Annotated in this window: 57 protein-coding genes (2 of these 57 only partly in view); 17 read left to right on the plus strand and 40 right to left on the minus strand. The window is 72.7% G+C overall.

Features of this window, described 5'->3' with window-relative positions:
- Both ACFPFQ_RS40430 and ACFPFQ_RS40435 read left to right on the plus strand, forming a co-directional pair.
- Positions 1–406, plus strand: the 3' portion of a protein-coding gene (locus ACFPFQ_RS40430) for a class II aldolase/adducin family protein (protein ID WP_379628547.1). 242 nt of this gene lie to the left of the window's left edge; 406 of the gene's 648 nt are visible here — the last part of the coding sequence; its start codon lies off the left edge, out of view; it ends in the stop codon at positions 404–406.
- 160 nt (positions 407–566) lie between these two features.
- Complete coding sequence (locus tag ACFPFQ_RS40435; protein ID WP_379628548.1) at positions 567–1,268, plus strand: hypothetical protein; 702 nt, start codon at positions 567–569, stop codon at positions 1,266–1,268.
- Between the two features lie 110 nt (positions 1,269–1,378).
- On the opposite strand, the gene ACFPFQ_RS40440 is transcribed toward ACFPFQ_RS40435, so the two are convergent.
- Positions 1,379–2,374, minus strand: coding sequence for a malate dehydrogenase (locus tag ACFPFQ_RS40440; protein ID WP_379628549.1), 996 nt, complete (start codon positions 2,372–2,374; stop codon positions 1,379–1,381).
- A 141-nt stretch (positions 2,375–2,515) separates the two neighbouring features.
- On the opposite strand from ACFPFQ_RS40440, the gene ACFPFQ_RS40445 reads away from it, so the two are divergent.
- Positions 2,516–2,959, plus strand: coding sequence for a hypothetical protein (locus tag ACFPFQ_RS40445; RefSeq protein WP_379628550.1), 444 nt, complete (start codon positions 2,516–2,518; stop codon positions 2,957–2,959).
- A gap of 5 nt (positions 2,960–2,964) precedes the next feature.
- Here the strand turns inward: ACFPFQ_RS40445 and ACFPFQ_RS40450 are convergent, their stop codons facing one another.
- From ACFPFQ_RS40450 to ACFPFQ_RS40470, 5 genes are all read right to left on the minus strand, one after another.
- Positions 2,965–3,447 (minus strand): CoA-binding protein, encoded by a 483-nt coding sequence (locus ACFPFQ_RS40450; RefSeq protein WP_379628551.1) that lies wholly within the window; start codon positions 3,445–3,447, stop codon positions 2,965–2,967.
- Complete coding sequence (locus ACFPFQ_RS40455) at positions 3,444–4,730, minus strand: O-acetylhomoserine aminocarboxypropyltransferase/cysteine synthase family protein (protein ID WP_379628552.1); 1,287 nt, start codon at positions 4,728–4,730, stop codon at positions 3,444–3,446. The genes ACFPFQ_RS40450 and ACFPFQ_RS40455 overlap by 4 nt, the downstream gene beginning before the upstream one ends.
- A gap of 34 nt (positions 4,731–4,764) precedes the next feature.
- Positions 4,765–5,301: an OsmC family protein gene (locus ACFPFQ_RS40460; RefSeq protein ID WP_379628553.1), complete on the minus strand. Its 537-nt coding sequence runs from the start codon at positions 5,299–5,301 to the stop codon at positions 4,765–4,767.
- A gap of 225 nt (positions 5,302–5,526) precedes the next feature.
- Complete coding sequence (locus ACFPFQ_RS40465; protein WP_379628554.1) at positions 5,527–6,243, minus strand: dienelactone hydrolase family protein; 717 nt, start codon at positions 6,241–6,243, stop codon at positions 5,527–5,529.
- Between the two features lie 53 nt (positions 6,244–6,296).
- The gene (locus tag ACFPFQ_RS40470) at positions 6,297–7,211 is read right to left on the minus strand and encodes an acyl-CoA thioesterase (RefSeq protein ID WP_379628555.1); all 915 of its coding nucleotides are present in this window, start codon (positions 7,209–7,211) and stop codon (positions 6,297–6,299) included.
- 148 nt (positions 7,212–7,359) lie between these two features.
- On the opposite strand from ACFPFQ_RS40470, the gene ACFPFQ_RS40475 reads away from it, so the two are divergent.
- Complete coding sequence (locus tag ACFPFQ_RS40475) at positions 7,360–8,268, plus strand: HNH endonuclease (RefSeq protein ID WP_379628556.1); 909 nt, start codon at positions 7,360–7,362, stop codon at positions 8,266–8,268.
- 13 nt (positions 8,269–8,281) lie between these two features.
- On the opposite strand, the gene pyk is transcribed toward ACFPFQ_RS40475, so the two are convergent.
- From pyk to ACFPFQ_RS40515, 8 genes are all read right to left on the minus strand, one after another.
- Positions 8,282–9,703: a pyruvate kinase gene (gene pyk / locus ACFPFQ_RS40480; protein ID WP_379628557.1), complete on the minus strand. Its 1,422-nt coding sequence runs from the start codon at positions 9,701–9,703 to the stop codon at positions 8,282–8,284.
- 669 nt (positions 9,704–10,372) lie between these two features.
- Positions 10,373–11,011 (minus strand): DUF2461 domain-containing protein, encoded by a 639-nt coding sequence (locus ACFPFQ_RS40485; protein ID WP_379628558.1) that lies wholly within the window; start codon positions 11,009–11,011, stop codon positions 10,373–10,375.
- The gene (lgt, locus tag ACFPFQ_RS40490; protein WP_379628559.1) at positions 11,008–12,021 is read right to left on the minus strand and encodes a prolipoprotein diacylglyceryl transferase; all 1,014 of its coding nucleotides are present in this window, start codon (positions 12,019–12,021) and stop codon (positions 11,008–11,010) included. Before lgt ends, ACFPFQ_RS40485 begins: the two co-directional genes overlap by 4 nt.
- Before the next feature lie 56 nt (positions 12,022–12,077).
- Entirely contained in the window at positions 12,078–12,872 is a 795-nt protein-coding gene (trpA, locus tag ACFPFQ_RS40495; protein WP_379628560.1) for a tryptophan synthase subunit alpha, read from the minus strand.
- Positions 12,869–14,185 carry a tryptophan synthase subunit beta gene (gene trpB / locus ACFPFQ_RS40500; protein ID WP_379628561.1) on the minus strand — a complete coding sequence of 439 codons (1,317 nt, stop codon included), beginning with the start codon at positions 14,183–14,185 and terminating at the stop codon, positions 12,869–12,871. The genes trpA and trpB overlap by 4 nt, the downstream gene beginning before the upstream one ends.
- A complete protein-coding gene (gene trpC / locus ACFPFQ_RS40505) occupies positions 14,185–15,009 on the minus strand; it encodes an indole-3-glycerol phosphate synthase TrpC (protein WP_379628562.1) in 825 nt (274 codons plus the stop codon). The genes trpB and trpC overlap by 1 nt, the downstream gene beginning before the upstream one ends.
- A gap of 43 nt (positions 15,010–15,052) precedes the next feature.
- Positions 15,053–15,730: a Trp biosynthesis-associated membrane protein gene (locus ACFPFQ_RS40510; RefSeq protein ID WP_379628563.1), complete on the minus strand. Its 678-nt coding sequence runs from the start codon at positions 15,728–15,730 to the stop codon at positions 15,053–15,055.
- The gene (locus ACFPFQ_RS40515) at positions 15,727–17,286 is read right to left on the minus strand and encodes an anthranilate synthase component I (protein ID WP_379628564.1); all 1,560 of its coding nucleotides are present in this window, start codon (positions 17,284–17,286) and stop codon (positions 15,727–15,729) included. Before ACFPFQ_RS40515 ends, ACFPFQ_RS40510 begins: the two co-directional genes overlap by 4 nt.
- A gap of 61 nt (positions 17,287–17,347) precedes the next feature.
- Here ACFPFQ_RS40515 and ACFPFQ_RS40520 point away from each other — a divergent pair, with 61 nt between their 5' ends.
- Positions 17,348–17,992: a TetR family transcriptional regulator gene (locus ACFPFQ_RS40520; RefSeq protein ID WP_379628565.1), complete on the plus strand. Its 645-nt coding sequence runs from the start codon at positions 17,348–17,350 to the stop codon at positions 17,990–17,992.
- A gap of 18 nt (positions 17,993–18,010) precedes the next feature.
- Here the strand turns inward: ACFPFQ_RS40520 and ACFPFQ_RS40525 are convergent, their stop codons facing one another.
- The 10 genes from ACFPFQ_RS40525 to hisD form a co-directional block, all read right to left on the minus strand.
- Positions 18,011–18,688: a response regulator transcription factor gene (locus ACFPFQ_RS40525; protein WP_379628566.1), complete on the minus strand. Its 678-nt coding sequence runs from the start codon at positions 18,686–18,688 to the stop codon at positions 18,011–18,013.
- Complete coding sequence (locus ACFPFQ_RS40530; RefSeq protein WP_379628567.1) at positions 18,675–19,925, minus strand: sensor histidine kinase; 1,251 nt, start codon at positions 19,923–19,925, stop codon at positions 18,675–18,677. The genes ACFPFQ_RS40525 and ACFPFQ_RS40530 overlap by 14 nt, the downstream gene beginning before the upstream one ends.
- A 172-nt stretch (positions 19,926–20,097) precedes the next feature.
- Positions 20,098–20,457 carry a phosphoribosyl-AMP cyclohydrolase gene (gene hisI / locus ACFPFQ_RS40535; RefSeq protein ID WP_379628568.1) on the minus strand — a complete coding sequence of 120 codons (360 nt, stop codon included), beginning with the start codon at positions 20,455–20,457 and terminating at the stop codon, positions 20,098–20,100.
- Positions 20,454–21,227, minus strand: coding sequence for an imidazole glycerol phosphate synthase subunit HisF (gene hisF / locus ACFPFQ_RS40540; protein ID WP_379628569.1), 774 nt, complete (start codon positions 21,225–21,227; stop codon positions 20,454–20,456). The genes hisI and hisF overlap by 4 nt, the downstream gene beginning before the upstream one ends.
- Positions 21,228–21,244: 17 nt before the next feature.
- The gene (gene priA / locus ACFPFQ_RS40545; protein WP_379628570.1) at positions 21,245–22,015 is read right to left on the minus strand and encodes a bifunctional 1-(5-phosphoribosyl)-5-((5-phosphoribosylamino)methylideneamino)imidazole-4-carboxamide isomerase/phosphoribosylanthranilate isomerase PriA; all 771 of its coding nucleotides are present in this window, start codon (positions 22,013–22,015) and stop codon (positions 21,245–21,247) included.
- Between the two features lie 17 nt (positions 22,016–22,032).
- Positions 22,033–22,287: a hypothetical protein gene (locus ACFPFQ_RS40550; RefSeq protein WP_379628571.1), complete on the minus strand. Its 255-nt coding sequence runs from the start codon at positions 22,285–22,287 to the stop codon at positions 22,033–22,035.
- 138 nt (positions 22,288–22,425) lie between these two features.
- Positions 22,426–23,061, minus strand: a complete 636-nt coding sequence (gene hisH, locus ACFPFQ_RS40555; RefSeq protein WP_379628572.1) for an imidazole glycerol phosphate synthase subunit HisH — start codon at positions 23,059–23,061, stop codon at positions 22,426–22,428.
- 91 nt (positions 23,062–23,152) lie between these two features.
- Positions 23,153–23,752, minus strand: a complete 600-nt coding sequence (gene hisB / locus ACFPFQ_RS40560) for an imidazoleglycerol-phosphate dehydratase HisB (RefSeq protein ID WP_379628573.1) — start codon at positions 23,750–23,752, stop codon at positions 23,153–23,155.
- Entirely contained in the window at positions 23,749–24,894 is a 1,146-nt protein-coding gene (locus ACFPFQ_RS40565; protein WP_379628574.1) for a histidinol-phosphate transaminase, read from the minus strand. The genes hisB and ACFPFQ_RS40565 overlap by 4 nt, the downstream gene beginning before the upstream one ends.
- Complete coding sequence (hisD, locus tag ACFPFQ_RS40570; protein ID WP_379628575.1) at positions 24,891–26,210, minus strand: histidinol dehydrogenase; 1,320 nt, start codon at positions 26,208–26,210, stop codon at positions 24,891–24,893. The genes ACFPFQ_RS40565 and hisD overlap by 4 nt, the downstream gene beginning before the upstream one ends.
- A 133-nt stretch (positions 26,211–26,343) precedes the next feature.
- Here hisD and ACFPFQ_RS40575 point away from each other — a divergent pair, with 133 nt between their 5' ends.
- Positions 26,344–27,501, plus strand: a complete 1,158-nt coding sequence (locus ACFPFQ_RS40575; protein ID WP_379628576.1) for a macrolide family glycosyltransferase — start codon at positions 26,344–26,346, stop codon at positions 27,499–27,501.
- A 9-nt stretch (positions 27,502–27,510) separates the two neighbouring features.
- On the opposite strand, the gene ACFPFQ_RS40580 is transcribed toward ACFPFQ_RS40575, so the two are convergent.
- Positions 27,511–28,344: an alpha/beta fold hydrolase gene (locus tag ACFPFQ_RS40580; protein ID WP_379628577.1), complete on the minus strand. Its 834-nt coding sequence runs from the start codon at positions 28,342–28,344 to the stop codon at positions 27,511–27,513.
- 136 nt (positions 28,345–28,480) lie between these two features.
- On the opposite strand from ACFPFQ_RS40580, the gene ACFPFQ_RS40585 reads away from it, so the two are divergent.
- A complete protein-coding gene (locus ACFPFQ_RS40585; RefSeq protein WP_379628578.1) occupies positions 28,481–29,038 on the plus strand; it encodes a TetR/AcrR family transcriptional regulator in 558 nt (185 codons plus the stop codon).
- An 88-nt stretch (positions 29,039–29,126) separates the two neighbouring features.
- Here ACFPFQ_RS40585 and nadC read toward each other — a convergent pair whose 3' ends face one another.
- Genes nadC through nadA form a run of 3 tightly spaced genes read right to left on the minus strand, consistent with a single transcriptional unit; the run spans position 29,127 to position 32,577 of the window.
- Positions 29,127–29,990, minus strand: coding sequence for a carboxylating nicotinate-nucleotide diphosphorylase (gene nadC, locus ACFPFQ_RS40590; RefSeq protein WP_379628579.1), 864 nt, complete (start codon positions 29,988–29,990; stop codon positions 29,127–29,129).
- On the minus strand, positions 29,987–31,576 hold the full coding sequence (locus ACFPFQ_RS40595) for an L-aspartate oxidase (protein WP_379628580.1): 1,590 nt from the start codon (positions 31,574–31,576) through the stop codon (positions 29,987–29,989). The genes nadC and ACFPFQ_RS40595 overlap by 4 nt, the downstream gene beginning before the upstream one ends.
- Positions 31,573–32,577, minus strand: a complete 1,005-nt coding sequence (gene nadA / locus ACFPFQ_RS40600; protein WP_379628581.1) for a quinolinate synthase NadA — start codon at positions 32,575–32,577, stop codon at positions 31,573–31,575. Before nadA ends, ACFPFQ_RS40595 begins: the two co-directional genes overlap by 4 nt.
- Before the next feature lie 156 nt (positions 32,578–32,733).
- On the opposite strand from nadA, the gene ACFPFQ_RS40605 reads away from it, so the two are divergent.
- The 3 genes from ACFPFQ_RS40605 (at position 32,734) to ACFPFQ_RS40615 (ending at position 34,858) form a co-directional block, all read left to right on the plus strand.
- Complete coding sequence (locus ACFPFQ_RS40605) at positions 32,734–33,432, plus strand: NUDIX hydrolase (protein ID WP_379628582.1); 699 nt, start codon at positions 32,734–32,736, stop codon at positions 33,430–33,432.
- A 46-nt stretch (positions 33,433–33,478) separates the two neighbouring features.
- Positions 33,479–34,126 carry an LON peptidase substrate-binding domain-containing protein gene (locus ACFPFQ_RS40610; protein WP_379628634.1) on the plus strand — a complete coding sequence of 216 codons (648 nt, stop codon included), beginning with the start codon at positions 33,479–33,481 and terminating at the stop codon, positions 34,124–34,126.
- 99 nt (positions 34,127–34,225) lie between these two features.
- On the plus strand, positions 34,226–34,858 hold the full coding sequence (locus ACFPFQ_RS40615) for a DedA family protein (RefSeq protein ID WP_379628583.1): 633 nt from the start codon (positions 34,226–34,228) through the stop codon (positions 34,856–34,858).
- Positions 34,859–34,891: 33 nt separating this feature from the next.
- On the opposite strand, the gene ACFPFQ_RS40620 is transcribed toward ACFPFQ_RS40615, so the two are convergent.
- On the minus strand, positions 34,892–35,371 hold the full coding sequence (locus ACFPFQ_RS40620) for a type II toxin-antitoxin system PemK/MazF family toxin (RefSeq protein WP_379628584.1): 480 nt from the start codon (positions 35,369–35,371) through the stop codon (positions 34,892–34,894).
- 53 nt (positions 35,372–35,424) lie between these two features.
- On the opposite strand from ACFPFQ_RS40620, the gene ACFPFQ_RS40625 reads away from it, so the two are divergent.
- Positions 35,425–35,916 (plus strand): type II toxin-antitoxin system VapC family toxin, encoded by a 492-nt coding sequence (locus tag ACFPFQ_RS40625; protein ID WP_379628585.1) that lies wholly within the window; start codon positions 35,425–35,427, stop codon positions 35,914–35,916.
- On the opposite strand, the gene asd is transcribed toward ACFPFQ_RS40625, so the two are convergent.
- Genes asd through ACFPFQ_RS40640 form a run of 3 tightly spaced genes read right to left on the minus strand, consistent with a single transcriptional unit; the run spans position 35,870 to position 38,974 of the window.
- Positions 35,870–36,946, minus strand: a complete 1,077-nt coding sequence (gene asd / locus ACFPFQ_RS40630; protein ID WP_417715049.1) for an aspartate-semialdehyde dehydrogenase — start codon at positions 36,944–36,946, stop codon at positions 35,870–35,872. The two genes, ACFPFQ_RS40625 and asd, sit on opposite strands and share 47 nt — an antisense overlap.
- A gap of 27 nt (positions 36,947–36,973) precedes the next feature.
- Positions 36,974–37,960: a GNAT family N-acetyltransferase gene (locus ACFPFQ_RS40635; RefSeq protein ID WP_379628587.1), complete on the minus strand. Its 987-nt coding sequence runs from the start codon at positions 37,958–37,960 to the stop codon at positions 36,974–36,976.
- A gap of 51 nt (positions 37,961–38,011) precedes the next feature.
- Positions 38,012–38,974, minus strand: coding sequence for a GNAT family N-acetyltransferase (locus tag ACFPFQ_RS40640; RefSeq protein ID WP_379628588.1), 963 nt, complete (start codon positions 38,972–38,974; stop codon positions 38,012–38,014).
- A gap of 84 nt (positions 38,975–39,058) precedes the next feature.
- Here ACFPFQ_RS40640 and ACFPFQ_RS40645 point away from each other — a divergent pair, with 84 nt between their 5' ends.
- The gene (locus ACFPFQ_RS40645; RefSeq protein WP_379628589.1) at positions 39,059–39,949 is read left to right on the plus strand and encodes a PaaX family transcriptional regulator C-terminal domain-containing protein; all 891 of its coding nucleotides are present in this window, start codon (positions 39,059–39,061) and stop codon (positions 39,947–39,949) included.
- A 15-nt stretch (positions 39,950–39,964) separates the two neighbouring features.
- On the opposite strand, the gene dnaE is transcribed toward ACFPFQ_RS40645, so the two are convergent.
- Positions 39,965–43,630: a DNA polymerase III subunit alpha gene (gene dnaE, locus ACFPFQ_RS40650; protein ID WP_379628590.1), complete on the minus strand. Its 3,666-nt coding sequence runs from the start codon at positions 43,628–43,630 to the stop codon at positions 39,965–39,967.
- A 234-nt stretch (positions 43,631–43,864) separates the two neighbouring features.
- Here dnaE and ACFPFQ_RS40655 point away from each other — a divergent pair, with 234 nt between their 5' ends.
- Both ACFPFQ_RS40655 and ACFPFQ_RS40660 read left to right on the plus strand, forming a co-directional pair.
- Positions 43,865–44,734 carry an alpha/beta fold hydrolase gene (locus tag ACFPFQ_RS40655; RefSeq protein WP_379628591.1) on the plus strand — a complete coding sequence of 290 codons (870 nt, stop codon included), beginning with the start codon at positions 43,865–43,867 and terminating at the stop codon, positions 44,732–44,734.
- The gene (locus ACFPFQ_RS40660; protein WP_379628592.1) at positions 44,731–45,825 is read left to right on the plus strand and encodes a glycosyltransferase family 4 protein; all 1,095 of its coding nucleotides are present in this window, start codon (positions 44,731–44,733) and stop codon (positions 45,823–45,825) included. Before ACFPFQ_RS40655 ends, ACFPFQ_RS40660 begins: the two co-directional genes overlap by 4 nt.
- 69 nt (positions 45,826–45,894) lie before the next feature.
- On the opposite strand, the gene ACFPFQ_RS40665 is transcribed toward ACFPFQ_RS40660, so the two are convergent.
- The 7 genes from ACFPFQ_RS40665 to ACFPFQ_RS40695 form a co-directional block, all read right to left on the minus strand.
- A complete protein-coding gene (locus ACFPFQ_RS40665; protein ID WP_379628593.1) occupies positions 45,895–47,070 on the minus strand; it encodes a glycosyltransferase in 1,176 nt (391 codons plus the stop codon).
- A 50-nt stretch (positions 47,071–47,120) separates the two neighbouring features.
- Entirely contained in the window at positions 47,121–48,188 is a 1,068-nt protein-coding gene (locus ACFPFQ_RS40670; RefSeq protein WP_379628594.1) for a hypothetical protein, read from the minus strand.
- Positions 48,185–48,928: a DUF998 domain-containing protein gene (locus ACFPFQ_RS40675; protein ID WP_379628595.1), complete on the minus strand. Its 744-nt coding sequence runs from the start codon at positions 48,926–48,928 to the stop codon at positions 48,185–48,187. The genes ACFPFQ_RS40670 and ACFPFQ_RS40675 overlap by 4 nt, the downstream gene beginning before the upstream one ends.
- Before the next feature lie 117 nt (positions 48,929–49,045).
- Complete coding sequence (locus ACFPFQ_RS40680; protein ID WP_379628596.1) at positions 49,046–49,723, minus strand: hypothetical protein; 678 nt, start codon at positions 49,721–49,723, stop codon at positions 49,046–49,048.
- 36 nt (positions 49,724–49,759) lie between these two features.
- The gene (locus ACFPFQ_RS40685; RefSeq protein WP_379628635.1) at positions 49,760–50,644 is read right to left on the minus strand and encodes an RluA family pseudouridine synthase; all 885 of its coding nucleotides are present in this window, start codon (positions 50,642–50,644) and stop codon (positions 49,760–49,762) included.
- A gap of 37 nt (positions 50,645–50,681) precedes the next feature.
- The gene (gene lspA / locus ACFPFQ_RS40690) at positions 50,682–51,290 is read right to left on the minus strand and encodes a signal peptidase II (protein WP_379628597.1); all 609 of its coding nucleotides are present in this window, start codon (positions 51,288–51,290) and stop codon (positions 50,682–50,684) included.
- 8 nt (positions 51,291–51,298) lie between these two features.
- Complete coding sequence (locus tag ACFPFQ_RS40695; protein WP_379628598.1) at positions 51,299–52,807, minus strand: potassium/proton antiporter; 1,509 nt, start codon at positions 52,805–52,807, stop codon at positions 51,299–51,301.
- Between the two features lie 145 nt (positions 52,808–52,952).
- Here ACFPFQ_RS40695 and ACFPFQ_RS40700 point away from each other — a divergent pair, with 145 nt between their 5' ends.
- The 3 genes in view from ACFPFQ_RS40700 to ACFPFQ_RS40710 are tightly spaced (at most 3 nt apart) and all read left to right on the plus strand, a layout consistent with a single transcriptional unit that may run on beyond the window.
- A complete protein-coding gene (locus ACFPFQ_RS40700; protein ID WP_379628599.1) occupies positions 52,953–54,272 on the plus strand; it encodes a sensor histidine kinase in 1,320 nt (439 codons plus the stop codon).
- Positions 54,269–54,949 carry a response regulator gene (locus ACFPFQ_RS40705; protein WP_379628600.1) on the plus strand — a complete coding sequence of 227 codons (681 nt, stop codon included), beginning with the start codon at positions 54,269–54,271 and terminating at the stop codon, positions 54,947–54,949. The genes ACFPFQ_RS40700 and ACFPFQ_RS40705 overlap by 4 nt, the downstream gene beginning before the upstream one ends.
- Positions 54,950–54,952: 3 nt before the next feature.
- Positions 54,953–55,572, plus strand: the 5' portion of a protein-coding gene (locus ACFPFQ_RS40710) for a hypothetical protein (protein WP_379628601.1). 274 nt of this gene lie beyond the right edge of the window; the window shows 620 of its 894 coding nt (coding positions 1–620); its start codon is at positions 54,953–54,955; its stop codon lies off the right edge, out of view.

Raw genomic sequence — 55,572 nt, forward strand, 5'->3', positions numbered from 1 at the left:
GTACCAGCACACCGGCGCGCGCGCGGTGGTGCACACCCACCCGCTCTACGCGACGGCGCTGTCGGTGCTGCTCGACGAGGTGCCCCCGGTCCACTACATGATCGCGGCCCTCGGCGGCCCGGTGCGGGTGGCGCCGTACGCCACGTTCGGCAGTGCGGAGCTGGCCGCCAACAGCATCACCGCGATGGAGGGCCGATTCGGGGTGCTGCTGCAGAACCACGGCGCCACCACGTACGGCGACAGCCTGCCGACGGCCTACACGCGCAGCATCTACCTGGAGTGGGTGTGCCGGCTCTACCACCAGGCCCGGCTGCTCGGCGAGCCGAACCTGCTTCCCGCCGCGGAGATCGAGCACGTCGCCAAGCGGCTGGGGAGCTACCTGCCGGGGGTGCCCGGGACGGCGTGACGCGCTCAGCCCCCGTTGCGACCTGGCGCCCACCGGTTGCCGACCGGCCTGAGGCTCGCCTGCGGGCTGGCCCAGCGCGGCATCGCGGTGCGGGTGATCGACGCCGCGCCGGGCCCGGCCACGATCTCGCGCGCTGGGCCGGCAGCCCCGCGGCGCCGAGGTGCAGGCCCGCGCGGGCGCGCTGGGCGATCTTCCGGCGCAGGCGCTGCCGCTGCGGGACGTCACGGTGCACGCCGATCACGCGGCGCCGGTCCGCGTGCCGGTCGGTCCGGTGGCACGCGCCGGTCGCCGGTCCACGATGCTCATCTCGCAGGTGGCGATCGTGCCCGACGGCGACGCGACGGCGGCTGCGCAGTCCCTGCTGCGCGACATGTTCTGCCCCGCGATCGGCGTGCCGGTGGCGACGGCGCAGTCGGTCGAGTGGGCATCGCTGTTCCGGGTGCAGCAGGGCACCACCGCCACCCGCATCCTCTTCGCCGGCAGCGCGCGGATGCGCCTGGGCCGCGCAGCGCCGGCTGTCCTGTTCGCACTGCCGGCCGTGCAGTCGCTCGGGTGGCGGCAGGCGTCCGGCCTCTCGATCAGCTACCGCGGTGGCCCGCTCGCGGTGCCGGGCCGGTTCCGCAGCGGACCACGCGCCGGTGACCGCGCCCCGGACGTCGCGTGCGTCCGCGCCGGCGGCAGCAGCACGACGCTGCTCGAGACGGTCGCCGGTGGCCGTTGGGTGCTGCTCGTGGGCGACCGGGCCGTCGCCGCTCGGCTGCTGCCGGTCACGGTCAACCCGACGCCGCTGACACCCGACGCGCTGGCCGGGTACGTCCGTGCGGTGCTGGCCCAGCCGGGGTACGGGCCCAGGTCGACCTGACCCGTCCCGGCCACCTCGGTATGGCAGGAAGGCCACCTTGCCGCAAGAATCTTGCGGCAAGGTGGCCTTTCCTGCAACGGGGTTACCGCGGCTCTCGAAGAGCCGGCGGGTCAGAGCAGGCCGAGACCCTTCACGGCCTCGCGCTCCTCGACCAGCTCGGCGACGCTGGCGTCGATCCGCTGGCGGGAGAACTCGTTGATCTCCAGGCCCTGGACGATCTTCCAGGCGCCGTTCTCCGAGGTGACCGGGAAGCTCGAGATGATGCCCTCGGCGACGCCGTAGGAGCCGTCGGACGGGATGGCCGCGGAGACCCAGTCGCCCTCAGCGGTGCCGTTGACCCAGTCGAAGACGTGGTCGATGGCCGCGTTGGCCGCCGAGGCGACCGACGAGCCGCCGCGCACCTCGATGATCTCGGCACCGCGCTTGGCGACGCGCGGGATGAACTCGTCGCGCAGCCAGGACTCGTCGACCTGCTCGGCAGCGATCTTGCCGTTGACCTCGGCGTGGTAGAGGTCGGGGTACTGGGTGGCCGAGTGGTTGCCCCAGATCGTGAGCTTGTGGATCTCGGTGACCGGCACGTCGAGCTTGGCGGCGAGCTGGCCGACCGCGCGGTTGTGGTCCAGGCGGGTCATGGCGGTGAAGCGCTCGGCCGGCACGTCGGGTGCGGCGGAGGAGGCGATGAGCGCGTTGGTGTTGGCGGGGTTGCCCACCACGAGCACGCGGATGTCGTCGGCGGCACCGGCGTTGATGGCACGACCCTGCGGGGCGAAGATGCCGCCGTTGGCCTCGAGCAGATCGCCGCGCTCCATGCCCTTGGTGCGGGGGCGGGCACCGACCAGCAGGCCGACGTTGGCACCGTCGAAGGCCTTGGTGGCGTCGTCGGTGATGTCGACGCCCTGCAGCAGCGGGAACGCGCTGTCCTGGAGCTCCAGTGCGACTCCCTCGGCGGCCTTCACCGCCTGCGGGATCTCCAAGAGGCGCAATCGGACCTGGGTATCCGGCCCGAGCAGCTGCCCGGAAGCGATCCGGAACAGCAGCGCATAGCCGATCTGGCCGGCTGCTCCGGTGACGGTAACGGTGACGGGTGACGACGACGCTGCAGACACGTGGCGAAGGCTAGTACTCGCAGCTCCGGGGCGCCGCGACGGGGAGCACACTCGAGCCGAAGGTGCTCAGGGACACATTCCGCAGGAGCAGTTCGGCCAAACGGCACCGGCCGCCGGGTCCGCCGCGCTAGCGTCGGTCGGGTGAGCCGTCCAGAGCCCGAGGACACCGAAGGGCCCGACCAGCTGCCGTCCTGGGCGGGTGCGCCCGGCTACGCTCCCGCGGCCGACGACCTGCCGCCGCACGCCCCGATGCCCGGCGCCCCGCCCTATCCGGCGCAGCCCGAGCTGCCGCCCCCCTCGATCATCCGACCGGCCACGGGCTCCACCTACCGCGCGGCCGTGAGCGCCACGGCCATCTGGGCACTGGTCAACCTGGTGCTGCAGCTGGTGATCGCCGGGCCGGCCCCGTCGCTGCGGGCGTTCGGGATCCTGCTCGGCAGCCTGGTGGTGCACACCCTGCTGGGCGCGCTGCTGGTCTGGATCGTCGCGCGGCGCAAGGTCTGGCCGTTCTGGTACCTGGTGGTGCTCGCGCTCCCGGTCTTCTGGATCATCCGCATCGCGCTGGTGGCGCTCGTCGGCAGCTGAGCGGCTCAGCCGGCGCGGCGCCGGGAGCTGATCACCCCGGTGTCGAAGCCGGCCAGGTGCAGGCCACCGTGGAACCGAGCGTGCTCCACCTTGAGGCAGCGGTCCATGACGACGTCGAGACCGGCGGCCTCGGCACGCCGCGCGACGTCCTCGTCGAGGAGGCCGAACTGCGTCCAGAACGTCTGAACGCCCGGCGGCAGGGCGAGCACCTCGTCCAGCACCGCGGGCAGGTCGGACTTCCGCCGGAACACGTCGACGAGATCGGGCACCACCGGCAGGTCGGCCAGCGACTTGTAGACCGGCCTGCCGAGGATCTCGGTGACGTTGGGGTTCACGAGGAAGAGCTCGTAGTCGCTGGTGGAGAGCAGGTAGGTGGCCACGAAGTTGCTCGCCCGCGACGGGTTCGGGGACGCGCCCAGCATCGCGACGGTGCGGGTGCGGCGCAGGATCTCCAGCCGCTTCGTCGCCGTGGGGTTCTGCCACGTCATGAGCTTGCCTTCCCCAGTGCCTGATCGAGATCCCAGAGTATGTCGTCGGGGTCCTCGATGCCGACGCTGATGCGCACCAGGTCCGGCGGCACGCCCGCGTCGCGCAGCTGCTCGTCGGTGAGCTGCTGGTGGGTGGTGGAGCCGGGGTGGATCACCAGCGTGCGGGCGTCGCCGATGTTGGCGAGGTGGCTCGCCAGCTCCACGGACTCGATGAACGTCTGCCCGGCGGCCCGACCGCCCTTGACCCCGAACGCGAAGACGGCACCCGGGCCCTTCGGGAGGTACCGCGCCGCGAGGTCGTGGTGCGGGTGCCCGGGCAGGCCGGCCCACTTGACGTAGGACACCCGCGGGTCGGCCGCCAGCCATTCGGCGACGATCCGCGCGTTGGCCACGTGGGCCTCCATCCGCTGCGGCAGCGTCTCGATGCCCTGCAGCAGCAGGAACGCCGAGTGCGCCGACAGCGTGGCGCCGACGTCGCGCAGCTGCTCGGCACGCAGCTTGGTGAGGAACCCGAACTCGCCGAAGTTGCCCCACCACGTCAACCCGCCGTAGGAGGGCACCGGCTCGGTCATCACGGGGAAGTTGCCGTTGCCCCAGTCGAAACGGCCGGACTCGATCACCACCCCGCCCAGCGTGGTGCCGTGCCCGCCGAGGAACTTGGTGGCGGAGTGGATCACGATGTCGGCGCCGTGCTCGATCGGCCGGCACAGGTACGGGGTGGCCATCGTCGCGTCGATCACCAGCGGCAGCCCGGCCGCGTGCGCGACCTCGGCGAGCGCGGCGATGTCGGCGACGTCACCGGAGGGGTTGGAGACGACCTCGGCGAACAGCAGCTTCGTGTGCGGGGTGATCGCGGCGGCGAACGACTCCGCCTTGTCGCCCGCCACGAACGTCGTGTCCACACCGAACCGGCGCAGCGTCACGTCGAGCTGGGTGATGGTGCCGCCGTAGAGGCCTGCGGCCGCCACGATGTGATCGCCCGCACCCGCGAGGCTCGCGAAGGTGAGGAACTCCGCGGCCTGCCCGCTGGCGGTGGCGACCGCACCGAGCCCGCCCTCCAGGCTCGCGAGCCGCTCCTCCAGCACCGCCACCGTCGGGTTCGCGATGCGGCTGTAGATCAGCCCGTACTTCTGCAGCGCGAACAGGCTGGCCGCATCGGCGGTGTCGGTGAACACGAAGCTCGTGGACTGGTAGATCGGGGTGGCGCGCGCGCCCGTCGCAACGTCGGGCACCGCGCCCGCGTGCACCGCCCTGGTGCGGAAGCCCCAACTGCGATCGGTCATGGGACCCATCCTGCTCGCGCACCAGAGCGGATGGTCACGCGGTGACCAGCGTGGTGGTGACCGGGGTGGTGTTGCGGAACAGGTCCAGCACCGGGCAGTGCTCGTCGACGGCGGCCGAGAGCCGTTCGTAGTCCGTGGCCGGGGCCGGGCCGGAGAGCGTGACCTTGACGCGCACCTCGCCGAAACCGGGACGCACGGCGCTGTCGAAGCCGAAGAAGCCGCGGACGTCGAGATCGCCCTCGACGTCGACGCTGATGTCCTCGAGCGGGATGCCGAGCTGCGCGGCCCAGAACCGGTAGGTCACGACCTGGCAGGACAGCAGCCCGGCAAGTGCCGCCTCCACCGGGTTGGGCGCCTCGTTCGCCCCGCCGAGCGCAGGCGGCTCGTCGACGAGGACGGTGTGGCCGCCGATGCGGATGTGGCTGCGCACTCCGTCGCCACCGGTACCGGTGGCCTTGAACAGGGCGTGGCCCTTGTCGGGGTTGTCCTCGAGTGCGGCGCCGGTGGCGTCGATGATGGTGCGCAGGTTCTGGTCCCGCTCGGTGGCGGGCGCGGTCGTCTCCACGGACATGGGTGTGCTCCTGTGTGGAAGGGGTGTCGGCGGGCTGCGGCGGATGGTCAGCAGGAACCCGGACACGCGCAGGTGCACACGTGGGCGAAGTCGACGTGTCGGCGGCGCACGAGAGGCACAGGGACCGGCACGCGTCTCTTTCTACCCGGCCGGCGCGGATCCGTCGAGCCCGGAGGCACGTCGTCCTCAAGTCAGGCTCACCTATCGCCCAGGTCGTGCTGCGAGCTACGCCCTCGCCCCGTCCAGGTGCTCCTTGAAGAACGCGATGATGCGCCGGTGGGCATCCGCCGCGCTGGCCTCGTGGTACTCGGCGTGGATCGGCAGGTGCTTGGAGACCGCGCCCATGACGCCGGGGATCCGGCTCATGAACGAGTGGCCCGCGTCCGGGTAGACGTGCACGTCGTGCGGCACGCCCAGCGCCTCGAGGTCGGTGGTGAGCTGCTCGGGCACGCCCCGCGAAGCCAGGTCCCGGCCACCGTAGCTCGCCACGACCGGGCACGAGCGCGGCATGTCGACCTTGCCGCTGTAGAACGGTGCACTGACCTTGTACATCCCGGTCCTCGCGAGCAGCAGCGCGAAGCTGCCGCCCATGCAGAAGCCGATGGTGCCGATCCGGTCGGCGTCGACCTCGGGACGGTCGACGAACCAGCGCCGCGCGTCCTCGAGGTCGTCGAGCTCGCGACCCTTACCCGTCAGCGTCGCCCGGACCGCGCTGGCCACGCACAGCGGCCGCAGCGACCCCCGCGCGAACAGGTCCGGGATGATCACCGCGTAGCCCTCGGCGGCGAGCTCGCGCGCGATGCGGCGCATCTCGTCGTTCATCCCGAAGACCTCGTAGATCATCACGAGGCCGGGCACCGGGCCGTCGACGTGGTCGGGAACGGTCAGCACGCCGGGCAGGGACACGCCGCCGCCCGCGGGGAACGTGATCTCGGTCTGCACACCGCCGACCGTACTGCTCGGTAGCCTGCAGCGCTGTCAGGAACGCGGCGCTCTCAGGAACGGGGCAGCCGGACGAGCCCCTCCTGCACGGTGGTGGCGACGAGCGTGCCGTCCTGGGTGTGGAAGTGCCCGGTGGCGAGACCCCGCGACCCCGACGCCGTGGGCGAGTAGCAGGAGTAGAGCAGCCACTCGTCGGCCCGGAACGGGCGGTGGAACCACATGGCGTGATCCAGGCTCGCCATCTGCATGTTCGTGGAGCGCACGTCGTGGCGGGCGGTGACCGAGCCGAGCAACGTCATGTCGCTGGCGTAGGTGAGCAGGCAGACGTGCAGCAGGCGGTTGTCGGGCAGGGTGCCGTCGGCGCGCATCCACACGCGCACCGGCTCGTCGGACGGCGCGCGGGTGGGTGAGAAGGCGGGCTCGCCGACGAACCGCATGTCGATCGGGCGTGGGATGCGCGCCACCCAGCCGCCGTCGCGCCCGGCCGCCACCCGCCCGCCGATGTCGAGCAACGTCTCGGGGGCCGGGACGCCCAGCGGTCCGGGCTCGGTGTGCTCGAGCCCGTCCTGCGGGAGCTGGAACGACGCCGACAGCGAGAAGATCGCTTCACCGTGCTGGATCCCGAGGACCCGGCGGGTGGTGAACGAGCGGCCGTCGCGCACGCGCTCGGTCTCGTAGACGATCGGCACGGTGGGGTCACCGGGCCGGATGAAGTAGGCGTGCAGCGAGTGCACCTCACGGTCGTCGGGCACGGTGCGACCGGCCGCGACCAGCGCCTGCCCGGCCACCTGCCCGCCGAACACCCGGGTGGGGCTGGTGGGCGGGCTGACCCCGCGGAACAGGTTGACCTCGAGCTGCTCGAGGTCGAGCAGCTCGACCAGCCCGTCGAGGACGGCCTGGCCGCGAGGGGCGCCGTCGGCGGCCGTGCCGTCATCGGCATCTGGGCGAGTGTGCGAGGAGGTGCTCACGGCCGCATCCTCTCAGGTCGCGCCGGGACCGCTCGCCGTGATGCCAGCACGATCGGGGCGGCTCACATCGCAGCATGGTGGCCATCCTGCGATCCAACGTTGGGATGGCCACCTTCCTGCGATCCCGGCGGGCTGCCAAGCTGCACCCGTGACCGACCTGGACGAGCTCGCGGTGCGCACCGCCGCCATGCGCTGGCTCGACGAACGCACCGCCTTCGGGGAGCGGACGGTCACCCAGCCCGAGGTCGCCGCATTCCCGTTCCTCGGGGAGAGCATCTCCCTGCTGATGCGCCAGCAGGGCATCTGCAAGCCGCGCCAGCTGGGAGCGGCGCTGGCGCTGCGCACCACCTGGACGCCGCCGGGCGGCAAGGCGCCCTACGCGGACTTCGAGGGCCCGGACGGCATGTTCCGCTACGCCTACCGCGGCACCGATCCGGACAGCTTCGACAACGTCGCGCTGCGCCGGGCGGGCGAGCTCGGCCTGCCGCTGATCTGGTTCGTGGCGATCGCGACCGGCGTCTACCACGTCCAGTACCCGGTCTACGTCGTCGCCGACGAACCCGACCACCTCCGCGTGGCTCTCGCCGTGGACGAGGCCCAGCGCTGGATCAGCCCGGCAGCGGGCGCCGCGGACGAGGATCGGCGCCGCTACGTGCAGCGGCTCAACAAGCTGCGGCTGCACCAGCCCGTCTTCCGCGCGCAGGTGCTGGGCGCCTACGAGCGGGCCTGCGCGATCTGCAAGCTGCGCCACACCGAACTGCTCGACGCCGCCCACATCCTCAGCGACGTCCACCCGCGGGGCACGCCGGTGGTGCCCAACGGGATGGCGCTGTGCAGCATCCACCACCGCGCGTTCGACGCGAACGTGATCGGCATCCGGCCCGACCTCGTCGTGGAGGTCCGGCGCGACATCCTCGCCGAGATCGACGGCCCGATGCTGCGCCACGGCCTGCAGGAGATGGCCGGGGTGACCGTGACCAGGCCGAAGAAGATGATCTGGTGGCCGGACCCGTCGCGGCTCGACGAGCGCTACGAGCAGTTCCGGGCGACCGGCTGAGCCGGCGCCCGGCTCAGCCCAGGTCCTCCTCACCCAGGCGGTGCACCCGGATGAGGTTGGTGGAGCCCGCGGTGCCGGGCGGCGAGCCCGCGACGATGACCACGAGGTCGCCCGCCTGGAAGCGCTCGATGGAGAGCATGGCGTGGTCGACCTGGCGCACCATCGCGTCGGTGGAATCGACGAAGTCGACGAGGAACGTCTCGACGCCCCACGTCATGGCCAGCTGGCTGCGCACCTCGGGGGTGGGGGTGAAGGCCAGCAGCGGCAGCCGCGTGTGCAGCCGCGCGAGGCGGCGCACGGTGTCGCCGGACTGCGTGAACGCGACGATCGCGCGGGCGGAGAGCCGCTCGCCGATGTCGCGGGCCGCATACGACAGGACGCCCCGCTTGGTGCGCGGCACGTGGTTGAGCGGCGGGACCCCGACCGGGCCCTCCTCGATGGCCTCGATGATCTGGCACATCGTGCGGACCGTCTTGATCGGGTAGCGACCGACGCCGGTCTCGCCCGACAGCATCACCGCATCGGCACCGTCGAGCACCGCGTTGGCGACGTCGGACGCCTCCGCGCGCGTCGGCCGCGAGTTGGTGATCATCGACTCGAGCATCTGCGTGGCGACGATGACCGGCTTCGCGTTCTCCCGCGCGATCTGGATGGCGCGCTTCTGCACCAGCGGGACGTGCTCCAGCGGCAGCTCGACACCCAGGTCGCCGCGGGCGACCATGATGGCGTCGAACGCCAGCACGATGGCCTCGAGGTTGTCGACCGCCTCGGGCTTCTCCAGCTTCGCGATCACGGGCAGCCGGCCGCCGCGCGCGTCCATGATCTTGTGGACGGCGTCGATGTCGGCGGGGCTGCGCACGAACGACAGCGCGATGGTGTCGACGCGCAGGTCGAGCGCGAACTCCAGGTCGGCGATGTCCTTCTCGCTCATCGCCGGCACCGACACGTTCATGCCGGGCAGCGAGAGGCCCTTGTTGTCGCTGACGGGGCCGCCCTCGGTGACGCGACAGACCACGTCCATGCCCTCGACCGCGACGACGCGCAGGCCGACCTTGCCGTCGTCGACCAGCAGCCGGTCGTCGACCCTGGCGTCGTCGGCGAGGCCCTTGTACGTGGTGGAGACCCGGTCGTGCGTGCCGACGACGTCCTCGACGGTGACCCGCACCTCCTCGCCGGTGCGCCACTCGACGGGGCCGCTGGCGAAGCGGCCGAGCCGGATCTTGGGACCCTGCAGGTCGGCGAGGATGCCCACAGCGCGACCCGCCGCGTCGGCGGCCTCGCGGACCATCTCGTAGACGCGCTTGTGGTCATCACGGTTGCCGTGGCTGAAGTTCAGCCGCGCGACGTCCATGCCGGCCTCGACCAGTTCCCGGATGCGATCCGGGGTGGCGGTGGCGGGTCCGATGGTGCAGACAACCTTTGTGCGACGGCTCACACGATGGAGTCTAGCGCGCTGTCTGGAACGATACGGAAGGAGGTTCTGAACACTTAAGAAGCTGTTCACCCCGACCATGCCGGGACGGCCCGGGTCGTCTCCCTCGAACGAGTCGGGCAGGCGAGGTGGAGCACGTGGAGCAGCGGCGAACGTCGGATCCGGACCGGATCGGGCCTACGAGGTGCGGGGCCGACTCGGCACCGGCAGGCGCGTCCTGCTCGCCGCGGGCCACGGCCGCCTTCTCGCGATCACGCTCGTGGACCCGGTGCGCGGCCGCAGAGGCGCTGGCCCACCTGCACGCCGCGGGCCGGGCACCGGCCTCGGTTCGGTCGCCCGTCCGGGCAGCGCTGATCGGCCGCGAGCGGCGTCGACGCGCTCGACGTGCTGCTCGCCGACGGCGATGCGGTCCTCGTGGGCGGCGAGGGCACGGCCGTCGCACTGGATGCCGCGAGTGGGGCACCGCGCTGGCGCTACAGCGCGCCACCGGTACCCGGAAGGGCACGTTGCAGGCCGTCGACGGCGCCACCGGCGCAGCGCTGTGGACCCGCCCGTCGGGGTCGGGAGCGAGCCTGTCGCGCATCGCGGCCGCGCCCGTGACGGTGCTGCTCGGGATCAGCGGTCTCGGCGGGAGCCGCGTGCTGGCGCTGCAGGCCCGACCCGGCGCACGCGTCAGCGCCGCGGGAGCTCGCTCGGCCCCACGTGGTCGGTCAACCAGTCGACGAGCGGCTGCAGGGAGCGCCAGGTGCTGCGCACCCGGTCGGTGGTGCCGGCCTCGTGCAGCACGTCGTCGGGCTCCCAGCCGAGGGAGCCGTAGAGCCCCTTGCGGCGCAGCAGGTCGACCCGCGGGTGATCGGGATCGACGCCGCGTGGGCGGGTCTTGAGCTGCTCGCCGTTGATCTCCAGCCCCGCCACGTCCAGCTTGTGGACGCGCTTGCGCAGATCCTCGCCCGTGCGGTCCTCCGCCACGGCGGCCCGGAACCGGGTGAGCTGGTCGGCCGCCATCCGGTAGTAGCCACCGGCGACGCGCAGCCCGTCGCTGCCCAGCTGCACGTAGAACGGCCCGACTATCGCACCGCAGTGCGTCTTGTAGGGCGTCTTGTCGCCGGAGAACCGCACGTCACGGTAGGGGCGGAAGATCTTGCCAGCCCCGAACTCGGGCTCCAGCTCCGCCATCAGCGCCAGCATCGGGATGCGGACGTCGTTCTCGTAGACCTCACGGTGGTCGGTCCAGTAGGCCTTGGAGTTGTCGACCTCCAGGCCGTCGTAGAACTCGACGGCCGCCTCGCCGAACCCGGCGAACCCGGTCACGGTTGCGGGTCGTCCTTCGGCTCGGACAGCTCACCACGGGCAGGCGTCTCACCATCGCCAGGTGACTTCCGCACCGAGACGGCGGGCACCGCGTCGCCGTCCACGGCGGCGGCCCCGTCCCCGGCCCCGGCCTCCGCGGCAGGCTCCCCGACCACCTCACGCGGCTTGCGCACGGCCACCAGGTACACGACGGCGGCCACGAACACGACCGCCGCGACCACGACGTTGATCCGCAGGTCGCCGAACACCCGCGTGGCGTAGTCGGTGCGCATCTGCTCGATCACGAACCGGCCGGCCGTGTAGCCCGCCACGTACACCGCGAACGCGCGGCCGTGTCCCAGCTTGAACCGCCGGTCGGCCCACACGACGATGCCCGCGACGATCAGGTTCCAGATCAGCTCGTAGAGGAACGTGGGCTGCACGATCTCCACCGGCGTGTGGTCGAGCGCCACGCCGCCCAGCGCGTCGGGCAGGCCCGACGACGGGTCGACCCTGCGGTAGATCTCCAGGCCCCACGGCAGCGTGGTGGGCGCGCCGTAGAGCTCCTGGTTGAACCAGTTGCCGAGCCGGCCGATGGCCTGCGCCACGACGATCCCCGGGGCCACGGCATCGGCGAAGAACGCCAGCGTGACGCCGCGACGGCGGCAGCCGATCAGCGCCCCGACGGCGCCGAGCGCCACCGCACCCCAGATGCCCAGCCCGCCCTGCCAGATCTTCAGCGCGTCGATGGGGTTGCCACCCGGGCCGAAGTAGGTCTGCCAGTCGGTGGCGACGTGGTAGAGCCGCCCGCCGACGAGGCCGAACGGCACCGCGAACACCGCCACATCGGTGACCGTGCCCGCCGCACCACCGCGGGCGACGAAGCGGCGCTCGCCCCACACGACGGCGACGATGATGCCGATGATGATGCAGATCGCGTAGGCCCGGATCGGGATGGGCCCGAGGTACCAGACCCCGCGATCGGGGCTCGGAATGGAGGCCAGCACCAGGCCGGCGACGCCAGAACTCACCCGGCCACGTTAGCGCGCGCCACCGGCACGCATCGGTGGTGGGCGGCGCCTGCTGCTCAGACGGGCTGTGGCTCGGCGTTGCGGACGCCCCCGGCGAGCTCGGCCGACAGCGCACGGACCGCGTCCGGGCCCCCGTCGGTGGCCGCTGTGACGAGTGCCGACCCGACGATCACGCCGTCGGCGAAGCCCGCGATCTCGGCCGCCTGCGCGCGCGAGCGCACGCCCAGCCCGACACCGATCGGCATCGACGTGTGCCGCCGGGCGCGGGCCACGATGTCGGCGGCCGCGCCTGCCACGGAATCCCGGGCGCCGGTGACACCCATGACGGAGCTGGCGTACAGGAACCCGCTCGACGCCGCGGCCGTGGACGCGATCCGCTCCTCCGTGGAGGACGGCGCCACCAGGAAGATCCGGTCCAGGCCGTGCGTGCGCGAGGCCGCCAGCCACTCGTCTGCCTCGTCCGGGATCAGGTCCGGGGTGATGATTCCCAGCCCACCCGCGGCCGCCAGATCGCGCGCGAACGCGTCGACGCCGTAGGCCAGGATCGGGTTGAAGTAGGACATGACGACGGCCGAGCCACCCGCCGCCGACACCCGCTCGACCACCGTCATCACATCGCGCAGCTTCGTGCCGGCGCGCAGCGCCGCCTCGGCCGCGGCCTGGATGGTGGGACCGTCCATGACGGGGTCGGAGTACGGGACGCCGATCTCGACCAGGTCGCAGCCGCCCTCGACCATCGCGTTGATCAGATCCACCGAGCCGTCGACCGAGGGGTACCCGGCGGGCAGGTAGCCGATGAGCGCCGCCCGGCCCTCCGCGCGCGTGCGCGCGAACACGTCGCTGACGCTCATACCGGCGTTCCTTCCGTGAGCGACGCCTCGGCTATGGCGGTGCCGCTCGCGTCCTCCGCACTCTCGTTCTCGGCCACCATGCCGAACCACTTGGCCGCCGTGTCGACGTCCTTGTCGCCGCGGCCCGACAGGTTGACCAGCACGATGCCCTCGGGTCCCAGCTCGCGGCCCAGCCGCAGCGCGCCCGCGATGGCGTGCGCCGACTCGATGGCCGGGATGATGCCCTCCGTGCGGCACAGCAGCGCGAACGCCTCCATGGCCTCGCGGTCGGTGACGGGCGAGTACTCGGCGCGACCGATGTCCTTGAGCAGCGCGTGCTCGGGGCCGACGCCCGGGTAGTCGAGGCCCGCGGAGATCGAGTACGACTCCTTGGTCTGGCCGTCCTCGTCCTGCAGCAGGTACGACAGCGCGCCGTGCAGCGCCCCGGGCGAACCCTCCGACAGGGTGGCCCCGTGCCGCCCGGTCTCGACGCCGTCGCCACCGGGCTCGAAGCCCACCAGCCGCACCGACGGGTCGTCGATGAAGGCGTGGAAGATGCCGATGGCGTTGGACCCGCCGCCGACGCACGCGGCCACCGCGTCGGGCAGCCGGCCGGTGCGCTCGAGCACCTGCTCGCGCGCCTCCATGCCGATGACGCGGTGGAAGTCGCGCACCATCACCGGGAACGGGTGCGGGCCCGCGACGGTGCCGAGCAGGTAGTGCGTGTCGTCGACGTTGGCGACCCAGTCGCGCAGCGCCTCGTTGATGGCGTCCTTGAGCGTGCGGGAGCCGGTCTTCACCGGCACCACCGTGGCACCCAGCAGCCGCATGCGGGCGACGTTGAGCGCCTGGCGCTCGGTGTCGACCTCGCCCATGTAGACCACGCATTCGAGGCCCATCAGCGCGCACGCGGTGGCCGTGGCGACGCCGTGCTGGCCCGCGCCCGTCTCGGCGATGACCCGCGACTTGCCCATCCGCTTGGTCAGCAGCGCCTGCCCGAGCACATTGTTGATCTTGTGGGAGCCGGTGTGGTTGAGGTCCTCACGCTTGAGCAGGATCCGGGCACCACCCGCGTGCTCGCCCAGCTTCGGCGCGTCGGTCAACGGCGACGGGCGGCCCGTGTAATCGCGGTGCAGCCGGTCGAGCTCGTCGAGGAACGTGCGATCGCCACGGGCCTTGTCGTAGGCGGCGGCGAGCTCGTCGAGTGCCGCGATGAGCGCCTCTGGCACGAACCTGCCGCCGAACTTGCCGAAGTGCCCACGCGCGTCGGGCTCGTGCCCGGACGGGGTGGACAGGCCGTCGCTGGCCTTGCTGAGGACCTGGGGGGGCGCCATCACCGCACCATCCGCGAGCAGGAGGGGTGGAAGCCCGCGGCGACCATGCTGCGCACGGCCGACAGCGGATCCCCGCTGGTGACCAGGCCCTCGCCGACCAACACCGCGTCGGCGCCGTAACCGGCGTAGGTGAGCAGATCGCCGGGGCCGCGCACCCCGGACTCCGCCACGCGCATGACCTCGCTGGGCAGGCCCGGTGCGAGCTGCCCGAAGATCGACCGGTCGACCTCGAGCGTGTGCAGGTTGCGGGCGTTGACACCGATGACCTTGGCGCCCGCTTCGAGCGCGCGGTCGGCCTCCTCCTCGGTGTGGACCTCGACGAGCGCTGTCATGCCGAGAGACTCCACCCTGTCCAGCAGAGCGTCGAGCGCATTCTGCTCGAGCGCGGCCACGATCAGCAGCACGAGGTCGGCGCCGTACGCCCGGGCCTCGTGCACCTGGTACGGGCTCACCACGAAGTCCTTGCGCAGCACCGGCGTGTCGACCGCGGCGCGCACTGCGGCCAGGTCGGCGAGCGACCCGCCGAACCGGCGCTGCTCGGTGAGCACGCTGATGATCCGGGCCCCGCCGTCGGCGTAGGCCATGGCGAGCTGGGCCGGATCGGCGATCTGCGCCAGATCGCCTCGCGACGGGCTGCGCCGCTTGACCTCGGCGATGACGCCGATGCCCGGTGCGCGCATCGCGGCCATCACGTCCCGCGGTGGCCGGGCCGCCGCGGCGCGCCGCTTGATCTCGGCGAAATCGACCTCGGCCTCGCGCACCGCAAGATCTGCCCTGACACCATCCACGATGGACTCGAGGACACTGCCTCCGCTGTGCTCCATGCGGTGGTCCCCCTCTACACGTATCGCTGGGCCGCTGGTCATGCTAATCGGGCCCGAACCTCGTCCCGCTGGCAGGATCGTCCCCCCTGTCCACCGCGGTGTCGGCGGTGGGGTCGGCGGTGGCGTCTGCGGTGGGGTCGCGCCCCGCGTCGAGGTCCTGCCAGGCCGCCCGGTCCGGATCGGTCTCCGGCCGGCTCTTGCCCGCTGCCGCGTACCGCGCCCCGAAGCGCGGCAGCCGCGGTTCGCGCAGCACCACGAACAGGCCAACCACCAGCAGGAGCACACCGCCGGCCACCGCCAGCAGCGGGGCCCCCGTGAGCTCCGTCGGCTGGTGGCGCAGCGCCTCGGCGGCGACGCCCGTGGGGGTGACCGGGAGCGGCCCGTCCCGGTCGAACGGCGTCCCGAGCAGGCCGCGCACCCCGTCGAGTCCCTCCAGCACGCCCACGACGGCGACGAGCACGCCGAGGAGCCTGCGGGCGATCCCGCTCATGGCCACCAGCGCGGCGACGGTGGCCAGCGCGAGCAGCGCCACCCCCGCCATCGACGGTGCCGCGTGCGAGCCGTCGAACTCCACCGGAGCCCGGCCAGGCACCGTGACGCGGTACCACGTGAGCGTGGTGGCGACCCACAGCAGCAACGCCGCCAGCGCCAGCCCCGCGCACGCCGCGGCGAGAGCCCGCCCGCGCCGTGGTGGGGCCGTCACGGCCGGTGCGGTCGTCATGGGCGCGGTGCGGGAGGCGCCGTCAGCGTGGCCGCCGTCGCCACCGCCGACAGGACCGCGCGTGCCTTGTTGAGGCATTCGTCGTCCTCCGCGACCGGGTCGGAGTCGGCCACGATCCCGCCACCAGCCTGCACGTAGGCGACGCCGTCACGGACGAGCGCGGTGCGGATCGCGATCGCGGTGTCGGCGTTGCCCGCGAAGTCGAGGTAGCCGACGATGCCGCCGTAGAGCCCGCGCCGGGTCGGCTCGAGCTCCTCGATGATCGCCATCGCCCGTGGCTTCGGGGCCCCCGACAGGGTGCCGGCCGGGAAGCAGGCGGTGACCGCGTCGAAGGCGTTGCAGTCGCTGCGCAGCGTGCCGGTGACCGTGGAGACCAGGTGCATGACGTGGCTGTAGCGCTCCACCGCGAAGAAGCTGCGCACCTTGACCGTGCCCGGCTCGCAGACCCGGCCGAGGTCGTTGCGGCCCAGGTCGACGAGCATGACGTGCTCGGCACGCTCCTTCTCGTCGGTGCGGAGGTCCTTCTCCAGCAGCAGGTCCTCCTCCTCGGTGGCACCGCGCCAGCGGGTGCCCGCGATCGGGTGCGTGGTGGCCACCCCGTCGACGACGGTGACCAGCGCCTCCGGGCTGGAGCCCACGATCTCGAACCGCTCGCCGTCGGCGGCCTCGAGCCGCAGCAGGTACATGTACGGGCTCGGGTTCGTGGCCCGCAGCACGCGGTAGACGTCGAGCGGGTCGGCGGTGCACTCGGCCTCGAACCGCTGCGACACCACCACCTGGAACGCCTCGCCCGCGCGGATCTGCTCCTTCGCGATCTCGACCGCGGCGTGGTGCTCGGCCGGGCTGCGGCGGCGGACGAACTGCGGCTCCACCGCGCCGTACACGGCCACCGTGGAGGCGGCGGGCGTCGACAGCTCGTGGGTCATGCGGTCCAGCCGGGCGACGGCGTCGTCGTAGGCCTCGTCGACGCGCTCGTCGGTGGCGTCCCAGTTGATCGCGTTGGCGATGAGCGTGATCGTGCCCTCGTGGTGGTCCAGCGCCGCCAGGTCGGTGGCCAGCATCATCACGAGCTCGGGCAGCCTCAGGTCGTCGACGGTGCTGTCGGGCAGCCGCTCCAGCCTGCGCACCACGTCGTAGCCGAGGTAGCCGACCATGCCGCCGGTGAGCGGCGGCAGGCCCGGCAGCGGCTCGCTGTGCAGCTCGGTGAGCACCGTGCGCAACGCCGCGAGCGGGTCGCCGCTGGTGGGCAGCCCGGCGGGCACCTCACCGGTCCACGTCAGCTCGCCGTCGACGGCGGTGAGCACCGCGCTCGACCGCGCGCCGACGAACGACCATCGCGACCAGGAGCGCCCGTTCTCCGCGGACTCGAGCAGGAACGTGCCAGCACGGTCACCGGCCAGCTTGCGATAGACCCCGACGGGGGTCTCGTCGTCGGCGAGCAGCCGCCGCGTCACCGGGATGACCCGATGCTCGGCGGCGAGCGCGCGGAACTCCTCGCGGCTGGGTGTGACCGCGCCGAGCACGCCGGAGGACGACGTGGTGGCGTGGACGGTCATGGCACCATCCTCTCAGGCCCCGCCCAGGCCCTTTCCGCGCCCGCCGCCGGCCCGGGAGAGGATGCCGGGAGAAGATGGTGGTGTGGTGGTACCGACATCCGAGGACGAGCAGCAGACCGGGCCCCGGCGGCGCGGGCGACGACCCGGGGGAACCGACACCCGGGCGCAGCTGCTGGCCGCCGCCCGCGTCGAGTTCATCGAGCGCGGCTACGACGGCGCCACGGTCCGGGTCATCGCCGAACGCGCCGGTGTCGATCCGGCCATGGTCAACCACTGGTTCGGGGGCAAGGAGGCGCTGTTCACCGCATCGCTCGAACTGCCGGTGAACCCCGCCGAGATCATCTCTGCCGTGGTGCCCGGCCCGCCGGAGGAGATCGGCGGCCGCATCGTGCGCAAGTTCGTCGAGATCTGGGACGCCGCGGGGGGCGGCACGCTCGCCGCGCTCATGCAGAGCGTCGCGAGCCACGACGCCGCCGCGCGGCTGCTGCGCGAGTTCATCTCCACGATCCTGGTCTCGCGAATCGCGGAGACGGTGGCACCGGACCAGCCCCAGATGCGCGCGGCGCTGTGCGGTTCGCAGCTGTTCGGCATGGGGCTGCTGCGCTACGTCCTCAAGCTGGAGCCGCTCGCGTCGGCGAGCCACGACGAGCTGGTGGCCGCCGTCGCGCCGACGCTGCAGCGCTACCTCACGGGATCGATCACCTGAGCCGGTGGTTCCGGCAGGTCACTCGGGTGGGCGCCGCGGGTCGATGAACCCCGACTCGTAGGCCGCCACCACCGCCTGCGTCCGGTCGCGGGCTCCGAGCTTCGCCAGCACGTTGCCCACGTGGGTCTTCACCGTCTCCAGCCCGACCACCAGCTCGCGGGCGATCTCCGCGTTGGACAGGCCGCGGGCCACCCAGCGCAGCACCTCACCCTCGCGGTCGGTGAGCCCGGCTCCGCGCAGCGCGTCCCCGCCTGCGCGGCCCTGCGTGGCGATCAGATCGCGCACCGCCGCGGGGAACAGCAGCGACTCCCCCCGCGCGACCGTCCGCACCGCCTGCACGATCTCGGCGGGCCGGGCGCGCTTGAGCAGGAAGCCGGTGGCGCCTGCCTGCAGCGCGTCGTAGACGTACCCGTCATTGCCGAAGGTGGTGAGCACCAACACGCGCGGCGGCTCCGGCAGCGACGTGACGAGGTGCCGGGTGGCGGCGATGCCGTCGACGGCCGGCATCCGCACGTCCATCAGCACGACGTCGGGCTGCAGCCGCCGCACCAGGCCCGGCACCTCGGCGCCGTCGGAGGCCTCACCGAGCACGTCCAGATCCGGCTCGGCGGCGAGGATCGCCCGCAGCCCGGCACGCACCAGCTCATCGTCGTCGACGAGCAGAATCCCGATCACGGCGCCATCATCCCCGGCCATCGAGCGGGAGCCGGACCGCCACCCGCCACAGCGGTCCGTCGAGCCCTGCCGTCAGCTCGCCGCGCAGCACCCCGACCCGTTCCCGCATCCCCGCGAGTCCCCGCCCACCACCGGTCCGGGTGCCGGGGGCCGGGTCGACCGGATTGGTCAGCAGCAGCTCGACGGCGTCGGCGGTCGTCGCGACCCGCACCGTCACCGGCACCGGACCGGCGTGGCGCAGCGCGTTGGTGAGACCCTCCTGCACGATCCGGTACGCCTCGCGCGAGACGGCGGGCGGGACCGCGACCGGGCCGCTCACCACCTGCGCCGCCACGTCGACGCCGGTGGCGCGGGTGCTGGCCAGCAGCGCGTCGAGGTCGCCGAGATCGGGTTGTGCGACCCGCCGGGCGATTGCGCCCTCCCCGTCGCGCAGCAGGCCCAGCACGTGGTCGAGCTCGTCCAGCGCGGTGCGTCCGGCCTCGGCGATGGCGTCGAGGGCGCGCGTCACGAACGCCGGGTCGGAGTCGAGGACGCGGGCCGCCGCCCCGGCCTGCAGGGTGGTGACGGTCAGCGCGTGGCCGACCGAGTCGTGCAGCTCCCGCGCCAGCCGGTTGCGCTCGGCGAGGGTGCGCTCGGCGCTGCGCGCCCGTTCCAGCTCCACCGCGAGCAGCTCGGCGGGTGACGGGCCGATCAGCCGCGGAGCCAGCCGGGCCAGCCCCGCACCCGCGCTCGCGACGGCCCGCAACAGGACGACCGGCAGCGCCAGCCCCACCACGGGCATCCAGGCCGCCGCCCACCCCGTCGGGAACCCCGCCATCCGGACCCACGGGGCCAGGAGCAGCCCGATCGTCAGCGGCACGACGGTGAGCGTCAGCAGGGCCGTCACCCCGCCCGCGACGACGACCACCAGCAGCCACAGCAGGCCGCGCAGGCGGACCGGCCACGTGTCGGCGCGATCCGGATCGACGTCGGCGACGGTGGCGCCCAGCAGCGCGCGGGCCGCCGCGACCTCCAGCGTCCGCACGCCCGGGGCGACGGCGACCCCGAACCCGATCCCGGCACCGAGCACCAGCAGCAGGACGAACGCGACGGGGTCCAGCCCGCCGTCGAGCACGGACGTGGCGAACAGGAACCCCAGCGCCAGGTACGGCAGCAGCACCACCGCGCCGAGCAGCAGGTGCACGAAGCGGCGGTAGGTCAGCTCCGCCGTGGCCGGGGCGAGCAGCCACCGGGCGGCAGCGGGCACCCGGATCGGCATGGGCTGATGGTCGCAGAACGGCAGGTCGCACGTCCTCCCCCGGCGGAGGGAGCGGGGCCCGGGGCGGGGCTACTGGGAGGCCACCCGTCGCGCGGAGATGGCAGGAAAGCCACTTTCCTGCAACGTCGTTGCGGGAAAGTGGCTTTCCTGCAGCGGGGACAGGGCGCCGAGCTCACCCCTGCAGCAGCACGTCCGTGTCGAAGCAGGTGCGGGTGCCGGTGTGGCAGGCGGCTCCGGTCTGGTCGACGACCACCAGCACGGCGTCACCGTCGCAGTCCAGGCGCACCTCGTGCACCTGCTGCGCGTGGCCGGAGCTCGCGCCCTTCACCCAGTACTCCTCGCGCGAGCGCGACCAGTACGTGGCGCGGCCGGTGGTGAGCGTGCGGTGCAGCGCCTCGTCGTCCATCCACGCGACCATCAGCACCTCGCCGGTGCCGCGCTGCTGCGCGATGGCGCAGACGAGCCCGTCGGCGTTGCGCTTGAGCCGAGCCGCGATGGCGGGGTCGAGCGCGGAGGTCTCGACGCGGTTCACCGGACCTCGATCCCGGACGCGCGCATCGTCGACTTCACGTCGCCGATGCGGAAGTGTCCGAAGTGGAAGACCGTGGCGGCGAGCACGGCGTCGGCGCCGGCCCGCACGGCCGGCACGAAGTCCTCGACCTTGCCGGCGCCACCGCTCGCGATCACCGGCACGTCGACGGCGGCGCGCACGGCTCCGATCATCTTCAGGTCGAAGCCCGCGCGGGTTCCGTCGGCGTCCATGGAGTTGAGCAGGATCTCCCCGACACCCAGCTCCTGGCCGCGGGCCGCCCACTCGACGGCGTCGATGCCGGTGCCCTTGCGCCCGCCGTGGGTGGTGACCTCCCAGCCCGACGGCGTCGGCTTGCCGCCCTCCGGCACGGTGCGCGCGTCGACCGACAGCACGATGCACTGGGCACCGAAGCGCCTGCTGGCCTCGTGCAGCAGTTCGGGACGCATGATCGCGGCGGTGTTGATGCCGACCTTGTCGGCGCCGGCGCGCAGCAGGACGTCGATGTCGTCGGGCGTGCGGATGCCGCCGCCGACGGTGAGCGGGATGAACACCTGCTCGGCGGTGCGACGCACGACGTCGAGCATCGTGGCGCGCTCCCCCGACGATGCCGTGACGTCGAGGAACGTCAGCTCGTCGGCACCCTCGGCGTCGTACACCGCGGCCATCTCGACGGGGTCGCCCGCGTCGCGGAGATCCTCGAAGTTGATGCCCTTGACCACCCGACCGTCATCGACGTCGAGGCAAGGGATGACACGGACAGCAACAGCCACGCAACGAGCCTACGGCGTCAGCCTGCGGCGCGACCCGAGGCCGTGCCCACGGCGCGCACCGCGGCCAGCGCCTCGGGCAGCGTGAACCGCCCGGCGTAGAGCGCCTTGCCCACGATCGAGCCCTCGATGCCGACGCCCGTGGCCGCCAGCTCCGCGAGCGCGACGAGGTCGGCGGTCTCGGAGATCCCGCCCGAGGCGATCACCGGCGCCTTCGTGGCGTTGGCGACGTCGCGCAGCAGCTCCACGTTGGGCCCACGCAGCGTGCCGTCCTTGCTCACGTCGGTGACGACGTAGCGGGCGCAGCCGTCGCGGTCGAGCCGCTCCAGCGTCTCCCAGAGGTCGCCGCCGTCGGTGGTCCAGCCGCGCGCGGCCAGCCGGTGCCCGGCGTCGGTGACGCGCACGTCGAGCCCGACCGCCACCCGCTCGCCGTAGGCGGCGATGGCGCGGGCGCACCACGCGGGGTCCTCGAGCGCTGCCGTGCCCAGGTTGACCCGGGCGCACCCGGTGGCCAGCGCGCGCTCCAGCGACGCGTCGTCGCGGATGCCACCGGAGAGCTCGACGGCCACGTCGAGCCTGCCGACGACGCCGGCGAGCAGTTCCGCGTTGGAGCCGCGACCGAAGGCGGCGTCGAGGTCGACGAGATGGATCCACTCGGCACCGTCGCGCTGCCAGGCCAGCGCGGCGTCGAGGGGGTCGCCGTAGCCCGTCTCGGTGCCCGCCTCCCCCTGGACGAGGCGCACGGCCTGGCCATCGGCGACGTCAACGGCAGGAAGCAGCGTGAAGCTCACGTTGCGCAGCGTACCGATCAGGTGACGGGAGGGGCGGCGGCCCTGCCCTTGCGCGCCGCCCACACCAGCCCGACCACCAGTCCGACCAGGATGATCAACACCCAGCCCCACCACGCCAGCCCGTGGAACACGGTGGCGAGCACCGCGGCGAGCGCTATCCCGACGGCGGTGCCGAACGTGCTCGCGGTGGAGGTGCGGCGCCGCCGCGAGACCGGTGCGCGCCGAGCACCCGAGCGCGGGTACGGCTGGTTGCGACGGCGCTTGGTGGTCATCGGTCAGCCACTCGGGGAGCGGCCGGCGAGCCGGCGGATGATCTGCGACACGTTGGCGAGAATACCCACGTCAGCGGCCTGCGCGAGAGGGTCTGCCCGGCGCGCCGGGGTCGATGTGCGCCGGCGTGAGGCGAACGGTCAGCCGACGACGTCGCGCAGCCAGTTCTGCAGCACGGCAGCGCCGGCGTCCCCGGACTTCTCGGGGTGGAACTGGGTGGCTGCCAGCGCACCGTTCTCGACGGCGGCGACGAAGTCCTCGCCGTGGTTGGCCCAGGTGACCATCGGCGGGCGCAGGACCGTGGACTCCTCGAGCTCCCAGCGCCGCACACCGAAGGAGTGGACGAAGTAGAAGCGCGTCTCGGGGTCGAGGCCGTTGAACAACGTGGATCCCGGCGGCGTGCGCACCGTGTTCCAGCCCATGTGCGGCAGCACGTCGGCCTTGATCCGCTCGACCGTGCCCGGCCACTGCCCGCAGCCCTGGGTGCGCTCGCCCCACTCGACACCGAGGTCGAACAGCACCTGCATGCCGACGCAGATGCCGAGCACCGCGCGGCCGCCCGCGAGCCGGCGCTCGATGATGCGCGGCCCGTCGACGCCGGCGAGCCCTGCCATGCACGCGGCGAAGGCGCCCACGCCGGGGACCACGAGCCCGTCGGCGTTCAGCGCGAGGTCGGGATCGGCCGTGACGGTGACGTCGGCACCGACACGGCGCAACGCGCGCTCCGCGGAACGCAGGTTGCCCGATCCGTAATCCAGTACGACGATGCGCGACACCTGAGACAGGATAGGCGAGCGGCCACGCATACCGTCAGGTGCCGACGCACACCGTCGACGGTGTGCGCGAACCCCTCACGATGTGCGGGAGCTAGAGCGTGCCCTTCGTGGACGCGATGCCGGTGATCCGGCCGTCCGGCTCCACCGCTGCGCGCAGCGCCCGGCCCACCGCCTTGAACTCCGCCTCGGTGACGTGGTGGGGATCGCGGCCGGCCTCGACGCGCACGTGCAGCGCGAGGTGGCCGTGGAAGGCCAGCGAGTCGAACACGTGGCGGTTGAGCACCGTCGGGTAGTGGCCGCCGACGACGAAGCCGTGCATGACGTCCGGCTCGCCGGAGTGCACGGAGAACGGGCGTCCCGACACGTCGACGACGGCGTGGGCGAGCGACTCGTCCATCGGGATCCAGGCGTCGCCGAAGCGCCGGATGCCGCGCTTGTCGCCGAGCGCCTGCAGGATCGCCTGGCCCAGCACGATGGCGACGTCCTCGACGGTGTGGTGCACGTCGATGTGGACATCGCCCGACGCCCGCACGGTGAGGTCGAACGCGCCGTGCTTGCCGAACGCGTCGAGCATGTGGTCGTAGAACGGCACGCCGGTGGTGATCTCCGTGGTGCCGGTGCCGTCGAGATCGATCTCGACGAGCACCTTGGACTCCTTGGTGACCCGCTCGACGCGGCCGATCCGGCTCATCGTGCTCCCTCTACGTCTTCGGTTGTGTGTGCCTGTGTCATCGCCGCGACACGCAAGAACGTGTCATTCTCCTCGGGCGTGCCGACGGTGACCCGGAGCCATCCGGGTATTCCGACGTCACGGATGAGCACCCCGCCGTCGAGGAACATCCGCCAAGCGTGGGGCGCATCGGCGAAGCGGCCGAACAGGATGAAGTTGGCGTCGCTGGGCACCACGCGGTATCCCGCGGCCTGCAGTGCGGGCACGATCCGGTCGCGCTCGGCCGCCAGCCGCGCCACCGAGCCGAGGGTGGCGTCGGCGTGGCGCAGCGCGGCGCGGGCGGCCGCCTGTGTGAGCGACGCGAGGTGGTACGGCAGGCGTACCAGCTGCAACGCGTCGACGACGGCGGGCGCCGCGGCCAGGTAGCCCAGCCGGCCACCCGCGAACGCGAAGGCCTTGCTCATGGTGCGGCTGACGATCAGCTTGTGGCCGTGCTCGGCGAGCAGCGTGATGGCGCTCGGCGCGGCCGAGAACTCGCCGTAGGCCTCGTCGACCACCACGATGCCGGGCGCCGCCGCCACCAGCCGGGCGAGATCGGCAGGCGCGATGGACTGCCCGGTGGGGTTGTTCGGGCTGGTCAGGAACGTGACGTCGGGGGCGCGCTCGCGCAGCAGCGCGGCGGCCGCGTCGACGTCGACGGAGAAGTCGGCGCGCCGGGGCGCGGGCAGCCACTCGGTGCGAGTGCCCGACGCGATGATCGGGTGCATCGAGTAGGACGGCTCGAACCCGACCGCGAGCCGGTTCGGGCCACCGAAGGCCTGCAGGATCTGCTGCAGGATCTCGTTGGAGCCGTTGGCGGCCCACACGTTCGCGCTGGTCAACGCGACGCCGGTGGCGCGGCTCAGGTAGGCGGCGAGGTCGGTGCGCAGCGCGACGGCGTCGCGGTCGGGGTAGCGGTGCAGCTCGGCCGCCACCTCCCGCGCGGCGGCGGTGATGTCGTCGACGAGCTCCGGTGGCGGCGGGAACGGGTTCTCGTTGGTGTTGAGCCGCACCGCCACGTCCAGCTGCGGGGCGCCGTAGGGGCTCTTGCCGCGCAGGTCGTCGCGCAGGGGGAGCTGGTCGAGCGTGACGTCGCTGCCGACTGTGGCTGGAACCCCGCTCATCGGGGGAACCGGGCCGTGACGGCCTGGCCGTGCGCCGGCAGGTCCTCTGCGGTGGCGAGCGTGACCACGGTGTCGGCGGCGGCACGCAGGGCGTCCTCGCTGTAGTGCACGACGTGGATGCCGCGCAGGAACGTCTGCACCGACAGGCCGCCGGAGTGGCGGGCGCAGCCGCCGGTGGGCAGCACGTGGTTGGAGCCCGCGCAGTAGTCGCCGAGCGAGACCGGCGACCAGGCCCCGACGAAGATCGCGCCGGCGTTGCGCACGCGCGCCGCGACGGCGGGGGCATCGGCGGTCTGGATCTCCAGGTGCTCGGCGGCGTAGGCGTCGACGACAGCGACGCCGTCGTCGAGGTTCGCCACCAGCACCGCACCCGACTGCGGGCCGGCGAGCGCCGTGCGGATGCGCTCGGTGTGCTTGGTCTCCCCCACCTGCCGCTCCAGCTCGGCCTCGACGGCCTCCACCAGCGCGTCGGACGTGGTGACCAGCACCGATGCGGCGTTCGGGTCGTGCTCGGCCTGGCTGATCAGGTCGGCGGCGACGTGGCGGGGGTCGGCGGTGTCGTCGGCGAGCACCGCGATCTCGGTGGTGCCGGCCTCCGCGTCGATGCCGATGAGACCGCGCAGGTGCCGCTTGGCGGCGGTCACGTAGATGTTGCCGGGGCCGGTGACCATGTCGACCGGCTCCAGGTCGGCACCGTCGGTGTCGGTGCCGCCGTAGGCCAGCAGCGCGATGCCCTGCGCGCCCCCGGCCGCCCAGACCTCGTCGACGTCGAGCAGCGCGGCCGCGGCGAGGACGGTGGGGTGCGGCAGCCCGCCGAACTCGGCCTGCGGCGGCGACATCACCACCAGCGTGTCGACGCCCGCGGCCTGCGCCGGCACCACGTTCATCACGACGCTGGACGGGTAGACGGCCAGGCCGCCGGGCGCGTAGAGCCCGACGCGGCGGACCGGCACGAACCGCTCGGCCACGGTGCCGCCGGGCACGACCTGCGTGACGACGTCGGTGCGGCGCTGATCGGCGTGCACGGCGCGGGCGCGGTCGATCGCGACCTCGAGCGCGGCGCGGACCGCGGGGTCCAGCTCGGCCAGCGCGGTGGCCAGCGCGGCGGCCGGGACGCGGACCGTGGCGGGGCTGACCTTGTCGAAGCGCTGGGAGAACTCCTGCACCGCCGCGACGCCGCGCTCGCGCACGGCCTCGACGAGCGGGCGGACCTGATGCAGGACCGCGTCGACGTCCATCTCGGCCCGCGGCAACAGTCCGCGCAGTGCGGCGGTGCGGGGCAGCGGTTCGGCGCGCAGGTCGAGTCGGCGGAGCATGGGGACAAGGGTACGGCGGCGGTTCCGGCCGGGTCGCGGAGATAGCGCTCCGCGGCGTGATCACCGTGATCCCGACGAGCGATCGTCCGCACGGGTAGCGTCCAACACGGACTTTCAACGTCGGGGGAATTACGTGAGCAATGTCCTGTTCCTGCCCATGCCCGGTCACGGGCACGTCAATCCGACGCTCGCGGTGGCCGCCGAGCTCGTCGAGCGCGGGCACCGCGTCGGCTACCTGCTACCCGAGCCGTTCCGCGCCGCCGTCGAGGCGACGGGTGCCGAGTTCGTGGCGCTCGATGTCGAGCTCGACGACACACCACCGCCGTCCGCCGGTGCGGTTCCGCCCTTCGCGCTGCTGATGGGTCGGCTGTTCGCAGTGGCCGAGGCCGCCGCCGAGCCGCTGCTGGCCCTGCACGACGAGCTGCGGCCGGGCCTCGTCGTCGGCGAGGGCATGTCGCTGTGGGGCGGGCTGCTGGCGAAGGCGCGGGCGGCGAACCTGGCCCACCTCTCGCCGTCGTACGTGATCACCGCGATGCGCGAGCGCATGCAGGCCGCGATGCCGGCCGGTACGCCGCCCATCGACACGGCCCGGCTCGGCGCCATCGCGCAGCGCTACGGCGTCGCGCCGCGGGACGCGGCCGGGATCATGTTCCGGCCGGCCCCGCTGACCGTGGCGTTCATGCCTGCCGAGTTCCACCCCGACCGCGAGTCGCTGCCCGGTAGCGTCCACTTCGTCGGGCCGGCGCTGGGCCGGGCGGACTCGGCGGGCGACGTGCCGCTCCCCGACGGGCCGCTGCTCTACATCTCGCTCGGCACCGTGTTCAACGACCGCAAGGCCTTCTTCGACGACTGCATCGCCGCATTCGGCGGCGTCGAGCACCCGGTCGTCATCAACCACGGCGCCCGGCTCTCGGCCGCGGACTTCCCGCAGGCACCACCGAACATCACGCTCGCACCGCACGTACCGCAGCTGGCCGTGCTGGCCCGCAGCGCCGCCTTCATCACCCACGGCGGCATGGGCAGCACGATGGAGGCGATCGCCTCGGGCGTCCCGCTGGTCGTCGTGCCGCAGATGATCGAGCAGGAGATCACCGCGAGCCGGGCGGCCGAGCTCGGACTGGGCGTCCGGCTCGACCCTGCGGACGTCACGCCGGAGCGGCTGGCCGAAGCGGTGCGGACGGTCACGACCGACCCGTCCTACCGCACCGCCGTCGAGCAGCTGGGCAAGGCGGCCCGGGCCGCGGGTGGCGCGGCCGCAGCCGCCGACCTGCTGGTCGCTGCGGCCCGCTGACCCCTCTGATCACTTGCCGAGGAACTCCACCAGCAGGTCGCTGATCTCGTCGGCGTGGGTCCAGAGCATCCCGTGCGGGGCGCCCTCGATCTCCACGTAGGTGGCGGTGGGGAGTCGCTTGGCGAACTCGCGGCCGCTGGCGTCGATCGGCAGGATGCGGTCGTGCGTGCCGTGCACGATGAGGGTCGGCACGTCGATCTTCTCGATGTCGGCGCGGAAGTCGGTGCCCCAGCTGGGCACCACGGCCCAGGACGCGCGGGCGCCCGCATTGGTGGCGGTGTTCCAGCTGGCGCGCACGACGTCCTCGCCGATGCGGGTGCCGAGGTTCTCGTCGAGGTTGTAGAAGTCGTTGTAGAACTGGGTGAACCAGGCGTAGCGGTCGGACTTGGCCGCGGCGAGGATGCCGTCGAACACGGTCTGCGGCACGCCGGTCGGGTTGTCGTCGGTCTGGATCAGGAACGGCTCGAGCGAGGCGAGGAAGACGGCCTTCGCCACCCGGGCCGACCCGTGGCAGGCCAGGTAGTGGCCGACCTCGCCGGTGCCCATGGAGAAGCCGACGAGCACCACGTCGTTCAGGTCGAGCGCGGTGAGGACCTTGTCCAGGTCGTCGGCGAAGGTGTCGTAGTCGTAGCCGACGCTGGGCTGGCTGGACTTGCCGAAGCCGCGGCGGTCGTAGGTGATGACGCGGTAGCCCTCGTCGAGCAGGCGCTCCTCCTGCTTCTCCCAGGACGCGCCGTCGAGGGGGTAGCCGTGGATCAGGACGACGGGCTGGCCGGCACCCCGGTCGGTGTAGTTCAGGTTGATCTCGACGCTGTTCTCGTGGCCGACGGTGATGTGCGACATGACCGGTTCCTCTCGAGCACTTCCGGGGGTTGCTGACGTCGAGAAAGCTATTACCGAACGACCGGTATGGCAACGTGAGTCAGGCCACGCCCGAGCGCGTTGCAGGTTTTACCGTTCGTTCGGTAACGTCGCGCGCATGCCCCGCCCGCAGACCGTCCACGACGACGAGTTGTTCGACCGCCTCGCCCAGGTCTTCCGCATCGCCGGGTTCGAGGGCGCGTCGCTGGGTGCGCTGGCGCAGGGCGCGCAGCTGCAGCGCGCGAGCCTCTACCACCGCTTCCCCGACGGCAAGACGCAGATGGCAGAGGCCGTCATGCGGCGCGTGCGGGTGCTGTTCGAGCACGCGGTCGAGCCGATGGCGAGCGACCCGGACGTCACCGCCGGGGTCATCGAGACCGGCCGCCGGCTGTCGACGATCTACGGCGACGGCGAGCTGGCCTGCGTACTGGACACCCTCACGCTGTCCGGCGCGCCCGAGAGCGTGCGCGCCATCGCCGCGGACGTCACGAACGTCTGGATCGGCGGGATGGCCGGTGCGGCGATGCGGGGCGGGGCCACGCCCGAGGCGGCCCGGATCGCGGCCGAGGACGCCTTCGCGCAGCTGGAGGGCGGCCTGGTACTGGGCAGGCTGCTGGGCGATCCCGCCACCTTCCGGCGGGCGATCGACGCGCTGCCCCGGCTGCTGCTGGGCTGAGGCGGGTACCTACCTCCACCGTCCCGCGGCGTTGCAGGAAAGCCACTTTCCCGCAACCTCGTTGCAGGAAAGTGGCTTTCCTGCAACCTCAGGCCCGCAGGTCCAACCCCAGATCCAGGGCCATCACGGAGTGGGTCAGCGCCCCGATCGAGATATAGTCGACGCCCGTCTCGGCGTAGTTCCGGGCCTGCCCCAGCACGATCCCGCCCGAGCTCTCCAGCAGCGTGGACGACGTGCCCCGCCGCCGCACCGCCTCGCGGGTCTGCTCGACGGTGAAGTTGTCCAGGAGCACGAGCTCGGCGTCCAGTGCGAGCACCTCGTCGAGCTGTTCCAACGTGTCGACCTCGACCTCGCGCGGCAGGTCCGGGGCCAGCGCCCGCGCCGCGGCCAGCGCGGCACCGACCGACCCGGCGGCCACCACGTGGTTGTCCTTGATCAGCACCGCGTCGCCGAGCCCCAGCCGGTGGTTGACGCCACCCCCACAGCGCACCGCGTACTTCTCCAGCAGCCGCAGCCCGGGCAGTGTCTTGCGGGTGTCGCGGATCCGGGCGTTCGTGCCCGCCACCGCCGCCACCCACTCCGCCGTCGCCGTGGCGACGCCCGACAGGTGGCACAGCAGGTTCAACGCAGTGCGCTCGGCCGTCAGCAGCCCGCGGACCGGCGCCCGGACGGTCAGCGCCGCGGAGCCCGGCTCGAGGCGCGAGCCGTCCGGCAGCGCGTCGAGCACCTCGTAGGAGCCACCACCCAGCACCCCGTCGAGCACGGCGAGCGCCGCCGGCACCCCGGCCAGCACGCCGGGCCGCCGCGACGCGAACACCCCGACGGCAACGGCGTCGGGCGCCACGGTGGCGGCGGTCGTCGCGTCCACGCCGTAGCGCAGGTCCTCCGCCAGCGCCGTGGCGACGACGCGGCGCAGGTCGTCGAGATCGGGCCCGGCGAACGTGGCGGTCATGCCGCACCCACCGCGACGGCTTGCTCCTGCACGACCGGCCGTCCGGACGGGTCGAGCCCCACCACGAGGCTCGCCTCCTGCCAGACGTCGTCTCGCTCGGGAAAGTCGCTGCGCACGTGGCACCCCCTGCTCTCGGTCCTCGTTCCGGCCGCGGCCAGCACGGCCTGCGCCAGCAGGCTCAGCGCCGCGTCCTCCACACCCGCCCGGTCGGCGGGCGCCCGCATCTCCAGCGCCGACTCCACGGAGTCCGACGCCGCTGCCAGCCCGGCGGCGTCGCGGCCGATCCCGGCCGCCGCCGTCATGGCGCGCTGCACGAGCGCGCGCGGCGCGATCGGGACGGTCCACTCCGGAACCCGGCCGACGAGGCGCGGGCGCAGCACCGCGTCGGCGGCCACCGCGCGCGCGATCCTGGACCCGATGACCAGCCCCTCCAGCAGGCTGTTGGACGCCAGCCGGTTGGCGCCGTGCAGCCCGGTGCGCGCCACCTCCCCCGCCGCGTAGAGACCGGGGACGGCGGTGCGCCCGTGCAGGTCGGTGACGACCCCACCGCACGAGTAGTGCGCGGCGGGCGTCACCGGGATCGGCTCGCGCACCGGGTCGATCCCCACGGCCCGGCAGGCCGCGAACACGGTCGGGAACCGCTGGGCGAACCCCTCGAGCGCGCGTGCGTCGAGGTAGACGCAGTCGGTGCCGGTCTCGAGGAGGCGCCGGGTGATCGCCCCGGCGACGACGTCGCGCGGCGCGAGATCGGCGAGCGGGTGCACGCCGGTCATGAAACGGCGACCGGCCCGGTCGAGCAGGAACGCGCCCTCACCCCGCACGGCCTCGGTGACCAGCGGTCGCCGTCCCGTCGCGGGTCCGTCGTAGAGCACCGTCGGGTGGAACTGCACGAACTCCAGGTCAGCGGCGTTCGCACCGGCGCGCAGCGCGAGCGCGATGCCGTCACCGGTGGAGGTCTCCGGGTTCGTCGTGGAGGCGTAGAGCTGCCCGTAACCACCGGTGGCCAGCAGCACCGCGGGCGCGCGCAGCACGCCGGGCCGCCCTTCGTCGTCGAGCAGCGCGACGCCGGTGACCCGCCCGGTCTCGTCCCGCAGCGCGTCGACGGCCACGTGGCCGGTCAGCATCGCCAGCCCGTGCTCGCGGGCCGCCGTGACGAGCGCGCGCTCCACCTCGGCCCCGGTCGCGTCGCCGCCGGCGTGCACCACGCGGAAGGCGGAATGGCCGCCCTCCCGCGCTCGGGCGGGCCGGCCGGTACGGGGGTCGGGGTCGAACTGCGCCCCGCGGGCCCGCAGCGCGGCCACCGCGGCCGGCCCGTCCGCGAGGATCGACGCCACCGCGCCCGCGTCGCAGAGCCCGGCGCCCGCGGTCAGCGTGTCCGCGACGTGCGCTTCCACGCTGTCACCCGGCACGTCCCCGATGACGACCGCGACGCCGCCCTGCGCCCAGCGCGTCGAGCCGGCGTCGATCGCGTCCTTCGTGACGACCACGACCCGCAGACCGAGTTCGGCCGCGTCGAGGGCCGCCGTCAGCCCCGCGACACCGGAGCCGATCACGACGAGGTCGGCCGCGGCGTCCCAGGCGCTCACTCGCCACCGCCGGGCTTGCCGATCTCGATCATCCGCTGCACGGCCTTGCGGCCGCGGGCGGCGAGCTCGGGATCCACGTGCACCTCGTCGGTGCCGTCGCGCAGCGAGCGCAGCAGCTTCTCCGGGGTGATCATCTTCATGTACCTGCAGGAGGCGCGCTCGTTGACCGCCTGGAAGTCGATCTGCGGCGCCGCCTTGCGCAGCTGGTGCAGCATCCCGATCTCCGTGGCCACCAGCACCGACGTCGCGGTGCTCGTGCGGGCGGCGTCGAGCATGCCGCCGGTCGAGAGGATCTTGACGCGGTCGGCGGGCACCGCGCCCGCACCCGCCAGGTACAGCGCCGACGTCGCGCAGCCGCACTCCGGGTGGATGTAGAGGTCAGCGCCGGGGTGAGATTCCACCGTGGCCGTCAGCGACGGGCCACTGATGCCGGCGTGCACGTGGCACTCCCCCGCCCAGACGTGCATGTTCTCGCGCCCGGTGATGCGCCGGACGTGCGCGCCGAGGAACTGGTCGGGCAGGAACAGCACCTCCCGGTCGACCGGGATCGACTCCACCACCTCGACGGCGTTGGACGACGTGCAGCAGATGTCGGTCTCGGCCTTCACCGCGGCGGTCGTGTTGACGTACGAGACGACGACGGCGCCCGGGTGCTCGGCCTTCCAGGCCCGCAACTGGTCGGCGTCGATCGAGTCGGCGAGCGAGCAACCGGCGTTCGCGTCGGGGATCAGCACCGTCTTGTCCGGGGCGAGGATCTTCGCCGTCTCGGCCATGAAGTGGACTCCGCAGAACACGATCGTCGACGCCTCGGACTGCGCGGCGATGCGCGAGAGCGCCAGCGAGTCGCCGGTGAAGTCGGCGACGTCCTGGATCGCCGGAAGCTGGTAGTTGTGCGCCAGCACCACCGCATTGCGGCGGCGGGCCAGCGCCCGGACCTCGTCCGCCCAGCCCGGCCCGGGATCGATCCCGGTGGTGGCGGGTGCGATCTCCGACAGCGTCATTTCGGTCTCCCGTCGTTTTCGACTATCAGTCGTAAACAGGGGAGATCGTAACAGCGGACCCCGCTTCTCCACACCCTCCACGTGACCGGGAACTCATCCCGCCGCAATACGCCGTTCACCTCCGGAACGCCCGCAGGCGCCGATAGGATCGCGATCATGAGCCGCCCGACCGAACACGAGGTGCTGGCGGCCGTCCTGCAGGTCCGCGACGGCACGCTGCAGGTACTGCTCTGGCAGCGGGCGCTGGCGCCCGATCCCGGACGCTGGGCGCTGCCCGGGGGCCAGCTGGGCGACGACGAGGAGGTCGAGGCCTCGGTGCTGCGTCAGCTCGCCGAGAAGGTCGACGTCCGCGACGTCACCCACGTCGAGCAGATCGCCGTCTACTCCAAACCCGACCGCGTCCCGGGGGTCCGGCGCGTGGCCACGGCGTTCCTCGGGCTGGTGCCCAGCGACGCCGACCCGGCCGTACCCGCCGACACGGCGTGGCACCGGATCAACGCGCTGCCCGACACCGCGTTCGACCACGCCGAGCTCGTCGCCGATGCCCACGACCGGCTGCGCGCCAAGCTGTCCTACACCAACATCGGCTTCGCGCTCGCGCCCCGCGAGTTCACGATCTCCGCGCTGCGCGAGATCTACACCGCGGCACTGGGCCACGCGGTCTCGGCCACCAACCTGCAGCGCGTGCTCACCCGGCGCGCCCAGCTGGAGCCGACCGGCGCCGTCGCACCTCCCGGACCCGCAGGTGGCAGGCCCGCGGCGCTGTTCCGGTTCGCCGATCGCGCGCTGCACGTCACGGATGCGTTCGCCGTTCTGCGGCCACCGGGCGAGCACGGCCGCAGCGCCGTACCGTAGTCGCGTGGCCGAGACCCTCCCGCTGTTCCCACTGGGCACAGTCCTGATGCCTGGAGCGTCGCTGCCGCTGCACATCTTCGAACCCCGCTACCGGCAGCTCACGGTCGACCTGGTCACCGGCGCCATCCCCGACAAGGAGTTCGGCGTCGTCGCCGTCCGCGAGGGCTGGACGCCCGACGACGACGGCATCGCCGGGCTGCACGGTGTCGGCTGCACCGCGCTGCTGCGCGACGTCCGGCGCCTGCCCGACGGCCGCTACGACATCGTCACGCGCGGGGCCCGCCGGTTCCGGCTGCTCGAGCTCGACTCCGAGTCCAAGCCCTACCTGCTCGGGTCGGTGGAGTTCCTGCCCGACGGCGACGACCCCGGTGCCGGCGCCGACGGTCCCGGGCTCGCGCGCATGCTCAGCGTCGCGGCGCGGGCCGCACACCGGCTCTACTGCACCACGGCGTGGAAGAGCGGCGACTGGTCCGAGCCCGATGACGACATCGACGCCAACACCCTGCCGCACGTGCTGGCTGCCGACTGCCTGCTGCCGATGACCGACCGGCAGCGGCTGCTCGAGCAGACGTCCCCGCTGGAGCGGCTGCGGATGATCCGGGTGCTCATGGTGCGCGAGACCGGCCTGCTCACGCAGCTGCGGGCGGTGCCGGCGCCGATCACCACCTACGCGGTGGAGCACAGCTCCAACTGAGGTCGGGCCGCCCCACGGCCACGGATGCGGCTACCCCTGGATCCAACTCGGGGGTGAGCCCCGATGTGTGGTGGACCTGGGCCCCGCAGCATCAACGGGGTGACGCACGCGATCCTCGACTTCCTCAACTCGGTCATGACCTCACCCTGGCTGTACCTGCTGATCGCCGCGCTGGCGGCGCTCGACGCGTTCTTCCCGGTGGTACCCGCCGAGACCGCCGTGATCACCGCGGGGGTGTTCGCCGCGTCCACCGGGCAGCCCCACCTCGGCCTCGTGATCGCCGCCGCGGCGCTCGGCGCGTTCGCGGGCGACCACGTCTCGTACGCGATCGGCCGTACCGGTAGCAACAAGTTGCGCACCGGCAAGCGCAGCGGCAAGGCGTTCGCCTGGACGCAGCGGATGCTGGCCGAGCGCGGCGGCCTCGCGCTCGTCGTCGCGCGGTACATCCCGGGCGGGCGCACCGCGTGCACGTTGACGATGGGGGCGGTGGCCTACCCGCGCCGCTCGTTCGCGCTGTTCGACGCGCTCGCGGCGACGTCGTGGGCGGCGTACTCGGCGCTGATCGGCGTGCTCGGCGGCGCGGCGTTCGAGGGCAACCCGCTCATCGGCATGCTCGTCGGCCTCGGCATCGCGCTGTCGATCACCGGGATCGTGGAGCTGGTGCGCCACCGGCTCCGCAAGCGCCGCCCCGCCCCCAACCCCGTCGAGAACGACGTCGTCATGATCAAATAGCCCTTTTGATCATGACAGCGTCGTTCTCGACGGTCAGGTCCAGCCGTACCGGGAGCGCAGCTGGGCGGCCACACGCTCGAAGCGCTCGCGGTCGAGCACCGAGCCCTCGCGGCGGATGCCGTGCTCCCCCACCTCGAGCACCCGGTCGAGGCGGACGAAGGACTCGCGGCCCTCCTTGTCCCACCCGCCGGAGCCGATCGAGAGCCAGTCACGATCACCGGCGCGCGAGTGCTGGCTCGACAGCATCAGCCCCAGCACGTCCGGGCCGGCGCGCCCGACGACGAGCAGCGGCCGGTCCTTGCCCCGCCCGTCCTCCTCCTCGTAGGCCACCCAGGCCCAGACGATCTCGCCGGGATCGGCCGATCCGTCCAGGTCCGGGGCGTAGACGACCGTGCGCGCCCGTTCCGCGGCAGGCGCGGTGCGCGCCTTCTTCTGCGGCGATCGCCCCGACCGTGTCAGCAACCCCAACCCGACGCTGCGCACCCGCTCCAGAACGCTGCTCCAGTTCGCCATGGGGACAGTCTGGCGAGGGTTCGGCCGGAGCGCCGGGCAGGGTGACACCGGTCGTGTTCAGCGAGGTGTCACTGGCCTTCTCGCCGATCGAGGCCATGGGCGGCGGCGTTCCTCGCAGCCCGCAGCTATCGGGCCTATCGATCCAGAGGGGAACCCGCACGTCGACCCTGCCGGACTTCTTCATCGGGGCGCACGCCGCCGTGATGGGGCTGCGGCTGCTCACCCACGACGCAGCGCGCTACCGCGCCTACTACCCCACCGTCGACCTGATCCCCCGTGAGCACGAGCAGGTGGCACGACCCGTCAGGTCGGGCGCCAGCGAAGTCGGTCGGGTTGCGCGTCAGCAGTGGCACCCGGGCCGCCCACGCCGTGCCGAACGCCAGCTCGCCCACGCTGATCGCGCTGACCACAGCGATCGCGCCACGGTGGGGCCCAGGTCGAGATCGATCGGCGTCGATCGACGGCAGCGCAAATTGTGCTACAGCACGGCCGGTCAGATCAGCGGGCCTGCAGGTACCCGTCGCTGGTCAGCAGTTCGGCGGTGAGCACCGCGCCACCGGCCGCCCCGCGCACGGTGTTGTGCGAGAGCGCCACGAACCGCCAGTCGAAGATCGGGTCGGCGCGCAGCCTGCCGATGGTGACGGCCTGGCCGTTGCCCGCGTCGCGGTCGAGTGCGGGCTGGGGGCGCGTCTCGTCCTCGGTGTAGTGCAGGAACGGCTCCGGCGCGCTGGGCAGGCCCAGCTGCTGCGGGCGGCCGCTGAACTCCTTCCAGGCCCCGCGGAGCTCGTCCTCGGCGGGCGGGCGCTCGAACGCCACCGACACCGCGGCGAGATGGCCGTCGGAGACCGGCACCCGGACGCACTGCGCGCCGATGATCGGTCCGGCGGCCTTGATGATCTCGCCGTCGACGACCGAGCCCCAGATCTTGAGCGGCTCGTTCTCCGACTTCTCCTCCTCGCCGCCGATGTACGGGACGACGTTGTCGAGGATCTCGGGGTAGGTCGTGAACGTCTTGCCCGCGCCGGAGATGGCCTGATAGGTGCAGACGAGGATCTTGGTGGGCCCGAACGAGAGCAGCGGGTGGATCGCGGGCACGTAGGACTGGATCGAGCAGTTGGGCTTGACCGTGATGAAGCCGCGCTCGGTGCCCAGCCGCTTGCGCTGCGCCTCGATGACGCCCGCGTGCTCGGCGTTGATCTCCGGGATCATCATCGGGACGTCGGGCGTCCAGCGGTGCGCCGAGTTGTTGGAGACCACCGGCACCTCGGCGCGGGCGTAGGCCTCCTCCAGCGCGGCCGTGGCGGCCTTGGGCATGTCGACGGCACAGAACACGAAGTCGACCTGATCGGCCATCGCCGCCACGTCGGAGGCATCCCCGACCACGAGCCCCGCGGTGGCCGCCGGGATCGGACCCGTCATCGCCCAGCGGCCCGCCACCGCGTCGGCGTAGCTCTTGCCGGCCGAAGACGGGCTCGCCGCCACCGCGGCGACCCGGAACCACGGATGGTTCTCCAGCAACGCCACGAACCGCTGGCCGACCATTCCGGTCGCCCCGAGCACACCCACCTTCAGCATGTCCACCACTGTACAAACCCGCCAGCACTACGCATCGGACCTGCTGGTGAAGGCGATGGAACGGGCGTGCAGGGCGTATCCGGCCCGCTCGTAGACGCCGAGCGCCCCGGTCGGGTTGGCCGCGTCCACGTCCAGCGACGACGTGTCGAAGCCCTGCGCACGCCCGCGTTCCAGCACGGCGGCGAGCATCGCCGACGCGAGACCCCGCCCGCGCCACGCGCGCACGGTGGCGACCGTGCCCACGTAGAGATCACGCCGTCCGGTGCTCGCGGTGTCGGCGACGAACTCGTAGTTCATGACGAACCCGACCATGACGCCGTCCTCGGCACAGGCCACCACCGAGGTACCGGGGTGGAAGCTGCGGGTGCCCGTGTTGTTGTGGGCCCAGGTTCCGGCGCTCACCGGTACCGAGCCCCAGTGGTCGGCGAACGCGGCGTTGCGCACCGCGCGCAACGGCTCGTTCCAGCGGTCGGCGTCGAACGGCTGCCCGAGCACCTGCAGGCGCGACCCGGCGGGCGGCGGGACGGCCACGATCGGGCCCGCGAGATCGCGGGTCAGTGTGGAGAAGTACCGCGCAGGTGACAGCCCGGTGTCCCGGGCGAGCTCGACGGCTCCGGTGATCGATTCGTGGGCCTGTACGCGCAGGCCGTGGCCCCGGTCCTCGGCACTGGCCCGCGCCAGGCGCAGCAGCGCGGTGCCGATCCCGCGACCGCGGTAGGCGGGATGCACCCGCCCGTCGGCGTCGAGCTCGCTGCGCCCGTTGCCGAGCCGCACCCGCAGCAGCAGGTAGGCCACGGCGACGGCACCGTCGAGGACGAGCACGCTGTCGTTCCCGAGATCGAGATCGGGCTCCGCCAGCTCTTCGGCACAGTCGTCGACGTCGTAGTTCTCGTCGATCCGGTCGACGGCCTCGACCGCAGCCAGCAGCTCGGCCCAGCGCTCGGCGTCGCCGGGCACCATCGGACGGCCAAGCAGCCCCGGAGGAAGGTCGAGTGCGGTCACGAGGGTGCTCACCATGTCGAGGGTACGTCCGGTTCGCCCGCTTCCGCCGCCGAGTTCCCGTGGTCAGGCCGCGTAGGTGATCGTGCGCCGGTGCATCGTGTAACCCGCCAGCTCGTACCCGCCCAGTGCACCGGTGACGTTCGCGATGTCCACAGTGAGCGACGAGGACAGGTAACCCTGTGCCTGCGCTCGTCCGAGCACCCGGGCCAGCATGGCTGACGCGAGCCCGCGGCCCCGCCAGGCGGGCAGCGTGCCGACGGTGCCGACGGAGAGGTCGCGCCGACCCGTCGCCACCGTGCCGGCCTCGTGCTCGTGCGACAGCACCAACCCCGCCACCACACCCTCGGACGTGGTGGCCGCCACCGAGCAGGCCGGCCGGAACGAGCGGTGGCCGGTGTGGCGGTACGCCCAGCGTTCCGGGGAGATCGGCGTGGAACCCCAGTGGTCGCGATACGCCGTCTCGCACGCCACCCGCAGCGTCTCGTCCCACCGCGTCACGTCGTAACCGGGCCCGAGGTCGTGCAGTTGCAGCCCGTCGGGCACCGCGACCGCCGGGATCGGCAGCGTCAGATCGCGCACCAGCTCCGACCGGTACCGCGCCACCACCAGCCCGCTGCTCTCGGCCAGCGCCACCGCAGCGGGCACGCACTCGGGCACCGGCACGTAGAGGTCGCGGCCCAGCTCGGCGGCGCGGCTACGGGCGAAGGCCACGAACGCGGCACCGAGCCCCCGACCGCGATGCGCCGGATGCACCACGCCGTCGGCGTACACCGCGTGCACGTCCGTGCCGGTCCGCAACCGCAGCAGCAGCGTGGCGACGAGCCGGCCGCCCTCGAGCACGGCAAGGCTGTCGGCCGCGAAGTCGACGCTCGGATCGGCGAGCACCTCGGCGCAGTCGGTCGTGTCCTGGATCGCGCCGGTCCGGTCGGACTCCTCGACGACCGCGAGCAGCGCGGCCCACGCGTCGGCGTCGGCAGGCAGCAGCGGACGGCTCTGCAGGCCGGCAGGCGGCGCGAAGGTGGTCACGATCGATCACCGTAGGAGACCGGAGCGCGGCGCGCGCTCCCCGTTCCGGCACCCGGCACCGGCCCACGACTACCCTGACACCCCATGTCCGCCGCCGAGTCGACCAAAGCCGAGTCGACCAGTGCCGAGTCGACCACCGCGCACCCGGTGCTCTCACGTCGCCGCGAGCTCGGGGCAACGAGTGCGCGGTCGCTGCTGCTCACCGTGCTCGGCGAGTTCGTGATGCCGCGTGCGGAACCGGTGTGGACGCAGGTGCTCCTCGACGTGCTGGCCGCGCTCGAGGTGGAGCCGAAGTCGGCCCGCCAGGCCCTCGCCCGCACGGCCGCGGAGGGCTTCCTCGTCTCCGACCGCGCCGGCAGGCGGGTGCGCTGGTCGCTCACCGAGCAGGGCACGCGCCTGCTGTCGGACGGCGCGGCCCGCATCTACGGCTTCGGCACCACCGCGCAGGCCTGGGACGGGCAGTGGCTGGTGGTGCTGGTGAGCGTGCCGGAGTCGCGCCGCCAGCTGCGGCACCGCCTGCGCACCAGGCTGGCGTGGGCCGGGCTCGGCTCCCCCGCCCCCGGCGTCTGGGTCACGCCCGACCCCGGGAAGCAGGACGAGGTGGCGGGCGTGGTGGCCGACCTCGGGCTCACCGGTGTCACCAGCTCCTTCGTCGGCCCGTTCGGGGTGATCGGCGAGCAGCGTGCGGTCGTCGAGCAGGCATGGGACCTCGCCGAGGTCGAGGAGGCCTACGAGGAGTTCCTGGTGACCTTCTCCGACGCGGCACCTGCCGCCCCCGCCGAGGTGCTCGCGCACCAGATCCATCTCGTGCACTCGTGGCGCCGGTTCCCGTTCCTGGACCCGACACTGCCGAACGAGCTGCTGCCCGAGGGCTGGGCCGGCACCCGCGCCGCGGCGCTGTTCGAGATGCTGCACTCGCGGTGGGACCGGCCCGCCCAGCAGCAGTGGCAGCGGCTGACCGACACCGCGAGCTGACCCCTTCGGTCGGGGCTACTCGATGCAGCCCGGGCCCAGCAGGGCCTGCAGATCGCCGCGCAGCTCGGGCGACTCGCCGACCTTCAGCGCATCGTCGAGCCGCAGCAGCGTGGTGCGGGTGCCGTTGACCAGCGCGAGGTGCACCTCCGCGCTGCCGGGGTGGCTCGTGAGCACGCGCTTGAGCTGCGCCACCCGCTGCGGCGTGCACAAGGCGGTGGAGAGCGTGACCCGGACCGGATCGGGCGGTGCCGTGACCGTGCTGCGAGCGACCGTGGCCGTGACGCTCGCCGCGGCCGTCGCGCCGGAGACAGGGGTAGGGGCGGGAGCGGGGCGGTCGGGTACCGGGGTCGGCGCTGGGATCCGGGCGGGGGCAGGTGCGGGCGTGACGACGCTGAGGTCGGGAACCGCCAGATCGTTGACGATCAGCGAGAGGCGATCGTCGCGCCGGTTGACCCGTGCCTTGAGCAGCACGATGGCGTCCTCGGCGATGTCGGGGCCCACCACCTGGTAGCAGCGAGGGAAGAACAGCACCTCGATGCCACCCGCCAGATCCTCCAGCTGCGCCGACGCCCACGGCTCGCCGTTCTTGTTCACCTTCCGGTTGATGCCGGCGAGGATCCCGCCGACCGTGACCTGGCGGCCGTCGTCGACCTCTCCCCCGACGATGGCCGAGATCGGGGTGTCGGTCTTCGCTGCCAGCAGTTGCTCCACACCCTGCAGCGGGTGGCCCGAGACGTAGAGCCCGAGCATCTCGCGCTCGACGGCGAGTTGGTGCTTGGCGTCCCACTCGTCCGCGGGGACCTTCACGTCGAACACCGAGTCGAGCTCCGACGTGCCGGTGCCGTCCATCGACCCGAACAGGTCGAACTGGCCGATCGACGCCGCCTTCTTGGTGCTCATGACCGCGTCGATCGCATCGGCGTGCACCAGGAGCAGGCCCTTGCGCGGATGACCGAGCGAGTCGAACGCGCCCGCCTTGATCAGCGACTCGATGACCTTCTTGTTGCAGACCACCGCGTCGACCTTGCGCAGGAAGTCGGAGAAGTCGGTGAAGGCGCCCTTCTCCGTGCGCGCGGCCACGATGGCGTCGACGACACCGGCGCCGACGTTGCGGATGCCGCCGAGCCCGAACCGGATGTCGGTGTCGACCGACGAGAAGTTGCGCACCGAGTCGTTGACGTCGGGGGCGAGCACCGTGATGCCCATGTGGCGGCACTCGGCCAGGTAGACCGCGGCCTTGTCCTTGTCGTCGCGCACGGAGGTGAGCACGGCGGCCATGTACTCGGCCGGGTAGTTGGCCTTGAGGTAGGCCGTCCAGTACGACACCACGCCGTAGGCGGCGGAGTGGGCGCGGTTGAACGCGTAGTCGGAGAACGGCAGCAGAATGTCCCAGAGCGTCTTGACGGCTGCGGCGGAGTAGCCGTTGTCGGCCATGCCCTGGGCGAAGCCCTCGTACTCCTTGTCGAGGATCTCCTTCTTCTTCTTGCCCATGGCGCGGCGCAGCAGATCGGCCTTGCCGAGCGAGTACCCGGCCAGCTTCTGCGCGATGGCCATGACCTGCTCCTGGTAGACGATCAGGCCGTAGGTCTCGCCGAGGATGTCCTTGAGCGGCTCGGCCAGCTCCGGGTGGATCGGAGTGACCTCCTGCCGCTTGTTCTTGCGGTCGGCGTAGTCGTTGTGAGCGTTGGCGCCCATCGGGCCCGGTCGGTACAGCGCGCCGACGGCCGAGATGTCGTCGAACCCGGTGGGCGCCATCCGCCGCAGCAGATCGCGCATCGGGCCGCCGTCGAGCTGGAACACCCCGAGCGTGTCGCCGCGGGCGAGCAGGTCGAACGTGTTCTGGTCGTCGAGCCCGACGTCCTCGATGACGAGCTTCGGCTTGCCGCCCCGCTCGATGTTCTCCAGCGCGTCGTCGATGATCGTGAGGTTGCGCAGGCCCAGGAAGTCCATCTTCAGCAGGCCGAGCGTCTCGCAGGCACCCATGTCGAACTGCGTGATGATGGCGCCGTCGGAATCGCGGCGCTGGATCGGGATGACGTCGATCAGCGGCTTGCTCGACATGATGACGCCTGCCGCGTGCACGCCCCACTGCCGTTTGAGGCCCTCGAGGCCCCGCGCGGTGTCGATGATCTCCTTGACCTGCGGATCAGCCTCGTAGAGCGCACGGACCTCGGTGGCCTCGGAGTAGCGCTTGTGGGCGGGGTCGAACACCCCCGACAGCGGGATGTCCTTGCCCATGATCGGCGGCGGCATCGCCTTCGTGATGCGATCGGCCACCGCGTAGCCGGGCTGTCCGAACAGCACCCGCGCCGAGTCCTTGATCGCGGCCTTCGCCTTGATCGTGGAGTAGGTGATGATCTGGGCGATGCGGTCCTCGCCGTACTTCTCGGTGGTGTAGCGGATCATCTCGCCACGCCTGCGCTCGTCGAAGTCCATGTCGATGTCGGGCATCGAGATGCGCTCGGGGTTGAGGAAGCGCTCGAACAGCAGCTTGTGCTGGATCGGGTCGAGGTCGGTGATGCCCAGCACGTAGGCGACCAGCGAGCCCGCCGCCGAACCGCGGCCCGGCCCGCACCGGATGCCGACCTTCTTGGCGTGCTGGATCAGGTCGGCGGTGACGAGGAAGTAGCCGGGGAAGCCCATCGAGATGATGACGCCCAGCTCGTAGGTGGCCTGCGTGCGGTACTGCTCGGTGACGCCGTGGGGGAAGCGCAGGTGCAGACCGCGCTCGACCTCCTTGACGAGCCAGCTCTCCTCCGTCTCGCCCTCGGGGACGGGAGCGCGGGGCATGAGGTCCTGGCCCTCGGTGAACGTGACGTCGACGCGTTCGGCGATGGCGAGGGTGTTGTTGCAGGCCTCGGGGAACTCGGCGTCCCACTGGGCGCGCATCTCGGCGGGGGACTTGAGGTAGAAGTCCTGGGCGTCGAACTTGAACCGGTTGGGGTCGGCGAGCGTCTTGCCCGTCTGCACGCAGAGCAGCACCTCGTGGGACTTGGCGTCCTCGGCGTAGGTGTAGTGCAGGTCGTTGGTGGCCAGCCCCGGCAGGTCGAGCTTCTTCTTCAGCTCGCGCAAGCCCACCCGGACCTGGCGTTCGATGGCGATGTCGTGATCCATCAGCTCGCAGAAGAAGTTGTCCCTGCCGAAGATGTCGCGGTAGTCGCTCGCGGCCTGCACGGCGGCGTCGAACTTGTCCTGCTGCAGCAGCCGCTGCACCTCACCCGACGGGCAGCCGGTGGTGGCGATGATGCCCTTGCCGTAGGTCTCGAGCAGCTCGCGGTCCATGCGGGGCTTGTAGTAGTAGCCCTCCAGCGACGCGAGCGACGAGAGCCGGAAGAGGTTGTGCATCCCCTCGGTGTTCTCGGCCAGCAGCGTCATGTGCGTGTACATCTCGCCGGGGTTGTCCTCCCCCGACCGGCCCCCCGCCAGCACCGCGCGCTTGCGCTCGTGGCGCGAGCCCGGCGCGAGGTAGCCCTCCATGCCGATGATCGGCTTGACGCCGTGTGCCTTGGCCTTGCGCCAGAACTCGTAGGCGCCGAACACGTTGCCGTGATCGGTCATGGCCAGCGCCGGCATCCCCATCCGCGCCGTTTCCGTGAACAGGTCGTCCAGCCGGGCCGCCCCGTCGAGCATCGAGAACTCGGTGTGGGTGTGGAGGTGGACGAAGCTGTCGGAACGAGCCATCGGAGTGGGGAGCTCCCTTCGTGATGCAGGACCCTCAGGCTAACTCCGGCCACCGACAGGTTTCACGGGTGCGAGGCGGGTGGGCGCCCCGCAGCGCCGGGCGACGGGTGGGGACCTCGCCCCGCCCGCATCGCAGCATGGCCACCATCATGCGACTGAACGCTTGGATGGCCACCTTGCTGCGGTCCCGGGACCGCGTCGGTGGCGCGCCGGCCCCGCCGTAGACTCCCCGCGGTGATCGGCCCGTCCCCCTTCGCCGCCGTCCTGGCGAGCGTCCCGGTGCACCACGACGTGCGTGGGGACGGCACGCACACCTGGCGCTACGGCCGCGCCGACGCTCCCCGCCGCCTGCTGTTCCTGCACGGCTTCCGGGGCGATCACCACGGGCTGGAGCCGATCTGCGCGCACCTCGTCGGCCTGCGCGACGACGTGCAGGTGCTGGTGCCGGACCTGCCGGGGTTCGGGGTCTCCCCGCCGCTTCCCACCGGCGCCCACGACATCGACGGCTACGCCGCCTGGGCGGGTGCCCTTCTCGACGACGACACGGTGCTCGCTGGTCACTCGTTCGGTTCGATCGTCGCGGCGGCCACCGCGCGCGGGCGTGAGCTGCCCGGCCTCGTGCTGGTCAACCCCATCGCCACGGCTGCGCTGGAGGGCCCCCGCGCGTTCCTGTCCCGGCTCGCGGCCGGCTACCACCGGCTGGCCGGCACGGTGCCCGAGCGCGCCGGCACGCTGATGCTGCGCAACCCGATCATGTCCCGGCTGGCCGGATCCACCATGGCCACCACCCGCGACGCCGCGCTGCTGCGGTGGATCCACGCCGAGCACGCGCGCTACTTCGGCAGCTTCGCCGACCGCCGGGTGCTGCTCGAGGCGTTCCGGGCCTCGGTGGAGCACCACGTCGCCGAGTACGCCGCCGACATCGCGGCGCCGACGCTGCTCGTGGCCGCCGAGCGCGACGATCTGGCCCCGATCCCGGCCCAGCGGGCGCTGCTGGGCCGGTTCCCCGACGCCCGGCTCGTGGAGCTGCCCGCCACCGGGCACCTGGCGCACTACGAGGCACCTGCCGTGGTCGCCGTCGCCGTCGCGGAGTTCCTCGCGTGAGGATCCTGATCGACTGCCGCTACGTCCGCTTCGAGCGCCACGACGGCATCAGCCGCTACACCGCGGGGCTCGCGCACGCACTGGCCGCGGTCAGCGAGCACCCCGTCGCGATGCTGATCAACGACGAGCGCCAGCTCGCCCAGCTCCCGGACCTGCCGTGGCACCGGATCAGCGGACCGACCAGCCCCCGCGAGCTGACGGTGGCGCGCCAGGTGCGGCGCCTCGGCGCCGACGTCGTGTTCTCCCCGATGCAGACGATGGGCAGCTGGAGCCGCACCTACCGGCTGGTCCTGACCCTGCACGACCTCATCTACTACACCAACCCGACACCCCCGCCGGAGTTCGCGGCGCCGATCCGGCTGCTGTGGCGGCTGTTCCACAAGGCGTGGTGGCCGCAGCGGGTGCTGCTCAACCGCGCCGACGCCGTCGTCACGGTCTCGGAGGCCACGAAGGCGCTCATGGCCGAGCACGCGCTGACGCACCGTTCGGTCACCGTGGTGCCCAACGCGCCCGAGCCCGCCATCGACGCCACGCGGCTGCCGCGCACCCCGACGCTGGTGTACATGGGCTCGTTCATGCCCTACAAGAACGTGGAGGCGCTGGTCCGCGCCGCGGCGCAGCTACCAGACCACGAGCTGCACCTGATGAGCCGCATCACCCCGGCGCAGCGCGAGCGGCTCACGGCACTGGCCCCCCGGGCCCGGCTCGTCTTCCACGACGGCGTCAGCGACGCCGACTACAACGCGGCGCTGCGGAGCGCGACGGCGCTGGTCACGGCCTCGCGCGATGAGGGCTTCGGCATCCCGCTGGTCGAGGCGATGAGCGTGGGAACGCCGGTGATCGTGAGCGACATCCCGGTGTTCCGCGAGGTCGGCGGGCCGGACGGGCAGGCCGCGGCCTACGTCGACCCCGACGACGTCGCCGGCTTCGTCGCCGCCGTCCGGGAGCTCGACGGCCCGGGCTGGGAGGCGCGCTCCGATGCGGCGCGCGCCCGGGCGGCGCTCTTCACCTGGGAGCAGTCCGCCAGAGTGTTGCTGGCGCTGCTGGAACGCGTCGACGTCGCAGCGCCATCCCGACCTCGCACACGGTGAACCGTCCTCGCACACCACGGAGCGTGTGCGAGGACCCGCGAGGGTGTGTGGCGTCGGCCGGCGCTGTCGCTACGCGGCGCGGTAGAGGATCCGCTCGCGCTGCAGCAGCTTGCGGTAGATGCCCTCGAACGTGTCGAGGGTGGCGCCGATGGCGTGCTCGGCCACGACCTCGAGGCTGGCCGCACCCATGCGACGGCGCAGGTCGGCGTCCGAGAGCAGCGCGGCGAGGCGGGTGGTGAGCTCGGCGACGTCGCCGGGCTTGTAGAGCCAGCCGTTGCGGCCCTGGCGCACCAGGTGCGGCAGTGCCATCGCGTCGGCCGCGATCAGCGGGGTGCCGGCGGCCATCGCCTCGAGCGAGGCCAGGCTCTGCAGCTCCGCGATGCTCGGCATGCAGAACACCGACGCCCTGGCGTACGCCTCGAGCAGCTCCTCCTCGGACACGAACCCGCGGAAGCGGACGCGCGCGGCGAGGCCGAGGCTGTCGGCGAGCGCCGTCCAGTCGGCCCGCTTGGCGCCGTCACCGACGATCTCCAGGTCGGCAGCGATGCCGGCGGGCAGCGCCGCGAACGCGCGGATCAGCTCGTCGACGCGCTTCTCCTGGTCCATGCGACCGACGAACAGCACGGTCGGCACGGCGTCGGCGGCCGGCGCGGCTGCACGGTAGCGGTCGGCGTCGATGCCGCAGGAGACCGGGAAGGCATCCGTGAGCCCCGCCTTGCCGGTCAGCAGTTCGACGGCGCGCGGCGTCGGAGCCGTCACGGCGTCGGCCTTGCCGAAGACGCGGCCCAGGTCGCGCCATGCCATCCGGTAGAACAGGCGCTGCAGCGGCTTCGGGATCGGCGCGTGCGCGGCGATGTTCTCCGGCATGAAGTGGTTGGTGGCCACCAGCGGCCGCCCGGTGCGGCTCGCGGCGTTGACGATGCCGCGGCCGAGCACCATGTGGGCCTGGGTGTGGACGACGTCCGGGTCGATCTCCTCGAGCAGCGTGGCGGTGGCGGGCCCCGCCTCCCACGGCATGCAGACCTGGAAGTCGGGGTGCATGAAGTACTTGTGCGACTTGATGCCGTGCACCACGACGCCGTCCTGCAGGTGGCGGCTGGGCGCTCCGGTGACCGAGGGGGCCACGACGTGCACCTCATGGCCACGCCCGACCATGCCGATGGCGAGCCGCTCGGCGAAGCGCGCGGCACCGTTGACGGCCGGCGGGTAGGTCTCTGCGGCGATGAGGATACGCAGGGGCTTCACGGAAGGTCGTTCCTCTCAGGAGTGGGTCGTGGTCGACGCGGTGCTGGGGGTCACCGGCGGTGCAACAGGTGTTCCCGCCGCGACATCGCGGCGACGGCGTGCGGTGGTGGTGCGGAGCGCAGGTGGCCTGCCGTGCGGCGGGCGAGCGTGTAGCGCTCGGTGTTGCCCAGCCGGGCCCGTTCCACGGGCCCCGGCGCGGACACGGGCTCGGCGGTGCGCTCCGAGCGCCCTGCGGCGTCGGGGTGGTGGCTGGCCAGCGCGACGACGCCGGTGGCGGCCATGGCGGCCGCTCCGAGCAGCAGCAGCCAGGACTGGGTGGAGGTGTGCGCGCCCTCGCCGAGCAGCACGACGCCGAGGATGACCGCGACGATCGGGTCGACCACCGTCAGGCAGGCGACGACGACCTCGGGAGCACCCACGGTGAAGGCCTGCTGCACCAGCCAGCCGCCGGTGAGCACCGCGACGGCGATGCCGACGAGCGACAGCAGCACCGACGGCGCGAGCAGGTCGACGACCCCGGTGGTGACCGACTGCGAGACGGCCCGCAGCAGCGCCGAGACGAGCCCGAACGCGACGGCGCCCCCGGTGGCGCAGGCCACGCAGCGCACCCAGCCCGTGCGGGCGAGTCCGAGCGCGGCCAGTGCGAGCACCAGCGCGGCGACGACGAGCGCGGCGAGCAGCGTGGCACCGTCGGGTGCCGGGCTGCTGACGGCCGTGCCCGCCGCCGTGGCGACGAACGCGGCGACGCCTGCGACGCTGAGCCCCACCCCGAGCAGCACTCCGGGCGCGGGCTTCTGCCCGGTGCGCAGCACGCTGAGCACCACCGCGATCGGCACGGCGAGCACGCCGATCGGCTGCACGACCGACAGCGGTGCGAGCACCAGCGCGATGGCGTGCATGGTGGTGCCGCTGACGGCCAGCGCGAGGCCGGCGAGCCAGCCGGGTCGCCGGGCGATGGCCGCGAGGCTCTTGAACGACAGCGCACCCTCGCCGCCGGACGTCGCGGCGCCCGACTGGGCGGACACCGCCCGGTGTTGCAGCACGGCGGCACCGGCGAAGCAGAGGGACGCGAGTATCGCCAGTACGATGGCGGGCACGGGGCCGGAGAAGAGGTTCATGCTGCCCGCCCGAGGTCGCCTGTCCCGAAGTCGCCTGCGGGGGTCTGCAGGCGGTTGCGCACCGGGGCCGTGCTGCGCGCACCGACCACCGCGAACCGGAGGGCCCGGGCGGTAGCGAGCAGCGACAGCATCACCAGTGCGTAGAGAACACGCTCCAACCCACCCTGCAGCGGAACGACGAGTGAATCGGAGAGGACCATCGGAAGATGACTGAGCAGGAACACCGCGCTCACCACCCCCGTGATGCCGGCGCACCAGCTCAACGCCGGTGCCGTCGGCCGCCAGTTGCTCGCCTCCCGGGCGCGGCGGGCGATCAGCCAGCACGCGAGCGGGAGTGAGAGGAAGACCCACGCTCCCGCAACACGGTGCACGTTGGCCACGATCCCGACCGGCGTGCCGGGGTAGTTGGTGGGAAAGAGTGCCACGACCACCAGTGCCGCGGCCCCGCTCGCGAGCATCCGCGCCGGCCCGTCCGGTCGGGGGAGCCCCGCGGGAGCCAGCCCGCCGGCGAGCACGAGCGCTGCCAGCGCCAGCGACCCGGCGGCGACGGCCAGTAGTGCGAAGCCCCCTGGCACCCCGACGTAGTCGCTGATCGTCGTGACGAAGGGGTCGACGACAGCCGCGCCGATGACATGCAGGTAGGTCATCGGCAGGAGCGCGACGACCACGAACGCGGCCGCGAGTCCCGCGCCGGACCATGTCCGGCCGGGCCCCTGGCCGGTGTCCCCGATCCTCATCATGGGACCACCGTGCCAGTCCCCCGCTGAGACGGACATCAGGATCTCCACCGAGTCCATCCGGGGGTAAACCCCCATTCGCCTGATCGGGGTACCTCCTTCGTCGCAGGTCACAGCATGTCAGGCGGCGGGAACCGGTCCGTCGTCGGGCAGGGGGTCGGCGCGGTCGCGCTGGCCCGGCAGCAGCGGTGACAGTGCGAGGTCGCGGAGCCCGGTACCGGCAGGTGCCGCGTCCACGGCGCGCACCGACGACCGGTGCGCGAGTGCGTCGAGGGCGGCCCGGTCGCCGTCGACGACGACCGCGAGCACCCACGCGCCGTCGGGGTCGGCGAGACGGGCCTGCTCAGCGGCGGCGACGTCGCGGGAGCGTCCGGTGAGCCGGTCGGCATCGGTGGCGGCGGCCTGCTGCGCGCGGTTGCGGGCGTTCTGCAGCGCAACGGGTGCCGGCACCCCCGGTTCGAGCTGCTCGAACCGCAGCGCCGTCTGCACGCGGGGCAGGTCGGCGCGCACCACCACGAGCTGCGGCGTCGTGCCGGCGACCGCGGCGAGCGCGGCAGCGGGCGAGAGCTCCGCGGTGAACTGCACCAACGCCGCCACCGCGACGCCGGGGGCGGGCAGCTCCGCGGGCAGCCGCCCCAGGTAGTCGGCGACGGGCTCGCCGGGTTCCGGGCCCAACCGCACCGAGCCCGCCGGTGGCTGCGCGGCGGGCGGCGGGCTCTGGGCTGCGGCGTACCAGGCGACGAGCAGCGCGACGACGACGCAGCCGGCCAGCACGGCGAGGCGCTGTCGCCCGTTCATCGTGCCGTCACCTTCCTGCCAGAGCCGGCGCCGTGCTCAGTCGCGCAGCATCTCCAGCGCGTAGGCCAGGTCGGCGGGGTAGTCGCTCTCGAACTGCACCCAGCGCCCGTCGGCCGGGTGCTCGAAGCCCAGTGACCGGGCGTGCAGCCACTGCCGCTCCAGGTGCAGCCGCTTGGCCAGCGTGGGATCGGCACCGTAGGCCAGGTCGCCGACGCACGGGTGCCGCAGTGCCGAGAGGTGCACCCGGATCTGGTGGGTGCGGCCGGTCTCGAGCCGGATGTCGAGCAGCGACGCGGCGCGGAACGCCTCGAGCGTGTCGTAGTGCGTGACGCTCGGCTTGCCGTCGGCCACCACCGCGAAGCGGTAGTCGTGCTTGGGGTGCCGGTCGATCGGGGCGTCGATCGTGCCGCTGGACGGATCCGGGTGGCCCTGGCAGATCGCGTGGTAGCGCTTCTCCACGGTGCGCTCCTTGAACGCCCGCTTCAGCACCGTGTAGGCGTGCTCCGACGTGGCGACCACCATGACGCCGGTGGTGCCGACGTCGAGCCGGTGCACGATGCCCTGGCGCTCCTCCGCCCCCGACGTGGAGACGCGGTAGCCGAGGGCGGCCAGCCCGCCGACCACGGTGGGTCCGACCCAGCCGGGGCTCGGGTGCGCGGCGACGCCGACGGGCTTGTCCACCACGATGATGTCGTCGTCGGCGTGCAGGATCGCCAGCCCGGCCACCACCTCGGCCGGGCCCGCGATACCGGCCGGGGCCTCCGGCTCCGGCAGCGCCACCTCGAGCCACGCCCCGGCCACGAGCCGGTCGGACTTGCCGGCGGCCCGCCCGTCGACGGCGACGTGGCCCTCCTCGGCGAGCGCCGCGACCACCGTGCGGGACAGCCCGAGCAGGCGCGCGAGCCCGGCGTCCACCCGCATCCCGTCGAGGCCGTCGGGAACGGGCAGCTGTCGCAGGTCACTCACTGGCGGGGGCCTTCTTTCGATCAGAGCTTCGGGTGCCGTCCAGCTCCCGGCCGAACAGGGCGAGCAGGACCAGCAGGACGCCGCCGCAGACGATCGAGGAGTCGGCGAGGTTGAACACCGGCCACACCGTGCCGTTGGTGGCCAGCAGCGACACCATGTCGACGACGTGGCCCTGCAGCGGGCCCGGGGACCGGAACACGCGGTCGGTGAGGTTGCCCAGCGCGCCGCCGAGCACCAGGCCCAGCGCGATGGCCCAGCCGGTGGAGCGCAGCTTGCGCGCCACCCGCAGGATGATCACGACGACGGCGATCGCCACCACGGCGAGGATCCAGGTGTAGCCGGTGGCCAGCGAGAACGCCGCACCCGGGTTGCGCAGCAGCTGCAGGTACACCAGCCCGCCGAGCAGCCGCACCGGCTCCCGGCCCTCCAGCTGCGCCACCGCGACGACCTTGGTGACGATGTCGGCCGCGAGCACCAGCACGGCGAGCACGGCCAGCAGCCACACCGTCGGCCTGCCCGCGGGCGTCCGGGCGGCGGGGGCCTGGGCAGCGGGGGCCTGGGCGGGGCCCGACGGCAACGGGGGAACGTCCTGCGCACTCACACGTTCCATCATCCCCCACCGGGCGTTCCGGACCCGTTCACGCCCCCGCCCTTGCCCCGCCAGCGCGCGAGCCTGCCGAGCTCGTCGACCTCGCGGATGCGCTCCTCGGTGGCGGCGCGGACGGCGGCGGTGGCCACGACGAGCAGCTGGTCGAGCTCGCGCAGCCGCGTCTCGCCGTTGGGGGTGAACGCCTCGTCGCCGCGCACGACCAGGCTCACCATCGCCCCCTTGGGCAGCCGCAGCTCGCGCAGGTAGACCCCGCGCAGGCGCGATCCGACGGGCACGCGGACCTGCAGGAGGTCGGCGTGCAGCTCGTCGAGCGGCGCCGCGTCCACCTCGATCTCGTGCGGCTCGGCGCGCTGGGTGACGCGCAGCACGCGCGCCACCCACGGCAGCGTGGTGCCCTGCAGCAGGGTGAGCACGACCACCAGCACGAACACGACGTCGACGAGCGCCTGCGCGCCCTCGGCGCCCTCGGTCAGCGCGATGAGCGCGAGCACGATCGGCACCGCTCCACGCAGCCCCGACCAGGACAGGAACGCCTGCTCCCGCCACGGCATCCGGAACGGCAGCGCGGCGACCAGCACCGAGAGGGGACGCGCCGCCACCAGCAGCACGACGCCCGCGATCAGCGCGGGCACGACGGCACTCCCCAGCCGCTGCGGGGACGCGTAGAGGCCGAGCAGCACGAACAGCCCGATCTGGGCCAGCCAGCCGGTGCCCTCGGCGAACGAGCGGATGCCGCCGCGGTGGGGCAGGTCGGCGTTGCCGAGCACCAGCGCGGCCACGTAGGCGGCCAGCAGGCCCGACGCGTGCGCGAACTGGCCCGCCGAGTAGCCGAGCACGCAGACCGCGATGACGGCCAGCGGGTACAGGCCGGTGGACGGCAGCGCGGCGCGCCGCAGCGCCCACGCACCGCCGCGGCCCAGCAGGTAACCGATCAACGCGCCTGCCACCAGCTCGTAGGCGATCAGCACGGGCGTGGACCAGGTGATCGGGTCGTCCGAGGCCAGCAGGATCACGGCCAGCACCACGGGCGCGTCGTTGAAGCCGGACTCCAGCTCCAGCGCGCCGGCCAGCCGCTTGCTCACCCCGACCCCGCGCAGCACGCTGAACACCGCGGCGGCGTCGGTGGACGAGAGCACCGCGCCCCAGAGGAACGCGGTGCGCCACTCCAGCCCCAGCGCCAGGTGCAGCAGCACCCCGGCCACCGCGATGCTGACGGCCACCGACACCGTGGACAGCGCGATCCCGATGCCCAGCGCGGGGCGCACCGACGACCAGGTGGTGGTCAGTCCGCCCTCGACGAGGATCAGGACCAGCGCGGCGAGGCCGATCGACTCGGTGAGCGGCGCATCGGAGAACTGGAACCCGAGCACCTGCTCGCCCAGCAGGACGCCGATGCCGAGATAGAGGAGCAGGGAGGGCAGGCCGAGGCGGACCGAGACGCGCACGGCGACGACGCCGAGCAACACCACCGCGGCCACCGTGCCGAGCAGGATCTCCAGGCTCGCCATGGTCACCTCCGCTGAAGCGATCTTATCGATGCACCGTGCATCGGTTCGCACCGGGGACAAATCGGGCGCCCGGGGGGTTATCCCCACCACCGGCCGGTGACCAGCGGGATGGTGAGGGGGCCGCAGCCCTTCCTAGCCTGAGACGATGGTCCTCATGACGTCGGAGCAGCGCGCCCCGTTACCGCGGCTCGACCCGCTGCACGCCCTGCGCTCGCCCACCACCTGGCTCGCCGCCGCGCACCTGCTCTCCGACGCCGTCTTCGGTTTGCTCTACACGTTCGCCCTGCTCCTCGGGCTCGTCTTCACCCTGATCGGCCTGCCGCTCGCGCTGGTCGGGATCCCGATCTGGATCACCACGGCATGGGTCAGCGCAGTGCTGGCCCGGATGGAGCGCTGGCGCTTCCGGGTGCTGCTCGGCGTCGACCTGCCGACCTGGCCGTTGCCCAGCGGCAACCGTCACCTCCTGCGCTACGGCGGCGTGCTGATGCGCGACTCGGGGGTGCGCCGCCGGGCGGTGCACCAGGTGCTGGCGTTCCCGCTCGGCATGCTGACCACGATCCTCACCTACCTCATGATCGCCGGTGGGGCCGCGCTGCTGATCTCGCCGCTGACCGTCACGTGGTTCGGCTCCGAGGACACCATGCTGTTCGGCATCGGGCTCACCGCCTCCCCGTGGGGCCGCACGGTCGCCGCGAGCGTCGGGCTGATCATGCTGCTGCTGGTGCCCGCCGTGATCCGCGGGCTGGCCGCCGTCGACGTCGCCGTGGCGCGCACGATCTTCGGCACCGAGTCGCACGCGCTCGCCCAGCGCGTCGACGAGCTGACGCGCAGCCGGGCCCGGGTCGTCGACGCCGGGGAGGCCGAGCGGCGCCGGATCGAGCGCGACCTGCACGACGGCACGCAGCAGCAGCTGGTGTCGCTCGGGATGACGATCGGCCGGGCGAAGGCCCGCTACCGCCACGACCCGATGGGCATCGGCGACCTGCTCGACGACGCCCACCAGCAGGCCAAGGACGCGGTGATCGACCTGCGCGGCGTGATCCGGGGTCTGCACCCTCCCGTGCTCACCGACCGCGGCCTCGACGCCGCGCTCTCGGCGATCGCGGCCCGGTGCTCGGTACCCGTGGACCTGACCGTCGAGCTGCCGGAACGCCCGCCCGCCGTCATCGAGGCGATCGGCTACTTCGTGGTGGCCGAGGGGCTCACCAACGTCACCAAGCACGCGCATGCCGCGGCAGCCACCGTCACCGTGCGCCGGGAGGGCGACGGGCCGGTGTGGATCACGATCCTCGACAACGGGGTCGGTGGTGCCGACCCGGACCGCGGCAGCGGGCTGCGCGGGCTCGCCGATCGGGTGTCCGGTGTGGACGGGCAGCTGCGGGTGGACTCGCCCGTCGGCGGGCCGACCGTGCTCGCCGTCGAGCTGCCGTGCAACGGGGTATCGGCGAACGGGGTGTCCGCGTGAGCGCGCCCGCCCTGCCCCGGGTTCCCGCACTGCCCCGCGTCACCGTCGCCGAGGACTCGGTGCTGCTGCGCGAGGGCCTGTGCCGGCTGCTCACCGAGGCCGGCTTCGACGTCATCGCGGCCGTCGGCGACGGGGAGCAGTTGCTGCGCGCCGTCACGGCGGAGCAGCCCGACGTCGTGGTCGCCGACGTCCGCATGCCCCCGACCCACTCCGACGAGGGACTCCGCGCGGCACTGGTGATCCGCTCGCGGTGGCCGGAGATCGGTGTGCTCGTGCTCTCGCAGTACGTGGAGGAGCGCTACGCCACCGATCTGCTGGCCGGCAACACCGCCGGCGTCGGCTACCTGCTCAAGGACCGCGTGGCCGACGTCGACAGCTTCGTGGAGGCGCTGCATCGCGTCCGGGCGGGCGGCACCGCGCTGGATCCGGAGGTGGTCTCGCAGCTGCTCACCCGGTCGCGGCAGTCGGCGCCCCTCGCGGTGCTCACCCCGCGCGAGCGCGAGGTGCTCGCGCTCATGGCCGAGGGCCGCTCCAACGCCGGGATCGCCGAGTCACTGGTGGTCGGCGAGGGCGCCGTGGAGAAGCACATCAGCGGCATCTTCGGGAAGCTGCAGTTGCCCGCCGCCGACGGCGGCCATCGCCGGGTCCTCGCCGTCCTGCGGTACCTGGAGAGCTGAGCGATGACCACGACGACCGAGACCCCCACCCCGACCCGGACCCGACGCCCCCGCACCGTGCTGGGGCTCGCCATCGCCTTCGTGCTGCTCGTGTTCGTCGGCGGCACGATCAACGTCACGATCCAGATGACGCGCTCGTCGCTGCAGCAGACCTCGACGATCACGCCGCAGGCCGACCGGCTCACCGTCAACGGCGCCGACGCGGACGTCACGCTCGCGCCGAGTCCCGACGGCAACGTGCACGTGGTCACGTCGGTGACCTACGGCGGCAGTCGGCCCGCCCTCCGCGAGGAGTCGACGGCGGCGGGCGGGGTGGTGCTGGAACCGTCCTGCACCGACACCGACATGGTGGCCTGCGAGATCGGCTACCACATCACCGTGCCGGCAGGCCTCGCCGTGACCGTGCAGGTCAGGCGCGGCAGCGTGTACGCCGGCGATCTCACCGGGCCCGTCACCGTCTCCCAGGAGTCCGGCGCGGTGGAGCTGCACAAGCTGACCGGGCGACTCGACCTCACCACCGCCGACGGCTACATCCACGGCGACCGGCTGCGCAGCCGGGACGTCACCGCCAGGGCCACCGGGTGGGGCGGCATCAGCCTCGACATGGTGGCGCCGCCGAAGAC

Source organism: Pseudonocardia sp. GCM10023141 (assembly GCF_042653605.1).

Coding starts and splice junctions, on each gene's coding strand:
- ACFPFQ_RS40450 (WP_379628551.1), bottom strand. CDS start 3,447: ATGACGTGGCAGAACCCCACGGCGACGAAGCGGCTGGAGATCCTGCGC.
- ACFPFQ_RS40455 (WP_379628552.1), bottom strand. CDS start 4,730: ATGACCGATCGCAGTTGGGGCTTCCGCACCAGGGCGGTGCACGCGGGC.
- ACFPFQ_RS40460 (WP_379628553.1), bottom strand. CDS start 5,301: ATGTCCGTGGAGACGACCGCGCCCGCCACCGAGCGGGACCAGAACCTG.
- trpA (WP_379628560.1), bottom strand. CDS start 12,872: ATGAGCGTCAGCGACGTGTTCGCGCGCACGCGCGCGGAGGGCCGGGCG.
- trpB (WP_379628561.1), bottom strand. CDS start 14,185: ATGGCGCCCCCCCAGGTCCTCAGCAAGGCCAGCGACGGCCTGTCCACC.
- trpC (WP_379628562.1), bottom strand. CDS start 15,009: ATGGAGCACAGCGGAGGCAGTGTCCTCGAGTCCATCGTGGATGGTGTC.
- ACFPFQ_RS40510 (WP_379628563.1), bottom strand. CDS start 15,730: ATGACGACCGCACCGGCCGTGACGGCCCCACCACGGCGCGGGCGGGCT.
- ACFPFQ_RS40515 (WP_379628564.1), bottom strand. CDS start 17,286: ATGACCGTCCACGCCACCACGTCGTCCTCCGGCGTGCTCGGCGCGGTC.
- ACFPFQ_RS40520 (WP_379628565.1), top strand. CDS start 17,348: ATGCCGGGAGAAGATGGTGGTGTGGTGGTACCGACATCCGAGGACGAG.
- ACFPFQ_RS40525 (WP_379628566.1), bottom strand. CDS start 18,688: ATGGCCGGGGATGATGGCGCCGTGATCGGGATTCTGCTCGTCGACGAC.
- ACFPFQ_RS40530 (WP_379628567.1), bottom strand. CDS start 19,925: ATGCCGATCCGGGTGCCCGCTGCCGCCCGGTGGCTGCTCGCCCCGGCC.
- ACFPFQ_RS40550 (WP_379628571.1), bottom strand. CDS start 22,287: ATGACCACCAAGCGCCGTCGCAACCAGCCGTACCCGCGCTCGGGTGCT.
- hisB (WP_379628573.1), bottom strand. CDS start 23,752: ATGAGCCGGATCGGCCGCGTCGAGCGGGTCACCAAGGAGTCCAAGGTG.
- ACFPFQ_RS40565 (WP_379628574.1), bottom strand. CDS start 24,894: ATGAGCGGGGTTCCAGCCACAGTCGGCAGCGACGTCACGCTCGACCAG.
- hisD (WP_379628575.1), bottom strand. CDS start 26,210: ATGCTCCGCCGACTCGACCTGCGCGCCGAACCGCTGCCCCGCACCGCC.
- ACFPFQ_RS40580 (WP_379628577.1), bottom strand. CDS start 28,344: ATGTCGCACATCACCGTCGGCCACGAGAACAGCGTCGAGATCAACCTG.
- ACFPFQ_RS40585 (WP_379628578.1), top strand. CDS start 28,481: ATGCCCCGCCCGCAGACCGTCCACGACGACGAGTTGTTCGACCGCCTC.
- nadC (WP_379628579.1), bottom strand. CDS start 29,990: ATGACCGCCACGTTCGCCGGGCCCGATCTCGACGACCTGCGCCGCGTC.
- nadA (WP_379628581.1), bottom strand. CDS start 32,577: ATGACGCTGTCGGAGATCGCACCCGCCACCACCGGGATCGATCCCGGG.
- ACFPFQ_RS40605 (WP_379628582.1), top strand. CDS start 32,734: ATGAGCCGCCCGACCGAACACGAGGTGCTGGCGGCCGTCCTGCAGGTC.
- ACFPFQ_RS40610 (WP_379628634.1), top strand. CDS start 33,479: ATGCCTGGAGCGTCGCTGCCGCTGCACATCTTCGAACCCCGCTACCGG.
- ACFPFQ_RS40620 (WP_379628584.1), bottom strand. CDS start 35,371: ATGGCGAACTGGAGCAGCGTTCTGGAGCGGGTGCGCAGCGTCGGGTTG.
- asd (WP_417715049.1), bottom strand. CDS start 36,946: ATGCTGAAGGTGGGTGTGCTCGGGGCGACCGGAATGGTCGGCCAGCGG.
- ACFPFQ_RS40645 (WP_379628589.1), top strand. CDS start 39,059: ATGTCCGCCGCCGAGTCGACCAAAGCCGAGTCGACCAGTGCCGAGTCG.
- dnaE (WP_379628590.1), bottom strand. CDS start 43,630: ATGGCTCGTTCCGACAGCTTCGTCCACCTCCACACCCACACCGAGTTC.
- ACFPFQ_RS40670 (WP_379628594.1), bottom strand. CDS start 48,188: ATGAACCTCTTCTCCGGCCCCGTGCCCGCCATCGTACTGGCGATACTC.
- ACFPFQ_RS40675 (WP_379628595.1), bottom strand. CDS start 48,928: ATGATGAGGATCGGGGACACCGGCCAGGGGCCCGGCCGGACATGGTCC.
- ACFPFQ_RS40680 (WP_379628596.1), bottom strand. CDS start 49,723: ATGAACGGGCGACAGCGCCTCGCCGTGCTGGCCGGCTGCGTCGTCGTC.
- ACFPFQ_RS40685 (WP_379628635.1), bottom strand. CDS start 50,644: ATGCGGGTGGACGCCGGGCTCGCGCGCCTGCTCGGGCTGTCCCGCACG.
- ACFPFQ_RS40695 (WP_379628598.1), bottom strand. CDS start 52,807: ATGGCGAGCCTGGAGATCCTGCTCGGCACGGTGGCCGCGGTGGTGTTG.
- ACFPFQ_RS40700 (WP_379628599.1), top strand. CDS start 52,953: ATGGTCCTCATGACGTCGGAGCAGCGCGCCCCGTTACCGCGGCTCGAC.